The organism is Ancylothrix sp. D3o (assembly GCF_025370775.1).
Lineage (GTDB): Bacteria > Cyanobacteriota > Cyanobacteriia > Cyanobacteriales > Oscillatoriaceae > Ancylothrix.
In genome coordinates this window covers 1-46474 of sequence record NZ_JAMXEX010000019.1, presented here as the reverse complement: position 1 = coordinate 46474, position 46474 = coordinate 1, and the positions used below count along the sequence as shown (strand labels likewise).

Below are 46474 nucleotides of genomic sequence, written 5' to 3'. Positions count from 1 at the left end.
TTTGGTGGCAGATATTGAGAGGGGAAGCTCAACGTATTGATCCGACCGACATAGCCAAGCCGGTTGAACAAGAGGAAGTTATTTAACTCTTTGGTTGAAAAGAATTGTGCCAGCAAGAGTGACAATTTGATTTCGGGTAGCCGATTGTTTTCGAGGAGCCGGTGGAAGGGAGGGAAACTGTCTAATGCTTCCGTGATAAGGGCTTCAGGCGTGCCCTTTGGGAATGAGATGGCGCTGATGGTATTCATAGTGATAGCCTGGAAAAACATTAATTTTTAGGTTGCTGGGGTGGGTGGTACTACCCCTATTTTTTTAGGTGGTTACGAAGTCACCAGATAAATTGGGTAGAGTGGAACGCAGCAGGTGTAATAGTGGCTGAGCCATCTTAAAAAGAGAGGTTGTCCGCCTACCATTAACTGTTAGTAGCGTTGGGAACGCTAACGCCAAGATTGCTTAAAAAGCCATCTTTAGGTTTTTTCCCCAGCAATTCGCTGATGCTGTTAGGATGAATTCAGGAGAAAATTTAGGGTGCTAGTTCAGCTTGCAAAAATTGCGGACTGAATAAGACCTGCTTTCTCCAAAGCAGAAAACACTGCTCCGAAACTACTCGTATTCTATGATACTCGTATTATCGGATGCTCTTATTATAGTTCTCTTGCATTTAAAGTCAACCTACTTTTATGTAAAGTCTCGTAAATTTTCTCTCTCTGTGAGGCAATCAGTCTAAAGTCCTTAGAAATCAATAGTTTAGGGGATTGTAAAGTTTTGGATCGTTCTGATTCATTGCGACGTAACCAGCAAGCAAAGCTATTTGAATACTTGAAGGATCACCTACCAGATCCTTCAAATGCTGCTATTGCTCGGTATTTAACACAAACTCTTCGTTCAAAAGGTAGCCGAGAACAAGTTTCTAATGATTCTGTAGGCAGATGGACACTTGGAGAGCAGTTGATTCGTCGAGATAGTGTTAGAAAGTTAGCCCTAGCTCTGGGCTGTTCAGTTATTGAATTAGAAGAATACCTTAGTGGCCAATTAGGAACTGATTTTTTAGACCGTTTACAGTTTCCCCGGCAAAACCACTCCCCTGAATCTAACAGCGTTCCCTCAAACTCACCAGACTCTAGCATCCAGTCCTTGTTAGAAAAGTCTAATTTGGTTCAAGAGAAATTAGGGCCGCAGGAAGGGATAAGTAGTGTGGCAAAAGCTTCGGAGGTTCTAGCAGAAGAAACTGAACCGGAAGAAGATAGTTTAGTATTCCAAGTAAAGCCTTCAGATGAAGCGTCTGTTGTAAATGCTGTTTTTCAATTAATGGAATTGTTATCTGTAGAAAAGCTTTTTCAAGTGTCAATGTGGGGTCTAGCCACTTTTCAAGATAAATTAGGAGAAATAGATTCAGTTGAAAAGTTACCTGATGGTACAATCAAAATTCATCAGAATTCCCGATGAGATGAATTTAGGGTAACTGCAACATAAAATTAATACCTCTTTTAACGCAAAAAATTATACTATTTGGCCTAGAAATAGCGAAGCTACTTTCGACCGCAAATTAGCAATTAAGACTTTTACCAGGTAAAGAATTGATGCCTTATTCCTCCATAATTGAGAGATGGGCTATTGGAGAACAGTAGGTATCTTAAGAAAAGTGAATATTAGTTATCTCGTAAAAAGCCAGCTTGTTTGCTAAAATTCCAGCCTGTTAAGAACTAGAGAGAAAGCTTTAAGTGGTAGAAGTTTCCGCTTCTCTTTCAGTCCCTACGGCAAAGTATAGTCCATATTCTGCTGTGCGAACTAAATATTGGCAGGGCACAGGCAGGTAATGAACGAAAAAATAACTGTAATCTTTACCAGATGCTGGTTTGAAGTGCTACTTTGCGGTTTGTAATAGCTTTACTATCTTTGCGTCTGCTTAGCTGAGAGTCGATCACTAATTCTCCCCTCAACCGCCGAAATAGCCACCACGCGAGGAGAAGCTAAATAATTCTTCGCCGTTGGATCGCCACTTCGTCCTTTAAAATTACGATTAGTGGCATAAACCCCCGTTTCCTCCTTATCTAACACCCCAAGTCCAGCATTAATACAAGCACCACAACCTGATTTGAGAACAGTCGCTCCCGCCGCAGCAAAAATTTGCATATATCCTAAACTCTCAGCCTTTTGACGCACCTCTAAAGAAGCTGGCACAATAAAAAGACTCACGCCAGGAGCTAGATGACGGCCTTTAAGTACCTCAGCAGCTTGCGCCAAATCGAAAAGTTTTCCCCCCGTGCAAGAACCAATAAAAGCCTTAGTAATAGTTACTTCTCCTAACGCACTAATTCCAACTACTTGATCGGGTTTAGGAGGACAAGCCACCTGTGATTCTAAATCGCTAAAATCAAATCGATAAATTTCTTCATAATCAGCATCCGAATCACTAACAACTTCCTCAAATAAATCTTGACCGCAGCTTTGCAAATATTGGCGAGTTGTGGCATCAGGAGCAATTAACCCGCACATTGCACCACACTCGATCGCCATATTAGATAAAGTCATTCGTTCTTCCATAGGCATTCGCTCGATAATACTGCCTCGAAATTCCATCACCTTACCCACAGCACCATCGCAGCCGATTTTGCCCAGGATAAACAGCATAATATCCTTAGCAGTAATATATTTAGGCAAAGTTCCTTCCAGTTGAAAAAGTAGAGTGGAAGGAACTCGCACCCACATATCCCCCATTGCAAATATATTCGCCATATCCGTCGTTCCCACACCAGTGGAAAAACAGCCAAATGCCCCATAAGTGCAAGTGTGAGAATCCGTTCCTGCTACGATTGTACCTGGACGAATAAAACCCTTTTCCGGCAGTAAAACGTGGCAAATACCCGCCGCTTCTCCAGGCGAAACGACATCTAATAAATGACAACCTTGCGATCGCGCAAACTGCACCATTTCCGAATATTGTAAAGTAGCTTTCGGGTCTACTCGCAGATCGTTAACTTGAATAAAGTGATCCGCTACTAAAACAACCCGATTGGCATCCCAAAGTTTAGCATTTTCCCCAAAATGTTTGTAAAAAACCTTAGCAACAGGTGCAGCTACAGCATCGTGAGACATCGCTAAATCGACCTTAACAAAAACTGTTTCTCCCGGCTGTACGTAATCGTTCCCAGAAGCGCGTGCTAAAAGTTTTTCAGCCATAGTCATTACTCTAGCAGAAGTGGCACTTTTAGGAAGAGAAATTTCACCTTTTTGGCGCTTTTGGTTAAAAGGAATTAAACCCCCTGCACTCACAATCGCTTCAACGACTGGATTACCTTGAGTTTGGGAATCAATTTCTAGTGTTAGACCAATATTGATACTATTGCGGTAAAATATCTCTGCAAAAGAATGAGCGCGAACTTTTTTAATACCCGCAGCTTTAATCGCAATAGGCGCATTTTCTCTACTAGAACCGCAGCCGAAATTGTGTCCTGCTACAATTTCGTCATAGCCGAGAAGATTACCTTCACCAATCAAATGTTCAAAAGCATACTGTTTTAAATACTCTGGGTCGGCAGTCGTACACCGTTTAGCTGGTATAATATCATCGGTATTAATATCATCTCCAAGATTTAACACTTTCGGTTCTATTTTCATACGTTTTCTTACTCCTTATTTGCTAAAGTTAGTTCAGATAGTTGTTGAATTATCAGTTCAGTTAAAGTTCCTGTATTCACCAAGATTTCTTCACCTTGGGGAGTTAAGTCACCCGTGCGGTAGCCCAAAGCTAGAACTCTTTCTATTGCTTGAGTTAGATGAGTAGCAGCATGGGTTTCTCCCCACTGCTGGAGCATTAATACAACTGCTCCCATCGTTCCTAAAGGATTAGCAATACCTTTCCCAGCAATATCTGGTGCTGTACCGTGTATAGCCTCATAAAGACCGAATCCTTGATAGTTAATACTAGCAGAGGGTAATAGCCCAATGGAACCTACCAATGCCCCTCCAATATCGCTGAGGATATCCCCAAATAGATTTCCAGCTAGAATCACATCAAATCGCTTTGGCTCCCGTACCAGTTGCATAGCTAAGTTATCTACTAACATCGGTTCCACGACAACATCTGGGAAATACTTGGCTTCCTCCTGCACTAAACGGTTCCAAGGGATTTGTGGGAGAGCGTTTTCCTTGTGAGCGACGGTGAGTAAACCTCGGCGTTCTTTAGCCTTTTGGAGAGCGACTCTAGCAATACGGCTGATTTGCCAATCGTAGTATTTCATGGTGTGATAACCATAAGAGCCATTTTCGTCTTGCTCTCGTCCTGATGGGCCAAAGTATATTCCGCTTACCAGTTCCCGCACGAACAAGATATCCAGTCCTTGAATCTTTTGAGGCTGGAGGCTGGATTTATGCAATAAAGTTGCAAAGGGACGCACGGGGCGAAGGTTGGTAAAGAAGTCGAAGTGTTGGCGGAGTTCGAGAATACCACCTTTTGTCACTGCTCCGAATATAATTCCATCAGAACCTTCACATATTTGTGCCGTTTGTGGTGGGAAAAAGTTTCCAAATTCCTCGAATGCGGGTTGTCCGATTAAGCCATAATTTATAACTAAAGAAAAGCCTTCTATTTGGGCTAAATGCTGAAGAACTTTTAAGGAAGCTTCTACTACTTCTGGCCCGATTCCTTCTCCGGGTAGTGCTACCACGCGATACGGCTCAGTCATTGAAAAATCCTTGTTTGAATAGTGAGACTATCTCTTCAGGGGAGAAACAGCGTTGTTCTTGAATAGACAAGGATTTTATTTTATCTCGCATTTGGTTATATTCTTGAGAGGAGAGAGGTTGGTTTAATTGTTTCTCGAACAGGTATTGAAAATTGCTGGCTCCACTGCATTTACCAAACCAAATCTCAGGTTCAACGTGAGGAAAAATGTGGTAGCTGTCGGGGTCGCGTAAAAAGCCATTTACATGAATGCCGCTTTCGTGACGAAGGGCGGCTTGAGAGTAAGGGGGAGCGGGACGAACTCCTAGAGAGTCGAGATAGTTTGTTACTTGGGAGAGTGCTTGATAGTTAATACCTTCTACTTCTATTCCAAAGCGCCATCTAAGTCCATTTAAAACTTGTTCTAGTGGGATATTTCCAGCGCGTTCGCCGATACCTAGAAATGTGCCTGAAATCATTGTAGCTCCCGCGATGACAGCTTGCAGAGTATTTTCGAGAGCCATACCTAAGTCATTATGGAAATGCACTCCCAAAGCTACATTATTGGTTAATTCTAAGAGGTCGCGCACCCATATATAAGTTTTTTCTGGAGTGAGGATGCCCATCGTATCGCAGAGGACGAAGTGTTCGATATAGGGTTGGAATGAGCGAATGCACTCTACTAAAAAGTTAAAATCGGCGCGGCTGGCATCTTCGGCGGCAAACTCTACTTTTAAACCAATTTCTGGACTTGTCGCGTAGCGTAGATTTTCCAAAACTTTGTTAATCATATTCTCGCGGACGTGGCGGACAAGTTCATTAGAGAGATTGTTCTCTTCTATTTTTTCTGGGGGTGCTATTAAATTGCGAACCTCTGTATCTCTTGAAAGTAAAAGACGGTCTGAAACGGCATAGAAGAGAATTATTCGTTCTACTCCGCAGGCAATAGCCTGGTCGATAAATTGTTTGCCTATCATTGTGGCAGCTATCATAATACTCCTATTACCTTCTGCCACTAAGGTTTTTAGTAAATGTTCTTCTGTTTCGTGAACTGCTGGCATTATGTCTATTTGGTGGACTCCGGTTTGGCTGATGAGGTTAGCTAAAGTTTTTTTAGTTTCGTAAGGGAAGAAAAGCCCTGCTTGCTGTTCGCCATCTCGGAGAGTTTCGTCAGAAATGATTAAGGGAAGTGTTGGCATCTTGTTTATCCACCAAAATAGTAATTTTTACGACTAGCGATTAAATTTTTCAAAAAACGCTGGCATAGCACCGGGTAACTAATCACAAGCTTTTGTGCGGACGTAGTGTAAGCGAACAACACAGAAGCTTAGAAGTGAGGTCAACTGCATGGGTAGCCAGCGGCAAATTTTGAGCTAGGTGGCAAGTTATAGGGCAATGCGGGGCGTAGCTTTTCAACATAAGTATCCAGGCATCTATCTAACTAGGTATTTACAGTGAATTTAGCAGCACCTATATGTCCCTCATTAGAGGGTTGTCTTTTCAATAGTTCTATTCTAATTTACCTTTTCTCTTTCGTGACTGTCACTATCGTTTTGTAAAGACTTGGTATAGCTTGGTTGAGCAAATATGAAGGAGAAGAGTTACGCAACCCCTCTATCAGTAAAGCAAGTTAGCGCCAGTGTCCCCATCCAGACACTGTATATAAAATAGCTGCGTAAGTTATGAAGGAAATTCAACCCAAATACGGGATTGTGTCCTAAAGAGCTTTCGTGCAGAGTGTTCTAGCTTGACAAAGCAATAACTGTACTTTTCCTCTACAAGTGGAAAAGCTCTGCACGGAAGCAGTTTGACGTATAAAAAGTGGCAGGACGTGCTTTGAGCTTTATAGAAGATCGGCTAAGCTTTACCAAGTCTTTACAAAACGATAGTGACAACTGTAAAAAAAATCGGCATCCTAGAGAAGGATAACAAGCTGAAAATGTAAATACCTCTTTGGACAGGTGTGTGGAGGCTGTCGAACTCAGGTTAGATCCCTTTTTTGATAGGGGTCGGATGCTAAGGGGTTAGGTTGGCCCGTACTGATCGCTTTGGCAAAGGTCTATCCAGTAGTCAGAAGCGGACGGGAAGTGAAAGCGATTATATCCTGTTAGGACGATCGCTCGGCTATCCAGGACACAATCAGTAGCATTTACTACCGTTGTTCAATTCTACATCTAGCACTCAGAGGCAAAAGCTCCATGTCCAATGCAACTCGACAGTTCATTGTCCAACAGCAGGTAGGTTTAAACGCATGGTTGGTATGAAAATGCCTTTGGAAGAAGTCTGTTTGGAAAATTCCGAGCAACCCCTAGTAGTGGGCGATCGCTCTCTGACTATAAACGAAGTAGTTAGTGTAGCGCGTCACGGTGTACAGGTACGCATCACTGATGCGCCTGATATTCTGGGCGGCGTACAAGCATCCTGTGACTACATTCAGGATGCTGTGGAATCGGGTCAGCCTATTTACGGTGTCACCAGTGGCTTTGGCGGTATGGCAAATGTTCCGATCTCACGCGAATGTGCGGCACTGCTGCAAAACAACTTGATATGGTTCCTCAAGTCAGGAACAGGAAAAAGGTTGCCTCTAGCGGATACCCGCGCAGCTATGCTTTTGCGGCTCAATTCGCATTTGCAGGGGGCATCAGGCATTCGGCTCGAACTGCTCGATCGCATGGCAAAGTTCCTCAATGCAGGGGTCACCCCCCATGTGTATGAATTCGGTTCAATTGGTGCAAGTGGAGATTTGGTGCCATTGTCCTACATTACAGGAGCGTTAATTGGTTTAGATGCAAGCTATACCGTAGACTTTAATGGAAAAGAACTGGATGCACTGACAGCCCTCGAACTTCTCGGTTTAGAGCGATTGCAGTTACTTCCTAAAGAAGGTTTAGCAATGGTAAATGGCACCTCAGTAATGACAGGTATTGCCACCAATTGCGTTTATGATACTAAAGTTTTATTAGCACTATCAATGGGTGTCCATGCCCTAGCTATCCAAGGTTTAAATGGTACTAATCAATCCTTTCACCCCTTTATCCATAAGCTAAAACCCCATCCTGGTCAACTCTGGGCTGCCAACCAAATGCTCGACTTGCTCTTAGGTTCGCGGCTGATTAGGGAAGAATTAGATGGTTCTCACCATGATCGTGGCTCTCATCCCATCCAAGACCGCTATTCACTGCGCTGCTTACCACAGTACATGGGGCCGATTGTAGATGGGATTGCAGAAATTCAAAAACAAATTGAAGTAGAAATTAACTCGGCTACTGATAACCCGCTAATAGATGTAGAAAACCAAGCTAGCTATCACGGTGGTAATTTTTTGGGTCAATATATTGGTGTCGGAATGGATCGGTTGCGGTACTACATCGGTTTATTAGCCAAGCATTTGGATGTACAAATTGCCTCTCTTGTTGCTCCAGAATTTAATAATGGATTACCACCATCGTTAGTAGGGAATCCACAAAGAATTGTCAATATGGGGCTAAAAGGTCTACAAATCGCTGGCAACTCAATTATGCCATTGTTAACATTTTACGGAAATTCTATAGCCGACAGATTTCCGACCCACGCCGAACAATATAACCAAAATATTAATAGCCAAGGGTTTGCTTCTGCTAATTTAGCCCGAACAAGCGTAGACATTTTCCAACGATATATGGCGATCGCTCTCATGTTTGGGGTGCAAGCTGTTGATTTACGCACATATACAATTGCCGAACACTACGATGCCCGCGAGACTCTTTCGCCTGCAACCAGAGAGTTATATATGGCAGTGCGGAACGTACTAGGATGCCCTCCTTCTGCTGACCGTCCTTACATTTGGAATGACCACGAACAATCGCTAGACTTACACATTGCCCAAATTGCGGCTGATATCGCCTCTGGGGGCAAGATTGTTACTGCCGTTTATCAAATTTTGTCTAGCTTTAAGTAAGGATGAAAGCTCTATGAATATTGCTCATCATATAGAACGGGGCCGCTCCCTATTTCCTGATAAAATTGCTCTGGTTTTTGAAGATAAATCCTATACTTACAAACAACTCGATCGACTCACTAATCGAGTAGCCAATGGATTACGTGACTTGGGGATTCATAGAGGCGATCGCGTAGCTTTATTTTTACCGAATATTCCCGAATTCGTTATTTCCTATCTAGCCATTCTCAAAATCGGTGGGATTGCTGTTTCCGTTAATGTAACCCTTAAAAGTGCTGAAGTCAGCTATATTCTCAATGACTGTGCAGCTAAAGCGATCGTTACAACTGAGTTACAAAGCGAGGAAATACAAAAAGCAGACTTACCCGAACTTCAACACATTTTGATTGCTGAAGGTAAAGCTCATAAAGGAATTAGTTTATCGCAACTAATGGAAAATGCTTCAGAAGAAGCGCGATCTGTGGAAATGGATAGCCACGCTCCAGCTTGTATCCTCTACACATCAGGAACAACTGGCTTTCCTAAAGGAGCGACTCTTTCTCACGGAAATATAGTTTCTAATATTTACTCGGCTGATCGGTGTTACCAGATTTCTCAAAACGATCGGTTGCTACTTTTCTTACCTCTGTTTCATTGCTTTGGCCAAAACGCCATTCTCAATAGTGGGTTGAATGCTTGTGCAACTATTATCTTGCACCGTCGCTTTGACCTCGAAGAAATTTTGCAAATTATCGCCGATCGTAAAGTAACGATGTTTTTTGGTGTCCCGACTGTATTCATAAAAATGCTGAATACGGACACCTCTAGCTACGACATAACAAGCGTGCGTTATTACTTTTCAGCAGCAGCACCTATGCCAATTGAAGTTGCACAAAATTGGCAAGATAAGTACGGCTTTGTCATTTATGAAGGCTACGGTTTAACTGAAACATCACCTTTTGCTAGCTACAATCACGACCTAAAATATAAACTCGGTTCAATTGGCACTCCTATTGAAAATGTAGAAATGAAAATTGTTGATAGTAAAGGTCATCAAGTTTCTCCAGGCGAGTTGGGGGAAATTGTTATTAAAGGGTCAAATGTCATGCTTGGCTATTGGAATCGCCCTTTTGAAACCCAAGAAGCGATAAAAAACGGTTGGTTTTATACAGGCGATATTGGACGGATGGATGAGGAGGGATTTTTCTACATTGTGGATCGTGTTAAAGACATGATTAACGTTTTCGGATTAAAAGTTTATCCGACTGAAGTGGAAAATGTCATTTATCAACATCCAGCCATTGCTGAAGTAGCTGTTTACGGGGTGCTAGATGCAGGATTTGAGATTGTTACAGCTAACGTTATTTTGAAAGATGGGTATCAAATTACAGAAGGACAGATTATTGAATTTTGTTCTCAAAGAATGGCTGCTTATAAAGTCCCTCATCATGTTAAATTTGTAGACTCAATTCCCAAGAATCCTACTGGGAAAGTTCTTAAAAAAATTCTGCGCTCTGAATTACGATCTTCAGAAAAATTACAAACACTGGTACAAGAAAATGCGCGAAAAGAAGGGATGAGCCGCGAATTCCTGAGCGTGCTTTCTCCAGAAGAACGACAGATTGCTTTGCAATCTTATCTGCATAAAGAATTGGCGCAAGTTTTGAAAATATCGTTATCTGAATTGACAGCAGAACAAAAATTGAATCAGTTGGGACTGGAATCTTTAATGGCAGTAGATTTAAAGGGTAAATTGGAAATGAGCCTAAAAGTTTCAATCCCATTGGTGACATTCTTAAAGGATATTAGCATAGATGGTTTAGCTTCTCATATAACAGAAGAACTCACGGCAGAACTTATGACTACACATAGTTTTTACCATAATAAAGAAATAGACAGCGTTGGAATATGGGAGGAAGGAATACTTTGATAATAACAAAAAATTTTTCAAAAAACCGGCAAATTGAAATATGGGAGGAAATAACGCTATGATCGTCACTGAATTATTAAACGATTTATCTAAAAAGGGCATCCAACTGTGGGTTGAAGATGAGAATCTACGCTATCGCGCTCCTCAAGGCGTTTTAACGCCCACAATATTAGATATTTTGCGTCAGCATAAAGCGGAAATTATAGAGCAACTGCGTTTGGTAGCAACACCGGAAAAATCGTCGTTCCAACCTTTATCTCACGGTCAAAAAGCACTATGGGTTCTTTATGAAATTGCGCCTGATAGTGTTGCTTATAATCTGTACGCTACTGTACGGATAGGTTCGGTTGTAGACATTAATAAATTAAATCTTACTTGGCAGATTTTATTAGAACGTCATCCAATTCTGCGGACGGTTTATAAGACTTATAACGGTCAACCAGTGCAAGTTTTAAAAGACACAAAGGTTGATATTCCGCTTATAGATGCGGTTAGTTGCAGTGAGGATAATTTTAATAGGCAGATACTAGCAGAAGCAGATCGACCTTTTGACTTGGAAGATGGGCCGATATTGCGTCTTAGCCTATATGCGCGATCGCCTCAAGAATATATCTTGCTGCTGGTTGTTCATCACATTGCCTTTGATTTCTGGTCTTTCGATTTACTAATACAAGAATTTCGGATTTTATATAAAGAAATAGTTCAAAAAGGTCAGAACTTCTCTCCTAACTGTCTACCGCCTTGTCTCTCATATACTGATTACACCAACTGGCTGCAACAAAAGCTAGAAAGTGTAGAAGGAGAACGTTTGTGGGGCTATTGGCACTCAAAATTAGCTGGAGAGTTACCAATTTTAGACCTTCCTATAGATAGGAAAAGACCGCCAGTGCAGACTTATGCAGGTGCTAAATATACTGTTAACTTGGATGAAAAACTGGTTCAGCAATTAAAGGCATTGGCAAAAGCAGAAGGAACAACGCTTTACACGACCTTAATGGCAGTATTTCAGGTCTTGCTTTACCGCTATACAGGTCAAAAAGATATCTTGTTAGGAACTCCTACATTAGGACGCGATCGCGCTGAGTTTGAAGGAATAGTTGGCTATTTTACCAATCCAGTTGTTGTGCGTGGGGATGTTTCTGGTAATCCAACGTTTAAAGAGTTTTTAGCGAGAATGCGTCAAACAGTATTGGAGGCATTGTCAAATTCTACTTATCCGTTCCCTTTATTAGTAGAAAAATTAAATGTAGAAAGAGATCCGAGTATATCCCCTATTTTTCAAGTATCTTTTACGTTTAATGAATTAAGACGCAATACTTTAGCTCAGTCCTCTGGAGTTTCTGAATTAGAAATTGAAACCTTGACAATGGGTCAGAGGGGAGCGGGTTTGGATTTAGATTTAATGATATTGAATCAAGCTGGTTCGTTAGTTCTTAATTGGGTTTACAATACAGATTTGTTTGAGGCGGCAACCATTGAGAGAATGGCGGGGCATTTCCAAACATTATTAGTAGGATCTGTAGCCAATCCAGAACAGCCGATTTCTGAATTACCTTTGCTTACCGAGTCGGAAAGACATCAGCTATTAGTTGAGTGGAACAATACATGGGCTGAGTATCCCTTTGATAAGTGTATCCATCAGTTATTTGAAGAGCAGGTTGAGCTAAGTCCTGACGCTGTGGCAGTAGTGTTTGAAGGAGAACAACTCACCTATCGAGAGTTGAATGCAAAAGCGAATCAGTTGGCTCACTATCTGCGTTCAGCGAAGCTGTCGCGTAGCGAATCGCTAGGTGTAAAACCTGAAGTTTTGGTAGGCATCTGCGTTGAACGTTCCTTTGATACGATCGTAGGAATATTAGGCGTCCTCAAAGCTGGAGGCGCTTACGTCCCCATAGACCCTGCCTACCCGCCAGAGCGCATCGCCTATATGCTCGATGATTCAGGGCTGCCAGTTTTACTGACTCAACAAAAACTGGTCGCCTCGTTACCAGAGCATCAAGCACAGGTAGTCTGCTTAGATTCTGATTGGGAAGAAATTTCTCATAGAAGTAAACTTACTCCCATTACCGAAGTAACACCTGAGAACTTAGCTTATGTCATTTATACCTCTGGCTCAACCGGAAAACCTAAAGGAGTTCTCGTCGCTCATCAAGGATTGTCCAATCTAGTTCAATTACAAATCAAGCTATTTAACGTGCGACCAGATAGCCGTGTTCTCCAGTTTGCTTCCATTAGCTTTGACGCTTCTATCTGGGAAATTATCATGGCTCTTTGTGCGGGGGGTAAGCTCTGTCTGGGAACGCGAGAAGAATTGCAACCAGGGCCAGCGTTGCTCCAGCTATTGAAGGAGCAAAAAATCACCCATGCTAACTTTGTGCCATCTGTGCTTGCGGTTTTGCCTGATGAGGAATTACCCGATTTAGAGAATATTGTCGTAGGAGGAGAGGAGTGTCCTCCTTCTTTGGTGGAAAGATGGGCAAATGGACGGCGTTTTTTCAATCTCTACGGCCCAACTGAATCTACTGTCTGCGCTACTATTGCGCGATGTTTTAAAGGTACTGGAGTGCTATCAATTGGACGACCAATTGACAACACGCAAATCTATATTCTCGATCGCTATCTCCAACCCGTTCCCATCGGGGTTCCTGGGGAATTGCATATTGCTGGTGTGGGACTAGCAAAAGGCTACCTCAACCGTCCAGAACTGACCGATGAGAAATTTATCTTCAACTCTTTTAGCAATGAACCCTCTTCTCGCCTCTACAAAACAGGCGACCTAGCCCGTTATCTAACAGACGGCAACATCGAATATCTTGGCCGCATCGACAATCAAGTTAAAATTCGTGGTTTTCGCATTGAACTAGGCGAAATTGAGGCATTATTAGCTCAACACCCAGCTATAAAAGAAACCGCAGTAATTGCCCTGGAAAATACCACAGGCAACCAACAATTAGTTGCTTATCTGGTATCCCAAACAGAAGTATCGCTCAGCATTAGCGAACTGCGTCATTTCCTCAAAAAGCAACTCCCTGATTACATGATACCCAGTGCTTTTGTTAGACTGGAACACCTCCCCTTAACTCCCAGTGGAAAAATTGACCGTCGCGCCCTACCTACCCCATCTATTCGTTCCGAACTCGAATTAACTTTTGTAGCTCCACACACTCCCATAGAAGAAATATTAGTCAACATTTGGGCAGAAGTGCTGGGAATAAAACAAATAGGTATTAACGATAATTTCTTTACCTTGGGAGGCCATTCCTTATTAGCGACTCAAATAATTTCTAAAATTGGCACAAGTTTTGGTGTGGAAATCCCCTTACGCCATGTATTTGAATTCCCCACAATTGTCGAACTAGGAGAACGCATTCAAATATTACTCTTGGGCGAACAATCTGTACAAATAACGCCCATATTACCCCGTGACCGCAATACCGAAATCCCCTTATCCTTTGCTCAATCTAGATTGTGGTTCCTCGACCAACTACAACCGGAAAGTTCCTTTTACAACATTCCCCACATTTTTCGTTTAAAAGGTCAACTTAATATTGAGGTTTTAGAGAACAGTTTCAATGAAATTATTCACCGTCACGAAAGCTTACGCACCAACTTTATAGCCAGGGATGGAAGACCCGTTCAAATTATTCAGGCAAATTTTCAATTGAAATTACCGATTAGAGAATTGGTAAATTTATCTGAAGAGGAGAGAGAAGCTGAAGCTCAAAGATTAGCTAATGAGTTAGCCAATCAACCTTTCAACCTCCAGGAAGAACCGTTACTCAGAAGCTCTTTACTTAAATTAGGTGAACAAGATTATATCTTAGTCTTAGTTTTACATCATATTATTGCTGATGGGTGGTCAATGGAGATTCTGGAACGGGAATTAAGCATTATCTATACAGCATTGTGTAATCATCAAACTCCAACCTTACCCGAATTACCGATACAATATGCTGACTTTGCTGTTTGGCAACGAAACTGGTTTACGGGTGAAATATTCCAAACACAGCTTAATTACTGGCAACAACAACTCAAAGATGTTCCTACTTTATTAGAATTACCTACAGATCGACCCAGACCAGCGATTCAAACTTATCGTGGCGCACAGCAATCTTTTCAACTTTCTGTAGAACTCAGTGAAGCGATTATTTCACTTTCTCATCGCATGGGTGTCACCCCATTTATGTTGCTTTTAGCCGCATTTCAAACTTTGCTCTATCGCTTATCAGGTCAAGATGATATTGTCGTAGGTTCACCGATTGCCAATCGTCATTATCGGGAAGTCGAAGGGTTAATTGGCTTTTTTGTCAATACTTTAGCTCTGCGAACTAATTTATCCTTAAATCCCAGTTTTGAAGAGTTAGTAAGTCAAGTCAGGGAAGTGACATTGGAAGCATACGCTCATCAAGATATGCCGTTTGAGGAGGTAGTAGAAGTATTGCAACCAGAGCGTTCTTTAAGTCATTCCCCTGTATTTCAGGTCATGTTTGGGGTTGAAAATGAGCAGATATCTAACTTCTCTTTACCTGCATTAGAATTCAGCCGATTGATAGGAGAAACTAACTACGCTAAGTTTGATTTAGATTTATCGTTCCAGAATACTAATGATGGTTTTCTTGGGCAATGGGAATACAATACTGACTTGTTTGATGGGTCAACTATCGCTCGAATGACAAATTATTTACAAACCTTATTATCAGAAATTGTTGCAAATCCCAAAACGCCAATTTTAGAGTTACCTTTACTGAATAAAACCCAAGAGCATCAGTTGTTAATAGAGTGGAATCATACTCAGAAATATTATCCTCAAGATAAGTGCATCCATCAATTGTTTGAAAAACAAGTGGAATTAATTCCTGATGCTGTGTCGGTGGTTTTTGAAGAGGAACAACTGACTTATCGAGAATTGAATGTAAAAGCCAATCAGTTAGCACATTATTTGCAAACTTTAAGGGTAAAACCTGAAGTTTTAGTGGGAATTTGTGTAGAGCGATCGCTTGAAATGATAATTGGTTTGTTGGGCATCTTGAAAGCAGGCGCTGCTTACGTTCCACTCGACCCAGCATATCCAAAAGAACGTTTGGCTTTTATGCTAGAAGATTCTTCTGTACCAGTGCTACTCACCCAACAGAAGCTAGTTGAGAAACTTCCTCCTAATTCGGCTCGTCTTGTCTGCTTAGATTCTGGTTGGGAAGAAATATCTTTACACAGTCAAGAAAATCCTTCAAGCGAAGTACAGCCTGAAAATTTAGCTTACGTTATTTACACATCAGGATCTACTGGAAAACCTAAAGGCGTTTTAATCGAACACAAATCCCTAGTCAATTACACGACGGTTGCGATCACTGAATATCAAATAGAGAAGTCAGATCGCATTCTGCAATTCTCCTCAATTAGTTTTGATGTCAGTGCCGAAGAAATTTATACCAGCTTGGCATCGGGTGCAACACTGGTATTGCGTACCGATACAATGCTGGATTCTTTTGAGGGATTTTTGCAGAAATGCCAGAACTGGGAAATAAGTGTAATGGCTTTGCCCACAGCCTACTGGCATGAATTGACTGCTTTCTTAAGCCAAAAAACTCTTGCATTACCTCCTTCTTTACGTTTGGTCATTCTTGGGGGAGAAAAAGCACTGCCAGAACGACTGAAAACCTGGTTTGAATGTGTAGGACAACAAGTACGCCTATTGAATAATTACGGCCCAACAGAAGCGACTATAGGAGCTACCATATACGAGTTATCAGCAGACGATACGGCATTGAGGGAGTTGCCCATCGGTCGTCCTCTTGGGAATGTCTGTACCTACATCTTAGATCGGAACGGACAGCCTGTACCGATAGGCGTACCGGGTGAGTTGCACATCGGTGGTGCTGGTTTGGCACGGGGGTATCTCAATCGTCCTGAGTTAACCGATGAGCGATTCATTCCCAACCCCTTCAGTGACTCTGCCACTGAACGCCTTTATAAAACTGGAGATCAAGTTCGCTATCTGCCCGACGGCAATATCGAATATCTTGGTCGGATAGATGAGCAAGTGAAGGTTCGCGGTTTTCGCATTGAACTGGGAGAAATTGAGGCGGTACTGGCAAAACACCCGAACGTGCGCTCCATCACAGTCATTGACCGAGAAGATGCACCTGGGAACAAGCGCATAGTAGCTTATCTAGTTTCTAACCTGATTCCAGAACGTGTCCCTTATCACAGTGAATGCCAACTAGAACTAAACGGTAACATCATCACAATCCACACACAGGATATCTCCACTGGCGGCGTTGGTTTGGTGGAGATGCCAGCTACCGAGCCAGGTAAGAGTGTCCGCGTGCATCTGCAACTACCTGGAGAGAGCGAACTTCGCTGGCTTTCTGGGTCAGTAGTTTGGTCACGTCCACCACAGGCTGGGATTCGCTTTCATCTTACACCCAGCGAACAGGCTCAAATTGACCGAAGCGTAGATTATCAGTTGGACACTCAAGACTTGTGGAAAACTTTACAGCGCACTGTGACTCGGAACCTGCGCCACTACCTGAAACAAAAGCTACCTGATTACATGATACCGAGCGCATTTGTGCTGATGAAAGCACTACCCCTGACACCCAACGGTAAAATAGACCGTCGCGCCTTACCCCTACCAGATAACTTTCACAATGAACAGGAAGACCAATTTGTCGCCCCTGGCACCCCGACTGAAACAAAAATGGCTGCTATCTGGGCTGAAGTCCTGGGATTAAAAAGAGTTGGTATCAACGACAACTTCTTTGAATTGGGTGGACACTCTCTGCTGGCAACTCAAATTATCTCGCGCATCAGACAAGTTTTTGCGATTGAACTTCCCCTACGCTATTTATTTGAAGCACCTACCATTGCTTCCCTGTGCCAGATACTGGAAACTGAGTATACTACGGCATTACAAGAGCTATCGGACTATAGCATTGCGTCCCAGAGCTTACCACCTCTTGTCCCTACAACACGAGAAGGGCATCTGCCACTCTCTATTCAACAAGAGTATATCTGGCACGTTCAGCAATTAAATCCGCATAGTTGTGCCTGCAACAGTGGTGTTGCTTTACGGTTGACTTTCAAGGTTTCTTCAGAAGCATTGGAAAAAAGCATCAACGAAATTATCCGTCGCCACGAAAGCTTGCGGACTACTTTTCCTATGGTGAAAGGTCAACCTGTGCAGGTAATTGCCCCAGAACTGACTCTCCCTTTAAAAATAGTAGACTTACAAAATTTACCTTCGGCAAAGCGAGAAACTGAAGCACTTCATTTCTCTGAACGAGAGATGAACTACCACTTTGACTTAGCTCATGGCCCCTTAATTAAGACAACACTGGTGCGATTGTCTTCTCAAGAGCATTGGCTGCTAATACCGATGCACCATATCATCACCGATGGCTGGTCAATCGGCATCTTTGTGCAAGAGTTACAAACGCTTTATACCGCTTTCTCAAATGGCTTACCTTCGCCCTTACCTGAACTACCACTGCAATACGCTGATTTTACTCTCTGGCAACGTCAACGGTTTAATGAAGAAGTTTTGGCTCGGCAACTTAACTATTGGGTGGAAAAACTAGCTGTTTCTTTACAACAACCAGAATACAAGCCTGAGCGAGAATCAAGACTTAATTCTAATAGCGATCGCGCTTCTTCCTACTCTTTAACCTTAAGAGAAGATCTAGTCATAGCCCTTGAAGGCTTGAGCCGTTCTCAAAGCGTTACCCCGTCTACCATTCTCCTTACTGCTTTGACTCTCCTGTTATTCAAATATCACAGACAAAACGAAATTCTGATAGTGGCGACCATTGGCAATCGCAGCATTCCAGAACTTGAAACAATGCTCGGTTGCTTTATTAATGACATAATTTTACAATCACAGCTTAATGACGAACAAACAGGAGTAACTCTTTTAGATCAGGTTCGAGAAACACTTAATGAAGCGATTGCAAACAAGGAGATTCCTTTACAACAAGTCATTGAAACTGTCAAAACTAAGAGAGAATTGACCTTCTCGGCTAGCGTTACTATAGTTCCTCCCATAAAAAGTTCTGAGGAAAGGTTTGTATCAGAACTTGTACTGGATTCGGACAAAGACAAACTGTGGGATGAAGAAATTCCCCTAGAACTTTATATTTATTCTGCTTCAGAGGGATCTAAAACTATCGAAATTTATGCTTTTTACAACACAGATTTATTTGGCAGTGAAACTATCAAACGGTTTTTTAACTATTATCAAGAAATTTTGCAAAAACTCGTCGAATCACCAGAAATAAAGATTGGTGCATTTGAGCAATTTGAAGAAAAGTATAGAGAAGGTGTCGAATGAAAAAATCTTCTACCTTCGGCAAAATGCGCGTTTTTTACCTCGTCTGGTTCGGACAACTAATATCCTTGATTGGGTCGGGTCTAACAAGCTTTGCATTGGGCGTGTGGGTGTACCAACGTACAGGTTCAGTCACCCAATTCTCTCTGATTTTGCTATTTGCTCTGCTACCGAGTATCCTGATTTCGACCGTAGCGGGGGCTTTAGTAGACCGTTGGAACCGACGCAAGTGCATGATTGTATCTGACTTTGGTGCGGGGATAACAACAGTGGCGATCGCCTTATTACTCGCCACTGGAAACCTTCAAATCTGGCATATCTACCTTGCTGTCAGCCTCAGTTCCATCTGCAAAGCATTTCAGTTACCTGCTTACACCGCTTCGACCTCTTCATTAGTCCCGAAGGAATTTATCCCCCGTGCGAGTGGGATGGTGCAATCAGCAGAAGCGTGCGCCCAGCTAATTTCACCCCTGCTAGCTGGAGTCTTACTCGGCATCATCCAGCTTCAAGGGATTATTTTAATTGATTTTGCCACCTTCCTCTTTGCTGTAAGCACTCTGTTACTCGTTCGTTTTCCTCATGTTAAAACTGCTACTGTTTCCCCAGATGAAAACCCTTCACTCTGGCGCGAAGCAATTGAAGGCTGGACTTACATTTACACTCGCCCTGGACTGTTAATACTGCTGATTCTATTCGCACTGGACAACTTTGTTGCCGGATTAGTTGAAGTTTTACTGACTCCCCTGGTACTTTCTTTTGCTTCCGTTGCCGTTTTGGGAACGATTCAATCTATCGGCGGTGCGGGGATGCTATTGGGTAGTCTAGCGATGAGTATTTGGGGGGGGCCAAAACCTTTAATTCGGGGTATATTTGCTTTCGATCTCCTGGCTCACCTGTGCATTTTTGCATTTGGGTTACGCACAGATGCTGCACTTTTCGCAGTTGCTAACTTTATCTTATTCTTCAGCTTACCGCTCGTGAATGGTTGGTGCAATGCTATTTATCTGCGAAAAGTTCATCCCGATATTCAAGGCCGAGTTTTTGCCACCATCCAAATGATTTGTTGGTCATGTATTCCCGTCGCTTATCTTGTTGCTGGCCCTCTTGCGGAACGCATTTTTGAACCTCTAATGGCGACTAACGGTTTATTGGCAGGAAGCATTGGACAAATTATTGGTGTAGGGCCTGGTCGCGGCGTTGGTTTGCTATTTATTACAATGGAAATTCCCGTCCTCCTGATCACTATTGCCGCGTATCGATATCCTCGCTTGTGGTTTGTGGAAGATGAACTACCGGATGCAATTGAATAATCAATGTTTTTGTACTTTAGATAGCCGATGCGAGGTTACACTTATCGCTAACCACGTTGAGTAGCAACGCCTTAATTTCAGCTTACTATTAGTATATTTTTCCACCAATCCTTTAAATGTAATCACCTGATGGGGTGAAAACCAGAAGGATGACAACCCCCTGGTTTTTAGTTGAAAAATGATTTCGTTGGCCGGTTCTGCATCTACCGAAAGAGCAAACATCCTGCGGCTCCTTCACTACACAAAGCATTCAGTGCTTTATAAGTTTAAGTTATTTTAACTTTACCGATCAAAGTTTTTAGCTTTTTCTCCATTTTCTTTGGCTAAATGAACTTTTTGTAACAATTCTAAAGCCTGTTGAGAACTTGGGCGATCGAGTGATATCTCTAGCAGACATCCAGGGCAGGTGAAGCCGGGTTTATAGAGCAAACTTTCGATAGACATTTCAATAAAAAAACCACATTCGGGACAAGGCATACCAGGAGAAGGTTGGAGATTTTGTGAGGCTGTAAGCATTTTTAATCCTTATGGGTAATTGCTAATTTAGCAATGCGGTCTTTGTGAGGAATAAGCTAGTTGTTAATTGAAAACCAAGGAAGAGCTTTATTCTAGGGAGATGGCATTTAATTTTGCTTTGGAGGAGGTGGATATACTTCCTTTAAAGGAACTCATTAGGCTGTCAATTCTTCCTGGCATATCAGCTTGCTTTAGTTCTATTCTAAATTTGATATTAGCATCCAATGTTGCTGTTCTTTCATCGTCTTTTTGGCTACTTCATATACCCGTCGTACTAAATCGACCACTCCTATAGCATCCACTGGCTCTCCAGCATCCATAAGCATCTCTTAATTTACTGGCCCTGCAACATTCACCGGCTCTCTGGCATCCACCAGTCTTAGCGCAAAAGCCGAGTTTTCAAAAACCACCGGCTCTCTGGCATCCACCAGTCTCAGCGGGAAAGCCAAGTTCTCAAAATTCAGCGGCCCCCGAACTACTACGGGCCCTCAAGCATCCACCAGTCTCAGCGCAAAAGCCGAGTTCTCAAAAACCACCGGCCCCAAGATTCCCACCGGCCCCAGGAGTCTCACCGGCCCTTAAAGTTCCACCGGCGCCAGGAGTCCCCCCGGCACTTGGAGTAACACCAGCCCCTCAAAACCCATCGGCCCCTCAACATCCACCACCCCAAAAAAACCCACCGGCCCCCGGACATCCACCGACCCCAAAAAGAGCAAGTGAGCCTTATAGAAAAGCCGGCCCCTTCTATATCCATCTGCACCTGAGTATGTACTAACTTTGCAATATCCCCCGGCCTCATAACATCTATCAAGGCCGGTGAATCAAAATTCCAGCCAGACCCTCTATTTTTACAGACTTTTTTTATCTCGTAACATCCATCGGTGCCGGTGTATCCAAATCGTCTTGGAGTTGGCTCTTGAGCCATTCAATACTGGTGGCTCAAAGGTTAGGTTCGGCTTCTAGTTCGCCAATGGAAGGGCCGGTTCTACCTCCACCCACACGAGCAAAATTCACAGGCACAAAAAAATCCACCAGCATCATAAAAAACCCTGGCCCCAAAACAACCACCGATCCTCCGATAACCCCTGGCTCCTCTACAGAAACTGGATCTGTGACATCCCCTGGTGTCGGTGGTCTGCATTTGTAAGAGCGAACTGACTTCGGAGTGCCGGTGCCATAATTTGTTCATGTTTTTGTTCGATGCCGGTGGGAGATGATATTGGTCGCGGTCTGCCTGGTTTGCCGATAATTTAACCTCAGTTCGGGATAAGCAAGGCTGGCTCAGAAACCCAGAGGCAGATTCAGCTAAAGCTGTTGGCCTGCAACAGAAGAATGGGAGATTCTGGATAGAGAGGGATGGAAAAGCTGCCAAGAAATGAAGAGGGGAAGTAAGCTGAAAAATATACACAAACATTCAGCAACCCCCGTCCTATGCCCAGTTTAGATGCTTTGTTTGGCCAAATAGATGACTTCTGCCAAAAATTTGAAGGGCAGTGGCAGCAAACGCTACTGAAGCATGACCTTAAGAGGAGGAAGCGAGAGCGAAGTTTATGCCCCAGTGAGGTGATGACAATAATGGTTGCTTTTCATCAAAATCACTATCGCAACTTCAAGCATTACTACCTAGACCATGTATGTGTGTACTGGCGAACAGAGTTTCCAAGGCTACCTAGCTATCAAAGATTCGTGGAATGGATACCATCAACCTTGCTGCCGCTATGTGTGTACCTGAAACATTGTTTTGGCCAATGTAGCGGCATCAGCTTTATTGATTCGACCAGTCTCAAAGTTTGCCATACGGCGGATTTTGCGGTACCGTATCTTTAAAGATTTAGCTGGACGGGGTAAGACTTCTGTGGAGATGTAAATTGGTTATTCACCGATTCTGATTATGGCTACAAAAATTCCTTTGCTAACATTGATCGCCTTTCTCCATGAAAAAGTTAAGCTTGCACCATAATAAAGCTTTTGATACAAGTTTAGTTCAATTAAAATATATATTAATGAATAATGATTAAAAAAGTAGGGCTAACTCTGGGAAAGTTTGCGCCTTTGCACCAGGGACACCAGTTGCTAATTGAGACAGCATTAGCGGAGATGGATGAGGTAATAGTAGTTATTTATGATTGCCCAGAAACAACTAATGTTACTCTAAATATTCGCTCAAATTGGATTCGACGAATATATCCTAAAGTTCAAGTAATAGAAGCATGGGACGGACCGACAGAAGTAGGTGATACTCCAGAAATTAAGAAAAAGCATGAGAATTATATTATCAATAATCTAAAAATAAAAGGGATCAGCCATTTTTACTCTAGCGAATTTTATGGTGAACACATGAGTTTAGCCTTGGGAGCGGTTAATCGTCTTATCGATGAGCAGCGCAAAATAATACCTATTTCTGGTACAAAGATTAGAGAGAATCCCTTTGCTTTGCGCCATTATTTACATCCTTTAGTTTATCGTGATTTAATTAGTAATATAGTTTTTTTGGGCGCACCTTCTACAGGGAAAAGTAGCATTACATCTCGACTAGCAGAAGAATATCACACAGTTTGGATGCCAGAGTATGGTAGGGAATATTGGGAAAAACATCAGATTGATCGCAGACTATCTTTAGAACAATTGGTAGAGATTGGTGAAGGACATTTGCAACGAGAAGAAGCATTGTTATCTCAAGCCAACAAATATTTATTTACAGATACTAATGCAATTACTACTTATATGTTTTCTTTATATTATCACAATAAAGCAGCACCGAAATTAGTAGAACTAGCCGATCGCGCAAGCTCTCGCTACGATTTGGTATTTGTTTGCGACCTAGATATTCCTTATGAAAATACCTGGGATCGTTCAGGAGAAGCAAACCGAAAAATATTTCAAAAGCAAATTATTAGCGATTTAATTGTTCGCAAAATTCCGTTTTTTCTATTGCAAGGCGATTTAGAAACTAGAGTTCGCTATGTAAAAGATATCTTAAACAAGTATTCCAAATATAAAAACTTGCTGAATTTGTTTAGGTAAGACAGAAGTTAAACTTAATAACATACCTAAACTATACTGAAAAAATGCTGAAACTATTTAGTGTAAACAATATTGCTTTTACGCTCTGGGGATATCCCATGAGTTATATAGAGTTTATAGGTACTATGCTCTATTTGTGGTCAGCTTGGCTAGTAGCTAAAAAGCGGATGCTGACTTGGCCAGTAGGTATTATCAGTGTCATACTTTATATGGCACTATTTTACCAAATTCGTCTCTATTCAGATGCTCTTGAACAAGTTTATTATTTAATTACAAGTATTTATGGCTGGAGGCGTTGGCATATATCCGCTCGATATACAGATAAAATACTAAATTTCCGCTACAGTTCTCGCCGTAGCATGATTTTATATTTAGGTATTACAATCGGACTTTCCTTAGCTACTGGTGCTTTTATGAGTAGGATAAATATATTATTACCTGCTTTGTTTCCAGAAGTAGCGTCTTTTCCCTATTTGGATGCACTGACAACAATTATGAGTTTTACTGCCACGTGGCTAATGACTCAAAAGCGGGTTGAAAGTTGGTGTTACTGGATTGTAGTTGATGTGATAGGAATTGGGCTGTATTACGTTAAAGGAGTGCGGTTTATTGCTCTGCTTTACGTACTCCTTTTGGGAATAGCTATTAATGGTTTAGTCTCTTGGCAAAAAACTGTTAATCAAGAGATTGCAACTAAAGATATTCATATTGAATAAGATTGTATTCTCTATTTAAAACGCACATTCCGCAGATATTTAAGCAAATTTAATTGGGGATGAAATTATACATCAATAAAGCTGCAAATTATTACCTGCAATCATTTGTGGCTTTATTTTGGAAATAAAGGATAAATATTGTTAGATAAATATTGCTATTTTTGTAGAAAATAATACCCATCATTTTTTACTTGATCGGCGCTAAATTTGCTATATAATCTGATTCTAAAACTCTACAAGTTCAATAAGAAATCGTTTGGGGTTTCATTTTTTAACTAATTCTAGAAAATCCAACCCACATCTGCGGAATGTGGGTTCAAGGTTTTGGGGAAGTTGGTGGTATGTGGGATACGATATTGGCCGGTGGTGACAAGAAGATCGCTAAAGTTGGCGAAGTCTTTGGATGTCGGTGATGGCAATAAGGCCGGTGAAGTCTTTGGATGTGGGTGATGCCGGTGAGCAAGCGTGGTGTTGTTGGCGCTGGTGGTGCCGGGGGGGCCGGTGGTAGTGGGGAGGTCGGTGGTGGTGAGGAGGCCGATGGTGCCGATGGTCGCGGAGAGGCCAGTGGTGGTGAGGAGGCCGGTGGTGTACCCGATCGTTGGTGCCGGCCCCCAATAGCCATGAGTTTAAGAATTTCCAAGCGTAACACCGGCCTCCAAAAATCTACCTGTACCACTCCATCCACCGGCCCCTTGAAGTTCCACCGACGCTGCAATAATCTACTGATGCCGATGAATCGCGCTTGAATTTTTTGTTGGCTGTGGAAAAACTTGCGGATCGTAAACTCAACGGGGCCGGTGGCTGATCGCATTATTCGGAAGTAATTGGGGGGCTGCGTGATTTTTTCGGGTTTTTTGGGGCCGGTGAAATACGGGATTTCTTCGGGTTTTTTGGGGCCGATGAAATACGGGATTTGGCCGATTTTCGTTTGGGTTGCCGGTGCCGTAATTTGCCCATGTTTTAGTTTGTGCCGGTGGGACACGCTATTTGACCACTGTCCGCCTGGGATGCCGGTAATCTCTATTTTGTTTGAGCCGGCGCCCATAGGCATGAGATAAAACATGGACGAGCGTGACACCGGCCTTTACAGATGCGCCGGCACGAGCGAGTACCACCGGCTCTTGGAGTATTATCGGCTCCTGAAGATTCACCGGCCCCCTTACATCCAAGGACGCTGACAAATTCACCGGCCCCCTTACATCCAAAGGAGCAGGGAAGTTGACTGGCCTTATTGCATTCAGGAGTGCCGATGAATCATGCAGGGATTTATGGTTGGCGAGGGTCTTGTTGCTTAAATTCGTTTAGTCAAATATCTCGTAGAGCTTCCAGTTTAGAGGTAGATTCCGGTTGCCGGTTCTACATCCCCAGAAAGCTGAATAGACCTTGGCTCATGCACCGGCCCCTACATCCATCGGCTACTCCGCGCTTACTGGAGTAACGGCTCATTCATTTGTGCTGCCGGTGAAGCCGATGAGTTTGCTCTCTCCCGATGGTGCCGATGCTTCCGATGGGGCCGATGCTGCCGGTGAAGTCTATGGATGCTGGCGGTGCCGGGGGATCGGAGTTCGGACGATGATGCCGATAATGTTGGTGGTTTTAGTGAGGCCGGTGGGGCCGGTGATCGAGAGGAGGCTGGTGAGGCCGATGAAGTTGGTGGGGACGGTGATGTACATTTTCTTCTTTATGCCGGCCTGGATGCCCATGAGTTTCTGAATTTCCAAGCGTGACACCGACCTCTTCACGTTCAAGAGCTTCTCTACGTTCATCGGCATAATAAGCTTTTGTGCTGTTTGGGGTAATTATAAGTAAGTTACCAATCCTGGTTGCAAGGGGGCCGATTTAAGTTTTGAGTTTTCACGCATTCGTTAAGAGAATCTTGGGAATCTTCGCTTCTTGGGCAACCTTCAAAACTTTTGCTAAGGCACGATATTTTGCCGACTTAGCAATAATTTATTGAAGTAATGGACTAGACACCTGTAGAAAAATGATCTTAATGGCAGGCATAAAATCAGGTAGTGGCTATAGACTTTAAGCTGATTTTTTGAGATGAATTGAGCAATAACGCCTGTGCTGATTTGTAAAAAAACATAGAGCAAATGCTAACAAATTCTTTAGCTATAAAACAGATAGGCACACTTCTTGAAAAGTTAGATGCGCGAATTTGGCAGTTAAGCTATCAAGGCAAAGTTTATCAAGTGACGTTTTATCCAGAGTGTTTTGATGAGAGGCCGGGGTTGCAGGACATGAGTTGGAAAGTGCGCTTTTTGAGCGTGTAGGCGAGATTAAGAAGGTATTGGGGATAAATTGGAAATTGAATTAGGAAGGAACGGTGGAATATTTTAATTGTTGCAATTACTGGTTGAGCTATTGTGCAGCCGATTCTTGAGGGGGCTAATTTCGTAAGAACTAAAGTATGTTAGCATCTTTTTAATTAAATTTAGAGAAAATCTTAAATGAAAACTCAACTCTTCTCACGAATTAGCTTAGTGCTGGCACTTTCTCTATTAGCGTTACCTACAACTGTCTTGAGCCAAACATCTAGCTGGCTCGACCAACAAGTGCCGATGAATTGGAATCGACCAGGAGTTTCTGTGCCGAATGCTCCAAAGAGCGATGCGATGAATATGGGGCGTTGCCAGCAGCAAATTCGCAACCCTTCTAACCCAGAAGAGCGAGCCGTGAGAGCGGCAGGATGGACTTTGTATAATGTGCGTGGCGAGACCTTAAGTGTTGAGGGAGTGTCGCTCGTTCAAGGGCTGACAGGGTTTGATGGAATGTGCCGGCCTATGGGCTATCAAGGATTTGTTTTCGTAAGGGGTGTCTTTGCAGGGACAATTTCCCCCAAGTCAATGAGTGCTAGAGGCGATGGCGCTTTGATTCAAACCAATATTGAAGGAGCTTCTGTGTTTAATTCTCAGTTTGCTCGCTATAGCAGACAAGATGCCCTCTGCTGTCCTTCAAGAACGAGCAAAGTTAATTACCGAATAGATTTTCAAAACGGCAAACCTCTCCTCATACCCATTAAGGTAACAACTTACCCAAACCGCAGCTAGCGATGAAATGTGAATTGGAAGCCCAGGTGTTGAGCGAGATTCAACGGGGTTTGATAGATTGCCAGCTATCAAAATAATTGCAATCGAGCAGTATTAATCCCCCTACTGCCACCGTGATTCATATCAGTTCCGGCTGCACCGGAATTATATAACTTTTGTTTCTGGACACCAGTGGGAATAAGTAATCCCCTAACAAGGTGACAAGCGCCTTGAAAGCTTTTCCGATTAAGGACTTGAGCCGCTGGAGGTAAGAAAAGATAGGGAATTATTCACACCTTGTTGGGAAGCATTTTGGTCAACGATCATTTACTAAACTCGACCATTTATCAAAAAATTAGATTTATGAGGCATCGCTAACGTAGAAATCTTTTTGGATGCTAGATGCTGAAAGTCTTCCTTTACCAGGCTTTGAGGAAGATTTTAATCCCATCAGCCTACAATCATTAAGTTGTAGTGCGAGTACGAGTTGTTTTTTACGGACAGGTACACCATTAGCGCTACTGAATTCGCAGAGCCTGATCGGCTCTCCTGAATTTTTAGCTTAACTCTTAGTGGAGCGGGTATCTGTTTTTCTTAAATTTTTAGTCAGCCGCTATCTTACCTTGTTTTACGTTGACATACTTATTATTAAATTAAGTGTATTATGGATTTGATACTAGAAAGGAGAAGCTAATTAACATGAAACTAATTATTATGGCTACATTAGTAATTCTACCGGTAGCCTTATATCCTAATCCAGTAAAGGCGGAGCAATGCGATGGTTCAACGGCAGAGATGGTTGCTTGCGGTCAAAGATTGTTTAATAAAGCCGATGCAAGGCTCAACGCAGTTTGGCAAAGTTTACCTAAAAATAAGCAAAATACTCTTCGAGATGCACAACTAAAATGGATTGAGTACAAAGAGCGGAAATGCAAGGCTGAAGCAAGTGCGATTGCTGAAGGTGGAACTATGAAACCTTTAATTGAATTAGGATGCCTGATTGGGGAAACCGAGAAAAGAACAGCTGAATTAGAAGCATTTTTATAAAGTTTTTAGGTGTTGAGCCGCTTGTCTCCTGGTTATCTACTAAAAAACTGAGATTTCCTTAATGCCTATCGGTACTCGCATCTTTCCGTGAGGTACAGACGTTCTGCCAAAGCTAAAACAAATGCAATGCGCCTTTATCAATCTTGGGAGTTTTAACTTTTAGATTGAGCAAATATCCCCTTTATAAAAAATTAAATATGCAACTAGAGGTTAAATCTAAGCTTATTATGCTGTACGGAAGAACTAATAGATTATTTTCAAAAAAAAGCTACCTGTGCGGATGGTTCGCCTGGAGTGTCGGTAATCTACATTTTGTCTGGGCCAATCGGAAATGGCCATGAGATGAAGAAGCATTTGTGAGCGTGATGCCGGCCTCTCAATATCCCCGGCACCCTCGAAATTCATCGGCCCCTCAACATCCAAGGGCTCTGACAGGTTCACCGGCTTTATTACATCCAGGGGTTCCGGTGTGGCTCAAAGTGTTGGAGAAGTTGGTGGTGCCGGTAGAATACGATATTGGCCGCTGCTGGCAAGAAGATCGCTAAAGTTGGCGAAGTCTGGGGCTGTTGGTGGTGGCCAGGAGGCCGGTGAAGTCTTTCTATGTCGGTGATGGCAAGAAGGTCGGTGAAGTCTTTCGATGTCGGTGATGCCAGTGAACCTAATGGTGTTGCTGGCGCTGGTGGTGCCGGTGGTCACTAGGAACTTTAGGAGGCTTATGATGCCGGTGGTCACTAGGAACTTTATGAAGCTGTTGATGCCAGTAGTCGCGGGGAGGCCGGTGGTAGCAGGGAGGTTGGTGATGTACATTTTCTCTATGCCGGCCCCCAATAGCCATGAGTTTTAGCATTTCCAAGCGATACACCGGCCTGTTTACGTTCAGGAGCTTGTCTGTATTCACTGGCTTCCAAACATCCACCGGCCCCAAAAACATCCCCCGGCCCCCAAACATCCGTCTGTCTCACCCGCATCCAAAAACCCTTGGAGTTCCACCGGCGTTCCCAATTTCACCGGCTTCATAAAGTCCACCGGCCCCATGACAACATTCGGCGCTGGAAAACCCACCGGCTCTCATAAAACCCACCGGCCCCATGACTCAATTGGCGTTCTAATAAAATTCATGTGTGTAAAGTTTTGAATATTGATTAAATATGAAATGGCTGAATGAATTATCTCATGTAATTTTTGCCCTTCTTGGGGGAAACTTTGTAGTTAGTGGTGTTTGGCCGGCGAATCACAGATAAGCATTTCAGTATGAGCTATTGTTTTAAAATTTCCCTTAATAAGGGTGTTCCTAACAATTTTTTGGTAAAGCGAACGAAGGCTTGAAGTTTAGCACCCAACCGGCTTTTCTCCAGCCAATCCTCTATATCCAGTTGCTTATCCAAAATCTTTGGTTGGTCGATAATTTCTGCGCTGGCGTAAACTCCGCTTTGGTGCCGGTGTGCCAAATCAATACGCCATCCCCAACGGCCATCTTGTTGACATGCGTGTCACCCGCCAAGGCATTTGCAGATTTGTGCAGAATTGCAAGCACGGTTTCGGAAGAGAGGGGTGGAATGGCAACATTCCCCTCGACTCTAGCTCTCGGCTTTACTCCATATTGAAAGGTGGAAGCCATTTTAATAAATACAGTATTATTTCTCGATATACAAAATCCCCGGACCCTGTGGGTACTCGGAGGTTTTGCATATCGAACTAAAAATTTTTTTTATACGCCGGGGTCAGTAACTCACAGTGGAGCCATAGGACAGTCCCGGAGCTTACAATTTATAATATCGCTTAAACTCACAGGAGTGTCAATGCTGGATCAGAACGACTGCCCAAAGCCCAGGGTCTAACGTTAAAATATGCAAATGTCTACCGCCCGCTAAGCGAATGCTTGGAGAGTGAACAATGAACAATAATAACTTAACCTCCTTTTTATCGGGTCTAAGTAATGACAAACAGTAATAGTGCATCCACAGATTGGGGATATAGATACATAGCGGCAGCAAGCGATCGCTTTATTTGCCAGATCGAAGGATCAGATGCACTTAACGCCTATCCTGAGTTTAGAGATCGGTATATTCGTGCTGATGAGTTAATCTCGGAGCTTTTAGGGTCAGAGCCTTGTCTGTTCTATATTCGTAGACAGGGAGAAGCGAAACAACCTGAATCCGAAATTTGGGAGCTAACTATAGCAACAGATCGCGATAATTTTCAACTGCCCATCAAACTACAAGAACGCCAGCAAACTTTGCAGTTTTGGGCAAGTGTGCGTAAAGATGGTATGGGCTGTTTGAGTTTAAATAGAATTAATTTAGTAGACTTAGAACAAGGAAATATAGATGCTTTTTCTTCAGCTTTGCTTATTCGTTTAGTACCCTCTTTTTTCCACGATATTAGGATTCCGCAAGAAGCATTTGCACGCATAGCTACAATGCCAGTCTGCGGCGCTCATGTACCTAGTACAGAGCAGATAAGAGCATGGGGACAGTATTTGGGGATTCAACGCCGGACAGCCGAGAAGCGCCAATTTTGCGTACCTTTTGTCAGCCACAACTATCAAGTATCCAGACAAGGTATCACTTTTACCCTTAATGTTGACTTAGCAACGAGTAATGGTTCAGTGTCACTGACTCCAGAGGAGTTTTGGCAAAGAGCAGGATGGGCTAGAAACGGATTTGTTAAGTTGTTTGAAAACTCTGCCGACGTAGCAAATCGTCGTCGAGGTCAAGAATTAGGAGATATAGAAACCGTCGAAAAAAGTAAAAATCAGATAAAAATCCAGCTAAATAGCAATCTAGTTGATTCCCTGAGCAGCGGTAACTTAGAACTACCCACCACAGGATTTTTATTTTTTGAAGACGTTGGCAGTCTTACTCAAATACGTTGGCAAGAACAAGCCTTGGGAAACTTGAGGGAAGGCCACACCCAGAATCTTTATTTAGGCGAGTTTTTCTTTGATGCTGCTAAAGCAAGGCCGATACCTGCAACTTCCCCACTTTCAAAAACAGATTTGTTGCTGTCGGAGGCTAATAAAACTCAAATAGCAGCAGTGGAAGCCGTACTAGCTGCTGAGGACTTGATTTTAATTCAAGGCCCACCAGGAACAGGCAAAACTACAGTGATTGCTGAAATCTGTTATCAAGTTGCTCGTCGGGGTGGTCGCACGCTGGTTGTATCTCAAGCTAACCTCGCAGTAGACAATGCCCTCAGTCGATTAGCTCACCACCCGGTACTTCGTCCACTGCGAGAGGGAGATGCCCGCACCAGAGTTGGTAGAGAAGGAGAACCTTTTTTAGCCCACAGGGTAATAGACAGGTGGTTGGAAAATACTGCTGCTGACTGTGAAAACCGCTTATCTGAACCGCGCCAAATTGTCAAAAGTATAGGAAAATTGCTAACATCGCGAGAGCGATTTGCTACCTATATTCAAATAGAAGAAAACTTCCCACTAGAACAGCAGCAACTACTAAACAATCAAGCTGATTTAGAGTTAGTCTGCCAAGAACAAAGAAGTGCTTATCAGCAAGCTGCTCATAATCTTCTCCCCTGGGAAACTCTTGGCAATGATTTAAGCAATCTGATTGAATCAGCCTCTTCAGCAAATTGGGAAGATCCCAATATTAAAGAGTTAGTGGAAAGTTTAACTCCTTACCTTACTACAAATGATGAAATTCATCACTTGTATCTAAATGTTGAGCGCTGTCAACAAATGTCTGCCGAACTCGCTCTTACTGTTCCGCCCTATCCGCCCTTGGGTTTGGCATTCTGGTTCCGCGATGTTATGTCTGAAAAAATTCAGACATCGCTCACTTGTGTAAATGATTCAGTCGCCGCTATGAGCGCAATTGAAAGGCAACGCGAATGGCAATTATTATCTGATATTGTTATGGAATTAGATAAGTTGCTAAGTGAAAATCACCGAGGGTTGAAGGGTTATATCAACAAAACAATTGATTATTTTTTTAATCTCTTAAAAAGAGTAAAAAGCTCACATACACAGGCTAAAAAACACAGGTTAATTAGAGAAAAATATGCAATTCTCCAAGAGCAGCATACTAACTTTGCCCTTGATAAAGCTTACCAAAAATTACATCACCTGACTGAATTATTAGACATCCCCCAAACCTGGCAAGTTATAGCTCAACAATATCTTACTCAGCCCCATAATCCTCTTAATCAAGCTATAACCTTAGAAAAAGAAGTGCGTTCTTGGCAAAGCAAGATTGAGAAATTCTTGAACTTTTGTTTATTATTAGAACCTCTCGCAATTCTTAACAATGTCAATGACAGATTTTATAGCCAATTTAACCCTCTCAAACAAGAGGTAGAAAGTTTATTAAGTGAACTTAGAAAAAATGAAAATAAACTCAACGGAGCAACGGTACAGTTACAAATAAAATCCGAACATTTGGCAGCAGAACGGAGTTGGTGGCAATCAGTATGGTCAACAATTCCCGAACGCCTAAAACGAGATATTTCTTTTACAGAAGATATATTCGCTCCAAAATTATTAAAAAATGTTTCACTTTATTTGGATTCATGGCAAAAAGAGCTTGCTGAGGCAGAGGCTTACCTTAACCGATACGAGGCTATCATGCAAAAGTGGATTGATAGGTTACTCGATCCATCAGACACAGACCTCGAAGCAATCAGCAAAAAATATTTAGAGAATGTTAATGTTGTTGGTACTACCTGTATGAAAGCAGCCAAATGGAGTTTTTCTCAAAAATTTAGCAAATTTGATGTTGTGATTATTGATGAAGTGAGTAAAAGCACTCCTCCAGAATTGCTGATTCCGGCACTGAAAGGCAAAAAAGTTGTGATGATTGGTGACTATCGCCAGTTACCACCTATTCTTGATGAAGAAAATTTAGATGAACTAGCTGAAGAACTTTCAGTTCCTAGAGAAAAAGTACAATTTTTAGAAAACTCTTGGTTTAAGCAGCAATTTGAAGCAGCGACGAGTGTGCAAAAAGGGATCACCCAAAAGTTGAATATCCAGTACCGTATGCACCCTCAAATTATGGAGGCCATCAACCAGTTTTATGACGAGGGTGATGGGGGTTTAAGCTGCGGACTTGCAGATCCTGACAATCAACGAGCGCATAATTTAGGAGGTAAACTTATTCGGGAAGATCAGCATATAATCTGGGTCAAAATACCCTCTAATAAGAATTTTAGAGAAGAACAATCAGGAACTTCTTATCAAAATAATAACGAAGTTGCTATCATAGAAAAATTGTGTGAACAGATGAACAAAGCCTGGGCTGCGAAAGTGGCCAACGGTGAACCCAAAAAAGAGATAGGCATCATCACTTTCTATGGTGCTCAGTTGGGACTCATTGATGAGCGCATCTCTCGTACTAATCGTTTTCCTAACCTTGACATTCGCACTGGCACAGTCGATCGATTTCAAGGAATGGAAAAATCTGTTGTCATCGTTAGTATGGTTCGCAATAACCACCGAAGAATAGTTGGATTTGCTAAAACACCAGAGCGTGTTAATGTAGCCTTTTCTAGGGCAAAAGAATTACTGATAATTGTGGGATGTCACGACCTTTTTACAAGCATCCCCATCTACCAAGAAGTTTCAAAAGTTGTCGAGCGTTATAGAGGTTTTATAGATGTCTCCAGCATTCTCTGACCAACAAATGGATTCTCAATTAACAGAATTACGACAAAAATTAGAATCTCCCAATTTATCATTCATAGCAGGAGGCTATCTTCGCTACAGCGTGCGTCAAACAACTGTACAGGTAGCAGTAAGCGAGCCCCGCAGAGTAGATATATTTGAGGAATTTGTCTTGCACTCTGCTCTTACTCTTACTCCTCCTCCGATAGAAGCTGAAATAGCTGAGATGCTGGGGATAGATCCGATGTTTGTGCGAGATACTACGAAGACGCTTCAGGCTTATAACAATTTGGTGATTGGTTCGGAATCCGCGATTATAGTTAAGCCTTTGACGCAAGAATTATTTATCGAAAAAAAGCGTATTCTCCAGCCGAAACGAACACAAGAAATTTACGCGATAGAAGATTTTTTAACTGGAGATTTTGGTTTAACAACTACACCCCTTAAGAATGCTCCGGTTTCTTTAAACATATTAGATGATTTAATTACCTATCAAAATCAATCTACTAACGAATCGCCCTTGAGCCTTGAAGCCATAAAAGTTTTTATCGACAAAAATAATAATGATGTTTTTGTCACCGGATATAATGAGATTGAATCAAAAAAAGTTTATAAAATTATAGGACTGCTGGGTTTTCAAAATATCAAAGGTGATTATTTAATAAAAGCTTTTGTTGGGAACAGTGAACTTCAAGACATTTCTAATAAGCTCACAAAACTAACAGAACAACAGCAATTAACTCTGAAAAAATTGGCTGCTTTATTAAGTCCTACTATTCCTAGTGAGGTTATAACATCTACAAGGAATTCTAGGATTCCAAGACCTTTGAGCAGACGAAATACAAGAAGGTCTATCGAACCTGAACGGGTTTACATAGGTTTGCCACTACGTCTTGCTGATAGTGTATTGTGGGTTGACCGTATATATCGACCAAACCCTCTTTCACACATACCTGGTGGATATGATGTGGTTGTCGAATATCATGATGGACGAGCTTTAGGCTATGACTGGGTAAAAAAACCTTGGGCTTATATTAGAACCTTTTTTGCCGGACTTGTAGAGTATGGCTCGGATGAATTTAATGGATTAGATGAGACAACTCAAATGGAAATTGCCAAAAATAAAATCCGGGGAATTCATCTCAAAAAATACAAGGATGAAGAGGAACGTTCCATTGCTGAATTTGAAGAGGTATGGAATTCAGAAACAGCGAACGAAATGCCCTGGAATGCCTTAAAAAGATTTGCCCGTAAACCCCAAAAGCAATATTACTTTGACTTTGATCAAGTTTCAGAGTTTAACCCTACAAGTATATTGGATTACTATGGGTTTGAACCAGAATATGAAGATTCTATAGATAAAGCTGAACGGCTATTTGGTATTCCCGATCCCAGGCTGGTAGAAGATTAGCGTAATATCTGATCTGTAAAATCAGCAACCAATGAAAAATTTTCCATAAATTACCCATATTTTAGTTCTGTGCCGACGGGATACAATATCTGGCTGGTGTCCGTTGGTGGTGCTAGTAATGTACATTTTCTTTATGCTAGTAGGCAATCCTCATGAGATGAGATGTTTCCGAGCGTGACTATAAAATTCGGTATCTTGCCTGTGTCAGCTTGGATACATAGCTATTTCTCCCTTTTGAGCAGGGAGAGCCGAGAGTTGGCAGAATTTTGTCTGTACCAGGCTTAAATACCACTATAAATATCTAGTTATGGCTGCTTGTTCTTTAGCCAAAATGTTCCCCGAATTTAATAGGTGTACTTTTAAAAAAGGGTTTTATTTCATTTTTTTTATTAACTCGATTAACTTAAAAGTAGCAGTTAAAATTTTCAGAATTAAGCTGTAAAACCCTTACAAAATAAAGGTTTTACAGCTTTTGTTTACAGCGTAAAATGGCACAATAGCTAATAATCTTTAATTCTTCATTTCTTGTTATAGTCAGGCTTACAGCCAAAACATCCTTCAAGATTGCCATCACAGTAATTACTCAATTACTGCTGGTAATCCTTAAATAACTTAAGTTTGAAGCCAGCGCCAGGAAACGAAAATTAAATTTATAAAAATCTACGTCGGTGCCTTTTCTGCTATTTGTTAAATGAGCATTTGGAAGCTTCTTCGTAGCTATAGCAAGGTTGTTGCCAATTTAACTGTTTGTTACAGAAAGTACAATTTCCTCCAAACTTTTCTCTGTAAAACGCACACTTTGCCACATCTTGACGGGTATAGCAAGGTTCTTGAAAAGTTAAACTTTTTCCACAAAATGAACAGTTTGCCATGAGCTTATATTTAATGCTACTTATTGCATAATAGTATAATCTAATTTTATAATATGTAATAAAATATACAAATAAATATTTATTGTGAGAATAAAAGCCTAACAAAGTGATAAGAGAACTAAAAGCACTGTTAGGTTAGGAACTAGAGCCGAGAGTTGTAGAAAAACAGGTAAAGCCGAGATACCGACGAAATAGGACATGATGTAAAGTTTGGTGTACGATTCGTTTAGCAAAGTAAATCTGAGGGAGTAATCCTAATATAACCTTGACAGCTTGACGGCTATGTAGGTGTAAGCCCTACCATTCAAGCGTAGAATTGAAATTATTACTGACATCCACCGGCTCGATTGCATCTACCAGTTTCAGTGCCAAAGCCGACATCTCAATAATATGCACTGTCCGAGCAAACATTCACTTGTCTTACCCAATCCACCGACACCCACGCGAGTTCCACCGGCCCCCTAGCATCCGCCTATCCCACCCAATCCACCGGCCCCAAGCAGATTCACTGGCCTCTCAACATCCACAGCCTCCTCAATATCCATCAGCCCCTCGACATCCCCCACCGCAGACAGATAAACCGGCCTTATTAGATTCAGGGAGGCCGGTGAGGTTCAAGGTGTTGGGGAAGTTGGTGGTATGTGGGATACGATGTTGGCCGGTGGTGGCAAGAAGATTGGTAAAGTTCGTGATGCTGGTGGTGGCAGGGAGGCAGGTGAAGTTTTTGGATGTTGGTGATGCTGGTGAACCTAATGGTGTTGCTGGCGCTGGTGGTGCCGGTGCTCGCTAGGAACCCAGGGAGGCCGGTGGTGACGAGAAGACCGGAGATGGCGAGAATCAATTCGATTGAATGTCGAAACCTGAAAAGTTTTGTGGCCGGTGGTGACGAGAAGACCGGAGATGGCGAGAAGGCTGGTAGTGGCAAGAAGGCCGGGAGTGGTAGTGGGATCTGTGGCGTCAGTGAGGTCGATGGGGCCGGTGGTCGTGGGGAGGCCGGTGGTGCCGCTGGTGGCGGGGAGGCCGGTGGTAGCGGGGAGGCCGGTGGTGCCGGTGGGATACGGTATCTGGTGGGTGTCCGCCTGGGGTGCCGGGAATGTACATTTTGTATGTGCCGGCCTGTGAAAATCCCATGATATAAAGCTTGGACGAGCGTAACGTCGGCCTCTCCACCAACACCAGCCCCTCAACATCCTTTGGCGCAGCCTGGTTCACTGGCTTTATTACATCTAGGGGTGCCGGTGAAACCAAGTGGTTTGTAGTTGGGTCTTGAAAGATTTTATTTCGACGAGCGTGAATTACCTGAAGAGCTTCCAGGCTTGGTAATGATTGCGGTTGCCAATTCAATTCCCACCGACCCTTTGAGTGCCACCGGCCCCCAAGCATTCGCCTGTTGCACCCAATCCACAGGCCCTGGAAAATTTACCGGCATCTGGAGATCCACCGGCCTCATAACATCCATTGGCATCAAAAGATCCCCCCGCCCTTTTACAGAAGCCGACCATATCCCATCCCCCGGAGCCGATAAATTAAATGGGTTTAAATTTGGCACGGCCTGAACTGCTTGTTTGGTAAGTAGGGCCGGCCCAACGCTGGGGAGTCACTCACGGAAAGTACCAGAAATGGTATGACCACGCCCAAGTAGGTAACGCTCACAGGCGGAATGCAGACCCCGAAAGTAACCGTTAGAGTAACCGTCGCGTAGCGATAGCTGGCAGCCCCCCTCAGTCAGGAGCGAGAGAAATTTTCGAGGGTGGTGAGCATAAACAAACTATCGTTTTTACGCGGCGACGTTTGGCAAATTTTTCGGGGTCTTCTTCTTTGTCAATGAGTTTGCAGGCGGTTTTGAGCAAGGAGGCAACCTCGCTTCTGGTCAAGTTGTCTTCACTTTAGCGGTAGGCTGCAAATAAGCTGTCAATAGAGTGCGAACACTTCCTGAAGATTCAGGTTTAGGGGTAGAATTATTTGGGGAAGAAGGTTTAAGAACGATTTTTGAAGAATTAAATCGTTTGGTGTTCCAGAAAAAGAACCGAACGGAGGGGTAATAAGTGGATATTGACTTACGGCGTAAATTAGATCGAATTACGGATACACTTGGGGTAGGAGGCGTTACCAATCCTATTACTTATATTGAGCAAATTTCCTATTTAATTTATTTGAAACTATTAGATGAGGAAGAATCTCAACGGGAACTTCGCGCTCGTTTAATCGGAGAACAAGAAAATATTCGTTTATTATTTCCGCAACAGACAGAACGCTATCGTTGGTCAAAATGGCGGTTTAAAAGTGGAATTGATTTGAGAGACTTTATCCGAGATGAAGTTTTTCCTTATATGGCAAATTCTTTAATAAAAGATGAGCCAAAAGTTGCTGAATACTTTAGAGATGCTGTGTTAGAAATTTCCGATCCTAATGTCTTAAAAACTGTTGTTGATGAACTAGATACTTTAGAACTAAATAAATTAGGGCAGGATATCAAAGGAGATATTTATGAATATTTGCTCACCCATTTAGGACAATCAGCTTTAAACGGACAATTCCGTACCCCTAAACAAATTCGATGGTTTATGGTGGAAATGGTTGATCCAGATTTAGGGGATACGATTTGCGATTTAGCAATGGGAACAGGAGGTTTTTTGATTGAGAGTTTGAATTATATTTTAGCTAAATACAGTGAAAGTCCGCATGAAATTCCTATTTATGGAGAAGACTGGTTAGAAAAGCAGGGAAAATCAGTAGAAACCGCTAAACAAGAAAATCCCAATTTACAAACCTATTATAAAGGTAATGGAGATAAACTGACCGACTGGAATTTACTAGAAGCTTCAATTTATGGGTTTGATGTATCCCGTCAAATGTTAAGAATTGCAGTAATGAATTTAGTCTTGCATGGAGTGAGAAATGCTCAGGTTAAATTAGCGAATATATTATCAAATTTAGGCGGGTTAAATGAAGAAGATTTACAACGACGTTATAAAGTTTTATTAGCTAATCCTCCTTTTGTTGGAACGTTATCTAAAGATTCCATCCGAGAAGATTTACCCACCCATTCTAAAAAAAGTGAACTGCTATTTTTAGCAGCGATGATGAAATGTTTAGCGGAGGGGGGACGTTGTGCCGTTGTTGTTCCAGAGGGGTTATTAGTTGGCTTAACACAAGCGCATATTGACTTAAGAAAACAACTTTTAACAGATTTTGAACTCTTAGCCGTTGTTTCTCTTCCTGTGGGAGTTTTTAAACCTTACACAGGGGTAAAAACAGCCGTGTTAGTATTCCGTAAACCTGTTGATATCTCCGAACAATCCTTAATGAAGAAAGACAGTGAAAATCGAGTTCAACAGGTTTGGTTTTACGAGGTAAAAAACGATGGTTTTGATCCTGATAAAATTAGAGGAAGCGGAAGACCGGAAACCCCAAAACTTAATGATATTCCTCAATTATTGTGCGATTGGAAAAGTTATAAAGAGTCAAGATTTAAGAATCCACCAGGGGTAAAAGCCGGAACTTTATTAGCAGCAGGAGCAGTTGAACCTCGTTGTTGGTGGGTTGATTTAGAAACAATTGCAGAGAATGGTTATAATTTAGCAGCAGGACGTTATAAGCCCCAAGTGGCAGAAACGGTATCGAATGAAGAGCCTGCGGAATTAATTAGGGAATTATTGCAGATTGAACAAGAGATAAATACCGGGTTAGAGCGGTTATTAAAGGAGGTTGAAAGTTAAATTATGATACAATCAAAAGCTGTTACCGATAGAATAAAATTTTTTGCAGATGTAGAATGCCGTTTTATGTTTACAGCGAACCGAAAATATTCATTAAAAAAATGAATAGTATGGAGAGGTTTGGAAGGTCAAAAATTGTTCAAGAATGTAATGGATTTTTATTATGGATTGGCTAAAAGTTCATCTTTCTAAGATTGCAACTGTAAATATGGGACAATCTCCACCCACTAATTCGTATAATGACGTGGGAAAAGGTTTACCTCTTTTTCAAGGTAAACTAGAATTCGGAGCTATTCATCCTACTCCTATTAAGTGGTGTACTGAACCAAGGAAAATTGCTCAAAAAAATGATATTTTAATGTCTGTTCGCGCTCCTATAGGGCAAACTAATATAGCTGATCAAATTTGTTGTATAGGTGGTGGGTTAGCAGCAATTAGGGCTAAAAAAGAAATTGCTGAACAAAAGTATCTTTATTGGTTATTCAAATTTATAGAGCCTTCTATTTCTGATTTAGGTCAAGGAAGCGCCTTTAAAGCAATTAATCGTTCTCATATTGAATCTATCTCTATACCTCTCCCAACCCTATCAGAACAACACCGAATTGTTGAAATCCTTGATCAAGCGGATGCGTTGCGACGGAAGCGGTTAGAAGCAGATCAAATTATCGATCGCATTTTACCTAGCCTCTTTATTAAAATGTTTGGTGATCCTGCAACCTGGGATGTATCAAATACGAAGCCTTTAGGAGAATTAATTAATATTCAAGGAGGTGGTACTCCCTCAAATAAAAATTTAAAATACTGGGAAGGAAATACCCCTTGGGTATCTCTAAAAGACATGAAGCAAGATATAATTTATGATTCTATTGAACACATTTCAGACTTAGCCATAAAAGAAACAAATTTAAAATATATAGAATCTGGAGCAATATTAATTCTAGTAAGGGGAATGATTTTAGCCCATACAATTCCTATTGCGATAGCTGGAACACGACTAACGATAAATGAGGATATGAAAGCTATTTCTCCTAAAGGTAAAGAGATTGACTCAACTTACTTGCAAGCTGCACTCAAAGCATCCAGCAAAATTATTTTAGCTCAAGTGGGAACCGCAGGTCACGGATACCGAAAATTGGATACACAATCTTTACTGAATCTACCAATTTTTATTCCATCTCAACAAGAATTAAATCGATTTCAACTATCATCTTCCTATAGTCATCAACTGCGCTCAAAATTTGCTGAAGTAAAAATAAAACTAGAAATCCTATTTCAAACTCTCCAAAATCGGGCTTTTTCTGGCGAACTCACAGCTAAATGGAGAGAAGATCATTTTAAAGAATTGTTACAAGAGATGGAACATCAAGCCAAACTATTGGATAATAATTAACTATTATCAATCCTATCCCTTACCCTCCTAACGCTTTGCTGACTCATTCTCAATCCCTAATCACTTATGCCTTTTAAAATTTTATTAGTAACGGTTGGGAAAGCTTTTATTCCTATCGTTAAAGCTATTCAAAGTGTCCAACCTGAGCGAGTCATCTTCTATTGTACTGAAAACTTCAAAGACCAAATTATCGGTGAAGGACAACCCTGTACTGTTCAAGTTGGCAATCAAATTAAAAGATATCCTAATATTCCAACCTTAGCTCAATTAGGAAATCGCTTTCAACAGAACCGAGACTTAAAAATAATTTCTAATCCTGATGATTTAGCCGACTGTTATCAATTCGTCGCTAATACCATTCGCCAACTCCAAGAATCCTACCCCGATTGTAATATTTTTGCCGACTATACAGGTGGCACAAAAACTATGTCATTAGGTCTGGCGTTAGCTTGCTTAGAATCAGGGGTTTCTTTACAAGTTAATAGTCCAGTAACTTTATCAACTGTTAGTCATCCCAGCCTACAATTGCCGAGATTAAATAATATTAAAACCCAATTAATACCCAAAACTATTACAAATAGTATTACTGCCTTTCGAGTGGGTAGATTTAAAGCGTTTTCAGATATTCAATATATTCCCATTCGCCCGATCACCTTAATTTATGGTGCAAATAGTTCAGGGAAATCGAGTATTTTACATAGTATTCTTCTGACCCATCATGCCATTAAAAATAAAGGAGAACTCGATATTTATAGTACCGAAGCAGGGGGAGACTCGGTTGATTTAGGAGGGTTTAATCAATATGTTCATAAACGCGATCGCTTTTCTCAAGTTCAATGGGCAATTGATTTAAACCCCAAACACCTTAATTTACCGGATCAAGGGTTAGCAGACTTACTAAAAGAGATTAAATCCCTAAGTGTTGGAGTCGGAATTGGAAGCGCTTCTTCCCGTGATGGAAAGGTGAGTGTGCGTTCTTTTTACCTAGAAGCAGAGGGGGAAGAAATTCTCTCCATGAGTTCTCGTTCAAAAGGAATGCAATTAGATCGCCTCAACTCTAAAAATCCCATAATTCGTAAACTGATTGAAGCGATTATTGAACCACCCCCCTATTCTTTGCAAATGAGTCCACAAATTGAAAATGCTATCGATGAATTAGTCCCTAAAATTATTGGTAAAATCTCCGGTTTATTTCCCGAAACTCTACACATTGAGGAGGAGATTGAGCTTACCTCAGAGCTTAATTTTACTCCAGATCCCACTAACCCAAAACAAATCGTTCGTTTCTTATTTCCCTATCGACTCAATCAATTGATTCATGCGATCGCTGGTAATATTGAACAAAATATGGGAAGATTACATTACTTAGGGCCATTCCGTACCTATCCTCCTCGTCATTTTGCCTTCTCTCGCCAACAGGATGAAAATTGGGATTCTGGTGGAGGATATGCTTGGGATATTCTATTAAATCGTGCAGATGTTCGAGAGCAAGTCAATCATTGGTTAGGGGATAAAAAACGAATGAATACCCCCTATGAAATTACGGTTAGAAATTTATTACCAGATTCTCAATTAGCCAATGAACTCTACCCGCAACTCCTGAAAACATTACAAGAGTTAACCACAAAACTGATTCTTCATGCAGCAAACTGGGGAGATGGAATTCAGGAACAATTAGAACGAATGATTCAAGATTTTACTGACGCTGGAATTAGTTCAGATAATCTTTCAAATATACTTCCTGAAGTTGATCTATTGGTTTCTATGATGCTTGATCCTGAACAAATTTCTGAAGAATGGATTGAAGATATTACTAAAAAAGGCGATCGCATTTCTGATCTCGTCTTAATTGATAAACGAACTAAAACCCAAGTTACCCATCGAGATGTGGGAATTGGAGTTAGTCAAGTTATTCCAATTTTAGTATCTTGTTATGGTCTATCAGATGCTTTAGTTGCTATTGAACAGCCTGAAATTCACTTGCATCCTAAACTGCAAGCAGAATTAGGAGATGTATTTATTCAATCTGCATTAGGACAACAAAAAAATCTATTTATCCTAGAAACCCATAGCGAACATTTACTCTTGCGAATCATGCGACGAATGCGCGAAACCTTCTACGATGAACTTCCTGAAGGTTGTCCGCCTGTTAAACCAGATGATGTTTCGATTCTGTTTGTTGATCCTGACGCAAAAGGTAGTATTGTTATGGAAATGCCTTTAAATAAAAAAGGCGAATTGAAGAAAGCATGGCCAGGTGGCTTTTTTGAAGAAGGATTAGAGGAGGTTTTTGGATAATTATGTTTGCTGAATACGCTTTACTTCCATGTATTTTTGACACCAAGCATTTTAACAACCCAGAAATTGGTGAGCTTCATTTAAAAAATCTAAAAGAGATTCTGTTACATGAGGAAAGCCTTGTTCGTGATCTATATAATGGAAAGTGGAGCCAATTTGTAAAAAATATAGGCTCAAAACCTTATTGTACAAAAGAGATTCTTAAGATTTTACTAAAATCTCATCGTCTCCATCGCGTTAAAGCAGTAAAAGCTCATAAGCCAGAAAATTATATTGATTGGTGTAATGAAGCCTTAAGTTCTCATAAAGAAGATGCGCTAGATGGAATTATTGCATCTTCTCAAACAATTCAAAATTTCACAACAGAAACAACAGAAACATTAATTGCATCTGTTGAAAAGCTTTATAAAGCAGATTGGTGGGCAAATCGCAGTCACTCAGTCGGGTTAGAAAGAAAAACATCTGATTACCTAAAATGCCTAAAGCGCCTTTTAAATTATGCTAACTCTATTACTTTTATTGATCCTTATTTTGATGTGGTTAAACATGAATATCGAGAATTTTCTCAAATATTAGAAGCCATTAATAGAAGTGATGATCCCCCTTCAATTGAAATTCATATTTGTCATTTAAACTCAATTTCAACTCGTGAGTATGAGGAGGATTTTCGCAAGCACAAGCGTTTTAGTTCAGTTATTCAGTCTAAAAAACTTTCAGTTGAAGTTTTTATTTGGGATAAATTTCATGATCGCTATATTATTAGCAATTTGGGGGGCATTCAATCAGGTCATAGTTTTGGGGTTAGTGACCATCCTAATGAAACAACTACATGGACAAGAATCAGCCGGACAAGAAGAGATGAACTTCAGAAAGAATTTAGTCGCAATTCAAATTCACACAAATTACAACATCATTTTGTACTATAGCAATCCTAAATAGGTTGTACCAAAATTCTTTACTTAGAAAGTTTGGGAAAATCAAAGATGTGACCATCAGCAAAGAACTTAAATAGTTATTTTACAATTAATGATTTACATAAATGGTAGAAGTGTCTGATAAAATTTTTAACTTATAGCCAAATAGAAGAGCGAAAAATTTTAGGGAAGAGAATGGGGTAGGATAACCGGATGCTGCAATTGTCTCAAGCTGTCGTCTACCAACTAAAGATAGTGTTGCCTCCATTAGGAAAAAGCCCAGATTCCAACGAAACACGACAAAATGTAAAGTTTTGTGTACGATTCCCATAGCCTATGATGAGTATTGATACTCTGGGACGGGTAGCCTGGTAAATTTAAGAGAATAATCCCAACACAACCTTGACAACTTGACTGCCCTGTAGGTTTAAGCCCTACCATTGGGGCGCAGAATTGGAAGCATTATTGACATCCATCGGCTCTCTTGCATCCAACTGATATTCACCGGCCTCTCAACAGCCACCGGCCCTCCAGCATCCACCAGTCTCAGCGTGAAAGCCGAGTTCTCAAGATCCACCGGCCTCCCTGCCACCACCGGCCCTTCAATATCCCCCAGCCCAGACAAATTCACCGGCCCCCGAACTACCACCGGCTCTCTCAGCCTTAGCGCAAAAACCGAGTTTTCAAAAACCACCGGCCCTCAAGCATCCACCAGTCTCAACGCAAAAGCCGAGTTCTCAAAAACCACCGGCCATCTTGCTACCACCGGCCATCTTGCATCCACCGGCCCCCGAACTACCACCGGCCCCCGAACTACCACCGGCCCCCGAACATCCACCAGTCTTAGCGCGAAAGCCGAGTTCTCAAAATTCACCAGCCATCCTGCTTTCACCGGCACTCCAGGCGGACACCGGCCTCTTTACCTTACCCAGCTTCTCTAGGTTCCCCGGCCCCAAAAACATCCCTCGGCCTCCAAACATCCATCCGTCTCACCCGCATCCAAAAACCCTTGGAGTTCCACCGGCGCTCTCAATTCCACCGGCGCTCCCAATTCCACCGGCCTCATAAAACCCACCGGCCCCATGACTCAATTGGCGCTGGGAAAATCACCGGCCTCATAAAACCCACCAGCCCCATGACTCAATTGGCGCTCTAATAAAACTCATAATTCAATCTAAAAATTGATGAATATTAAATGTAAAATGGCTGAGTTAATTATTTCATGGATCTGCTGCCATTCCTGCGGAGTAAATTTATACTTAGTGGGGTTTGGCCGGCGAATCACAGATAAGCTCTTGAGTATGGGGTCTTGTTTTAAATTTTCCCCTAATAAGGGTATCTCTAACAATTTTTTGGTAAAGGTAACGACCTCTTGAAGTTTAGTATCCAATCGGCTTTTCTCCAGCCCATAGTCGATAGTACCTAAAAGAAATCTATGACTTATAAATCAACCTCTCGGCCTGGACTACGCTCCCTTAAATTAGCAAAATCTTCATCCGTAAAAACAATTTTTTCTTGTTCCATCCTCTCACGAAATCGCAAGAGCATTTCCCAAAAGTTTTCTTGATTACTATTTTTTATGTTTTGTTGATATTTTCTTTTTTTTACAAGAATATCCAACAAATAATCCTGTTCATCTTCTGATAATTTCTCAAAAGACTCAACTATTTCTAGTAGATTCATAACTCAACCTCCCCCATCTTAACTAACGAATAAAATTAATTTGACAAATATTCAAAGGTATAATTGGTTCAAACTCCTTACGATCAGAAG

The 46474-nt window shown here is 41.8% G+C and carries 38 protein-coding genes and 1 pseudogene; 24 read left to right on the top strand and 15 right to left on the bottom strand.

The genetic code is table 11. From position 1 onward, the window contains the following. Positions 1 to 248: hypothetical protein (locus tag NG798_RS22560; protein WP_261225966.1), on the bottom strand; the 248-nt coding region annotated here is incomplete at its 3' end. Between the two features lie 517 nt (positions 249 to 765). On the opposite strand from NG798_RS22560, the gene NG798_RS22555 reads away from it, so the two are divergent. Then, positions 766 to 1446 (top strand): hypothetical protein, encoded by a 681-nt coding sequence (locus NG798_RS22555; protein WP_261225965.1) that lies wholly within the window; start codon positions 766 to 768, stop codon positions 1444 to 1446. A gap of 444 nt (positions 1447 to 1890) precedes the next feature. Here the strand turns inward: NG798_RS22555 and NG798_RS22550 are convergent, their stop codons facing one another. The 3 genes from NG798_RS22550 to NG798_RS22540 are packed head-to-tail and all read right to left on the bottom strand — an operon-like array spanning position 1891 to position 5862. Next, positions 1891 to 3618: an aconitase/3-isopropylmalate dehydratase large subunit family protein gene (locus tag NG798_RS22550; RefSeq protein WP_261225964.1), complete on the bottom strand. Its 1728-nt coding sequence runs from the start codon at positions 3616 to 3618 to the stop codon at positions 1891 to 1893. 8 nt (positions 3619 to 3626) lie between these two features. Continuing rightward, a complete protein-coding gene (gene leuB, locus NG798_RS22545) occupies positions 3627 to 4685 on the bottom strand; it encodes a 3-isopropylmalate dehydrogenase (RefSeq protein WP_261225963.1) in 1059 nt (352 codons plus the stop codon). Further along, the gene (locus NG798_RS22540; RefSeq protein ID WP_261225962.1) at positions 4678 to 5862 is read right to left on the bottom strand and encodes a LeuA family protein; all 1185 of its coding nucleotides are present in this window, start codon (positions 5860 to 5862) and stop codon (positions 4678 to 4680) included. The genes leuB and NG798_RS22540 overlap by 8 nt, the downstream gene beginning before the upstream one ends. Before the next feature lie 1052 nt (positions 5863 to 6914). Here NG798_RS22540 and hutH point away from each other — a divergent pair. Genes hutH through NG798_RS22520 form a run of 4 tightly spaced genes read left to right on the top strand, consistent with a single transcriptional unit; the run spans position 6915 to position 20142 of the window. After that, positions 6915 to 8600 carry a histidine ammonia-lyase gene (gene hutH / locus NG798_RS22535; RefSeq protein ID WP_261225961.1) on the top strand — a complete coding sequence of 562 codons (1686 nt, stop codon included), beginning with the start codon at positions 6915 to 6917 and terminating at the stop codon, positions 8598 to 8600. A 13-nt stretch (positions 8601 to 8613) separates the two neighbouring features. Beyond that, positions 8614 to 10509, top strand: coding sequence for a long-chain-fatty-acid--CoA ligase (locus NG798_RS22530; RefSeq protein WP_261225960.1), 1896 nt, complete (start codon positions 8614 to 8616; stop codon positions 10507 to 10509). A 58-nt stretch (positions 10510 to 10567) separates the two neighbouring features. Continuing rightward, positions 10568 to 18835 carry a non-ribosomal peptide synthetase gene (locus tag NG798_RS22525; protein ID WP_261225959.1) on the top strand — a complete coding sequence of 2756 codons (8268 nt, stop codon included), beginning with the start codon at positions 10568 to 10570 and terminating at the stop codon, positions 18833 to 18835. After that, a complete protein-coding gene (locus NG798_RS22520; RefSeq protein WP_317619624.1) occupies positions 18832 to 20142 on the top strand; it encodes an MFS transporter in 1311 nt (436 codons plus the stop codon). The genes NG798_RS22525 and NG798_RS22520 overlap by 4 nt, the downstream gene beginning before the upstream one ends. Positions 20143 to 20424: 282 nt before the next feature. Here NG798_RS22520 and NG798_RS22515 read toward each other — a convergent pair whose 3' ends face one another. The 3 genes and pseudogenes from NG798_RS22515 to NG798_RS28230 all read right to left on the bottom strand — a co-directional run. Continuing rightward, a complete protein-coding gene (locus NG798_RS22515; RefSeq protein ID WP_261225957.1) occupies positions 20425 to 20658 on the bottom strand; it encodes a phage terminase large subunit family protein in 234 nt (77 codons plus the stop codon). A gap of 578 nt (positions 20659 to 21236) precedes the next feature. After that, complete coding sequence (locus tag NG798_RS22510; RefSeq protein ID WP_261225956.1) at positions 21237 to 21374, bottom strand: hypothetical protein; 138 nt, start codon at positions 21372 to 21374, stop codon at positions 21237 to 21239. A gap of 1284 nt (positions 21375 to 22658) precedes the next feature. After that, positions 22659 to 22712: pseudogene (locus tag NG798_RS28230) on the bottom strand (hypothetical protein); the annotation flags it as partial. Between NG798_RS28230 and NG798_RS22505 the strand changes: the two are divergent. Both NG798_RS22505 and pnuC read left to right on the top strand, forming a co-directional pair. Next, entirely contained in the window at positions 22693 to 23682 is a 990-nt protein-coding gene (locus NG798_RS22505; RefSeq protein ID WP_375338994.1) for an AAA family ATPase, read from the top strand. The pseudogene NG798_RS28230 and the gene NG798_RS22505 sit on opposite strands and share 20 nt — an antisense overlap. A gap of 44 nt (positions 23683 to 23726) precedes the next feature. Beyond that, complete coding sequence (pnuC, locus tag NG798_RS22500; RefSeq protein ID WP_261225954.1) at positions 23727 to 24398, top strand: nicotinamide riboside transporter PnuC; 672 nt, start codon at positions 23727 to 23729, stop codon at positions 24396 to 24398. Between the two features lie 316 nt (positions 24399 to 24714). Here pnuC and NG798_RS22495 read toward each other — a convergent pair whose 3' ends face one another. Continuing rightward, a complete protein-coding gene (locus tag NG798_RS22495; RefSeq protein WP_261225953.1) occupies positions 24715 to 25449 on the bottom strand; it encodes a hypothetical protein in 735 nt (244 codons plus the stop codon). Positions 25450 to 25488: 39 nt separating this feature from the next. Here NG798_RS22495 and NG798_RS22490 point away from each other — a divergent pair, with 39 nt between their 5' ends. From NG798_RS22490 to NG798_RS22460, 7 genes are all read left to right on the top strand, one after another. Then, positions 25489 to 25620, top strand: a complete 132-nt coding sequence (locus tag NG798_RS22490; protein WP_261225952.1) for a hypothetical protein — start codon at positions 25489 to 25491, stop codon at positions 25618 to 25620. Between the two features lie 161 nt (positions 25621 to 25781). Further along, positions 25782 to 26111, top strand: a complete 330-nt coding sequence (locus NG798_RS22485; protein WP_261225951.1) for a hypothetical protein — start codon at positions 25782 to 25784, stop codon at positions 26109 to 26111. A gap of 383 nt (positions 26112 to 26494) precedes the next feature. Further along, the gene (locus tag NG798_RS22480) at positions 26495 to 26674 is read left to right on the top strand and encodes a hypothetical protein (protein WP_261225950.1); all 180 of its coding nucleotides are present in this window, start codon (positions 26495 to 26497) and stop codon (positions 26672 to 26674) included. A 177-nt stretch (positions 26675 to 26851) separates the two neighbouring features. Next, positions 26852 to 27451: an LppP/LprE family lipoprotein gene (locus NG798_RS22475; RefSeq protein WP_261225949.1), complete on the top strand. Its 600-nt coding sequence runs from the start codon at positions 26852 to 26854 to the stop codon at positions 27449 to 27451. Positions 27452 to 27825: 374 nt separating this feature from the next. After that, positions 27826 to 27996 (top strand): hypothetical protein, encoded by a 171-nt coding sequence (locus NG798_RS22470; RefSeq protein ID WP_261225948.1) that lies wholly within the window; start codon positions 27826 to 27828, stop codon positions 27994 to 27996. A gap of 133 nt (positions 27997 to 28129) precedes the next feature. Beyond that, positions 28130 to 28477: a lysozyme inhibitor LprI family protein gene (locus NG798_RS22465; RefSeq protein WP_261225947.1), complete on the top strand. Its 348-nt coding sequence runs from the start codon at positions 28130 to 28132 to the stop codon at positions 28475 to 28477. A gap of 356 nt (positions 28478 to 28833) precedes the next feature. After that, positions 28834 to 29022 (top strand): hypothetical protein, encoded by a 189-nt coding sequence (locus tag NG798_RS22460; protein ID WP_261225946.1) that lies wholly within the window; start codon positions 28834 to 28836, stop codon positions 29020 to 29022. A gap of 113 nt (positions 29023 to 29135) precedes the next feature. On the opposite strand, the gene NG798_RS22455 is transcribed toward NG798_RS22460, so the two are convergent. From NG798_RS22455 to NG798_RS22445, 3 genes are all read right to left on the bottom strand, one after another. Continuing rightward, positions 29136 to 29375: a hypothetical protein gene (locus NG798_RS22455; protein ID WP_261225945.1), complete on the bottom strand. Its 240-nt coding sequence runs from the start codon at positions 29373 to 29375 to the stop codon at positions 29136 to 29138. Next, positions 29372 to 29539 carry a hypothetical protein gene (locus NG798_RS22450; RefSeq protein ID WP_261225944.1) on the bottom strand — a complete coding sequence of 56 codons (168 nt, stop codon included), beginning with the start codon at positions 29537 to 29539 and terminating at the stop codon, positions 29372 to 29374. The genes NG798_RS22455 and NG798_RS22450 overlap by 4 nt, the downstream gene beginning before the upstream one ends. Before the next feature lie 194 nt (positions 29540 to 29733). Continuing rightward, complete coding sequence (locus tag NG798_RS22445) at positions 29734 to 29925, bottom strand: hypothetical protein (protein WP_261225943.1); 192 nt, start codon at positions 29923 to 29925, stop codon at positions 29734 to 29736. A gap of 488 nt (positions 29926 to 30413) precedes the next feature. On the opposite strand from NG798_RS22445, the gene NG798_RS22440 reads away from it, so the two are divergent. From NG798_RS22440 to NG798_RS22425, 4 genes are all read left to right on the top strand, one after another. Continuing rightward, positions 30414 to 34109, top strand: a complete 3696-nt coding sequence (locus tag NG798_RS22440; RefSeq protein ID WP_261225942.1) for an AAA domain-containing protein — start codon at positions 30414 to 30416, stop codon at positions 34107 to 34109. Continuing rightward, positions 34090 to 35508 carry a hypothetical protein gene (locus tag NG798_RS22435; protein ID WP_261225941.1) on the top strand — a complete coding sequence of 473 codons (1419 nt, stop codon included), beginning with the start codon at positions 34090 to 34092 and terminating at the stop codon, positions 35506 to 35508. The genes NG798_RS22440 and NG798_RS22435 overlap by 20 nt, the downstream gene beginning before the upstream one ends. Positions 35509 to 36795: 1287 nt before the next feature. Next, positions 36796 to 37170, top strand: coding sequence for a hypothetical protein (locus NG798_RS22430; protein WP_261225940.1), 375 nt, complete (start codon positions 36796 to 36798; stop codon positions 37168 to 37170). Then, positions 37118 to 37513, top strand: coding sequence for a hypothetical protein (locus NG798_RS22425; protein ID WP_261225939.1), 396 nt, complete (start codon positions 37118 to 37120; stop codon positions 37511 to 37513). Before NG798_RS22430 ends, NG798_RS22425 begins: the two co-directional genes overlap by 53 nt. A gap of 143 nt (positions 37514 to 37656) precedes the next feature. Here the strand turns inward: NG798_RS22425 and NG798_RS22420 are convergent, their stop codons facing one another. Further along, positions 37657 to 37929 (bottom strand): hypothetical protein, encoded by a 273-nt coding sequence (locus NG798_RS22420; RefSeq protein ID WP_261225938.1) that lies wholly within the window; start codon positions 37927 to 37929, stop codon positions 37657 to 37659. Positions 37930 to 38299: 370 nt separating this feature from the next. Here NG798_RS22420 and NG798_RS22415 point away from each other — a divergent pair, with 370 nt between their 5' ends. The 6 genes from NG798_RS22415 (at position 38300) to NG798_RS22390 (ending at position 45642) form a co-directional block, all read left to right on the top strand. Next, on the top strand, positions 38300 to 38422 hold the full coding sequence (locus tag NG798_RS22415) for a hypothetical protein (protein ID WP_261225937.1): 123 nt from the start codon (positions 38300 to 38302) through the stop codon (positions 38420 to 38422). Between the two features lie 3 nt (positions 38423 to 38425). Beyond that, entirely contained in the window at positions 38426 to 40099 is a 1674-nt protein-coding gene (locus NG798_RS28045; protein ID WP_261225936.1) for an N-6 DNA methylase, read from the top strand. A gap of 163 nt (positions 40100 to 40262) precedes the next feature. After that, positions 40263 to 41489, top strand: a complete 1227-nt coding sequence (locus NG798_RS22405; RefSeq protein WP_261225935.1) for a restriction endonuclease subunit S — start codon at positions 40263 to 40265, stop codon at positions 41487 to 41489. A gap of 66 nt (positions 41490 to 41555) precedes the next feature. Continuing rightward, positions 41556 to 43787 (top strand): DUF3696 domain-containing protein, encoded by a 2232-nt coding sequence (locus tag NG798_RS22400; protein WP_261225934.1) that lies wholly within the window; start codon positions 41556 to 41558, stop codon positions 43785 to 43787. 2 nt (positions 43788 to 43789) lie between these two features. After that, on the top strand, positions 43790 to 44713 hold the full coding sequence (locus NG798_RS22395) for a hypothetical protein (RefSeq protein WP_261225933.1): 924 nt from the start codon (positions 43790 to 43792) through the stop codon (positions 44711 to 44713). Positions 44714 to 45141: 428 nt separating this feature from the next. Further along, positions 45142 to 45642, top strand: a complete 501-nt coding sequence (locus NG798_RS22390) for a hypothetical protein (RefSeq protein WP_261225932.1) — start codon at positions 45142 to 45144, stop codon at positions 45640 to 45642. On the opposite strand, the gene NG798_RS22385 is transcribed toward NG798_RS22390, so the two are convergent. From NG798_RS22385 to NG798_RS22375, 3 genes are all read right to left on the bottom strand, one after another. Then, the gene (locus tag NG798_RS22385) at positions 45639 to 45785 is read right to left on the bottom strand and encodes a hypothetical protein (protein WP_261225931.1); all 147 of its coding nucleotides are present in this window, start codon (positions 45783 to 45785) and stop codon (positions 45639 to 45641) included. The genes NG798_RS22390 and NG798_RS22385 overlap by 4 nt on opposite strands. A gap of 90 nt (positions 45786 to 45875) precedes the next feature. Further along, a complete protein-coding gene (locus tag NG798_RS22380) occupies positions 45876 to 46091 on the bottom strand; it encodes an EVE domain-containing protein (RefSeq protein ID WP_261225930.1) in 216 nt (71 codons plus the stop codon). 50 nt (positions 46092 to 46141) lie between these two features. Next, positions 46142 to 46384: a hypothetical protein gene (locus tag NG798_RS22375; RefSeq protein ID WP_261225929.1), complete on the bottom strand. Its 243-nt coding sequence runs from the start codon at positions 46382 to 46384 to the stop codon at positions 46142 to 46144. Between the last annotated feature and the right edge of the window lie 90 nt (positions 46385 to 46474).

Bases quoted from the DNA above. Each gene is read 5' to 3' on its own strand.
- NG798_RS22470 (WP_261225948.1), top strand. From the start codon at position 27,826: ATGCTAGATGCTGAAAGTCTTCCTTTACCAGGCTTTGAGGAAGATTTT.
- NG798_RS22440 (WP_261225942.1), top strand. From the start codon at position 30,414: ATGACAAACAGTAATAGTGCATCCACAGATTGGGGATATAGATACATA.
- pnuC (WP_261225954.1), top strand. From the start codon at position 23,727: ATGCTGAAACTATTTAGTGTAAACAATATTGCTTTTACGCTCTGGGGA.
- NG798_RS22405 (WP_261225935.1), top strand. From the start codon at position 40,263: ATGGATTGGCTAAAAGTTCATCTTTCTAAGATTGCAACTGTAAATATG.
- NG798_RS22550 (WP_261225964.1), bottom strand. From the start codon at position 3,618: ATGAAAATAGAACCGAAAGTGTTAAATCTTGGAGATGATATTAATACC.
- NG798_RS22375 (WP_261225929.1), bottom strand. From the start codon at position 46,384: ATGAATCTACTAGAAATAGTTGAGTCTTTTGAGAAATTATCAGAAGAT.
- NG798_RS22540 (WP_261225962.1), bottom strand. From the start codon at position 5,862: ATGCCAACACTTCCCTTAATCATTTCTGACGAAACTCTCCGAGATGGC.
- NG798_RS22515 (WP_261225957.1), bottom strand. From the start codon at position 20,658: ATGCTTACAGCCTCACAAAATCTCCAACCTTCTCCTGGTATGCCTTGT.
- NG798_RS22400 (WP_261225934.1), top strand. From the start codon at position 41,556: ATGCCTTTTAAAATTTTATTAGTAACGGTTGGGAAAGCTTTTATTCCT.
- leuB (WP_261225963.1), bottom strand. From the start codon at position 4,685: ATGACTGAGCCGTATCGCGTGGTAGCACTACCCGGAGAAGGAATCGGG.
- NG798_RS22530 (WP_261225960.1), top strand. From the start codon at position 8,614: ATGAATATTGCTCATCATATAGAACGGGGCCGCTCCCTATTTCCTGAT.
- NG798_RS22490 (WP_261225952.1), top strand. From the start codon at position 25,489: ATGCGCCGGCACGAGCGAGTACCACCGGCTCTTGGAGTATTATCGGCT.
- NG798_RS22385 (WP_261225931.1), bottom strand. From the start codon at position 45,785: ATGGGGCCGGTGGGTTTTATGAGGCCGGTGGAATTGGGAGCGCCGGTG.
- NG798_RS22465 (WP_261225947.1), top strand. From the start codon at position 28,130: ATGAAACTAATTATTATGGCTACATTAGTAATTCTACCGGTAGCCTTA.
- NG798_RS22435 (WP_261225941.1), top strand. From the start codon at position 34,090: ATGTCTCCAGCATTCTCTGACCAACAAATGGATTCTCAATTAACAGAA.
- NG798_RS22480 (WP_261225950.1), top strand. From the start codon at position 26,495: ATGCTAACAAATTCTTTAGCTATAAAACAGATAGGCACACTTCTTGAA.
- NG798_RS22475 (WP_261225949.1), top strand. From the start codon at position 26,852: ATGAAAACTCAACTCTTCTCACGAATTAGCTTAGTGCTGGCACTTTCT.
- NG798_RS22495 (WP_261225953.1), bottom strand. From the start codon at position 25,449: ATGCCTATGGGCGCCGGCTCAAACAAAATAGAGATTACCGGCATCCCA.
- NG798_RS22425 (WP_261225939.1), top strand. From the start codon at position 37,118: ATGCTGGTGAACCTAATGGTGTTGCTGGCGCTGGTGGTGCCGGTGCTC.
- NG798_RS22520 (WP_317619624.1), top strand. From the start codon at position 18,832: ATGAAAAAATCTTCTACCTTCGGCAAAATGCGCGTTTTTTACCTCGTC.
- NG798_RS22525 (WP_261225959.1), top strand. From the start codon at position 10,568: ATGATCGTCACTGAATTATTAAACGATTTATCTAAAAAGGGCATCCAA.
- hutH (WP_261225961.1), top strand. From the start codon at position 6,915: ATGGTTGGTATGAAAATGCCTTTGGAAGAAGTCTGTTTGGAAAATTCC.
- NG798_RS22395 (WP_261225933.1), top strand. From the start codon at position 43,790: ATGTTTGCTGAATACGCTTTACTTCCATGTATTTTTGACACCAAGCAT.